The sequence below is a fragment of the Kluyvera georgiana genome (genome assembly GCF_050990895.1).
Taxonomy (GTDB): Bacteria; Pseudomonadota; Gammaproteobacteria; order Enterobacterales; family Enterobacteriaceae; genus Kluyvera; species Kluyvera georgiana.
Genome location: NZ_CP158865.1, coordinates 1,211,104 through 1,268,774, shown reverse-complemented (window position 1 = coordinate 1,268,774; position 57,671 = coordinate 1,211,104). Strand labels below are relative to the sequence as shown.

The following is a 57,671-nucleotide window of genomic DNA, read 5'->3' as shown; positions in this document are numbered from 1 at the left end:
GCGCTGAAGCGACGGAACACCTTTTTGCTCAGGGCAAAGGTCAGCACTTCCGCCACCACGCCTAACGACCAAAGATAGCCAATTGCCGACGCCGAGTAGCCTGCGCCTTCCCAGAAAATTGCGCTAAAACCGTAATAGGCCGCGTGCGCGCCCTGCAGCAGGCTCACGCAGGCAAGGAAACGCCAGTTTTGTACCACCAGCCCGCGCCAGGCCGGCCAGCCCACCGATTCCTGATGACGGGACTCACCGAGCGGCATCACCGACGGCTTCAGCAACATGCCCAGCAGCATCGAGGCAACGCCCAGGCTCAGCATCAGCAGAATCACATGATAGTCAAACAAGCTGACCAGTTTGCCGGTCAGCGCCGAGCCAATCACAAAGGCAATCGACCCCCACAGACGCACCCGACCATAGTCCATGGTTATCTGTTTTTGCCAGGTATTGGCCAGCGCGTCGGTCAACGGCACCAGCGGTGAGAAAAAGAGGTTGAACCCGATCATCACCACCATCAGCCATGCTACGTTGCTGCCCGCCCAGAAGGCCAGCGCGAACAGTAGCGTCATCAGCGCCAGAATGCGCAGAACGCTAATCAGTTTCGAAGGGTCGCTCACGCGCGGCGCAATCAGCAGGCTGCCGAGAAAACGGGCCACCAGCCCGGCGCCGAGCAGCAGACCGATGGTTTCGGGAGAGAGCCCCGCGCCTTTGAGCCAGACGCTCCAGAAAGGCAGAAAAATACCGTAGCTAAAGAAGTAGGTGAAGTAGCTGAGCGCCAGCCAGCGCGTGGAGTGCAAAACCATGGGTTCCTCCCGTTATGGAGGCGATAGTCTAATGACTCTCCCCATATTCTGGAGAGTACTAACGCAGGTAGTTACCAGAAAATTGTGACGAGCATCACTTTCCTTCTTTGTCACTCCAGAGTTGTCAGCACCAACGGCAGACGCTGAGAAGCACGCCCGCGTTAGACTTCAACCAACGGTCTTTGCGCCAGCGCAATAAAATCCCTTAGGGCGGGTTTTAGCTCGCCCTTTTTCCACGCCATCAGCAGTGCCAGCGTCGGCGCTTCGCCTTTAATTGGCCGAAAAACCACCTGCCCGGTATTAAAATTATTCATATAACCGGGTATCAAAGTGGCCCCCAGCCCCATACCAACGAGGTTCATGGTCACCAGAATATTGGTCGCCACCTGCACGATATTCGGCTGGCTGCGCTCTTTCTCAAACCACGCATTCACTACCGATGAAAGTTCGCCGGAATAGTCTGGGTCGGTGGTGATAAAGTTCACGCCGTGTAACTGCTGGGCGGAAATACTCTCCTCGCGGGATAATGGATGGCCTACCGGAAGCACCACCACCAGCGGTTCATGAAACAGCTCAATGAATTCAATATCTTGCCCATGAACAGGATAGCGCATCAGCCCGACGTCCAGTTCACCGCTACGCAGCTTCTCTTCTTGCTGCGTGGTCATCAGGCTCGCCAGCTCGATATGGGTTTCAGGCTGACGCAGACGCAGCATCGGCAGCACCTTTGGCAGCAGATTTACCTCGGCAGAGGGGACAAAGCCAATCGCCAGATGGTCGTTATTCAGCGCCGCTTTTCGCGCGCGCAGCTTGGCCTGTTCCGCATTGTCCAGAATGGCCTGCGCATCCTGCAAGAAACACTCACCGGCTGCCGTGAGGGTCACTTTGCGTTTATCGCGCTCCAGCAACGCTACGCCCACGCACTGCTCCAGATCGCGTATTTGACTACTCAGGGAAGGCTGTGAGGTGTGCAGTTTCTCCGCGGCTCGCGTGAAGTTTAACTCCTGCGCCACCGCGACGAAGTAGCGTAGGTGCCTCAGTTCCATGTCCCTTCTCCTTGTTATCGAAAAAATGTCTCAACTGGTAGAAATTTACTATTTCACAGATTGATAACTAACCAGCAACATCCTTAGGGCACAAAAAAAGAAGGTCAATACATCTTAGCTTTCAGGATTAAAAAATATGACCATACCCTCAAATTTAGACATCTACCGACTGATCGACACGCAAAACGGTCGCGTAACCCCACGTATTTATACCGACCCTGAAATTTACCAACTGGAGCTGGAACGCATCTTCGGACGCTGCTGGCTGTTTCTCGCCCACGAAAGCCAAATCCCCAAACCGGGCGATTTCTTTAACACCTATATGGGCGAAGACGCCGTGGTGGTGGTGCGCCAGAAGGACGGCAGCATCAAAGCGTTTCTCAACCAGTGCCGCCACCGCGCGATGCGCGTGAGTTATGCCGACTGCGGTAACACCCGCGCCTTCACCTGCCCGTATCACGGCTGGTCATACGGCATTAACGGCGAGCTGATCGACGTGCCGCTGGAGCCGCGCGCCTACCCACAAGGGTTGTGCAAATCCCACTGGGGGCTGAACGAAGTGCCGTGCGTCGAGAGCTACAAAGGGCTGATTTTCGGTAACTGGGATACCACCGCACCGAATCTTCGCGATTATCTCGGCGACATCGCCTGGTATCTCGACGGCGTGCTGGATCGCCGTGAAGGCGGCACTGAAATCGTCGGCGGCGTACAGAAGTGGACCATCGACTGTAACTGGAAATTCCCCGCCGAACAGTTCGCCAGCGACCAGTATCACGCGCTGTTCAGCCACGCTTCCGCCGTACAGGTATTGGGTGCGAAAGACGACGGCAGCGACAAACGCCTGGGAGACGGTCAAACCGCCCGCCCGGTATGGGAAACCGCCAAAGACGCGCTACAGTTCGGCCAGGATGGACACGGCAGCGGCTTCTTCTTTACCGAGAAACCGGACGCCAACGTCTGGGTCGACGGCGAAGTCTCCAGCTACTATCGCGATACCTATGAAGAGGCGGAGCAGCGTCTGGGTAAGGTTCGTGCGCTGCGTCTCGCCGGTCACAACAATATTTTCCCCACGCTCTCCTGGCTGAACGGCACCGCCACGCTGCGCGTCTGGCATCCGCGCGGGCCGGACAAAGTCGAAGTGTGGGCGTTCTGCATCGCCGATAAAGCCGCCTCTGATGACGTCAAAGCCGCTTTTGAAAACAGCGCCACCCGCGCCTTCGGCCCGGCAGGGTTCCTTGAGCAGGACGACTCGGAAAACTGGTGTGAGATTCAAAAACTGCTCAAAGGCCACCGGGCACGCAACACCAACCTGTGCCTGGAGATGGGTCTCGGCCAGGAAAAACGTCGTGAAGACGGCATTCCAGGGATCACTAACTACATCTTCTCGGAAACCGCTGCCCGCGGCATGTATCAGCGCTGGGCCGATTTATTAAGCAGCGAAAGCTGGCAGGAAGTGCAGGAAAAAACCGCCGCATACCAGCAGGAGGTGATGAAATGAGCGCGTTAGTCTCCCCTGAGCTGCATCACCGCATCAGCCAGTTCCTGTATGAAGAAGCGCGTCTGCTGGACGACTGGCAGTTCCGCGGCTGGCTGGCGCAGCTGGATGACGGCATTCGTTACACCATGCGCACCACGGTCAATGCTCAAACCCGTGACCGCCGCAAAGGCGTACAGCCGCCGACCACCTGGATTTTCAACGACAATAAAGACCAGCTTGAACGCCGCATCGCGCGGCTGGAAACCGGCATGGCGTGGGCCGAAGAGCCACCTTCCCGCACCCGCCACATGATCAGCAACCTGCAGGTGAGCGAAACCGACCAGCCGGACGTGTTCGCCGTGCGCCTGAACTATCTGCTGTACCGCGCACAAAAAGAGCGTGACGAGACGTTCTACGTCGGCACGCGCATGGATAAAGTCCGTCGTCTGCCGGGCGACGAATGGCGCTTACTGGAGCGTGAGATCGTGCTCGATCAGGCGGTGATCACCTCCCACAACCTGAGTGTACTGTTCTGATGAGCCGCATATTTGCCTGCTCCGCCACGGAGCTACCGGAGGGGGAAGCCCTCCGGCTGGAAACCTCTCCCGTCATCGCGCTGTTTCACGTTGGCGGTGAGTTTTATGCCATTAACGATCGCTGTAGCCACGGTAACGCCTCGATGTCGGAGGGCTATCTGGAAGACGACGCCACGGTGGAGTGCCCGCTGCACGCCGCCAGCTTCTGCCTGAAAACCGGCAAAGCGCTGTGCCTGCCCGCCACCGATCCGCTCACCACCTATGCGGTGCATGTGGAAGGCGGCGAGGTGTTTATTGATTTACCCGAGGAGGCCAGATGAGCGATTTACGCGATAACGTTGTGTTTATTACCGGCGGCGGCTCCGGGCTGGGGCTGGCGCTGGTAGAACGCTTTATTGAAGAAGGTGCGAAAGTCGCCACGCTCGAGCTGTCCACAGCGAAGATTGCCAGCCTGCGCCAGCGCTTTGGTGAACACGTACTGGCGGTGGAAGGCAACGTGACCTGCTATGCCGACTACCAGCGCGCGGTGGATTGTATCCTCACGACCTTCGGCAAGCTGGACTGTTTTATCGGCAACGCGGGTATCTGGGATCACAACGCTTCGCTGGTCAATACGCCCGCCGAGGCGCTGGAAAGCGGCTTCCACGAGCTGTTTAACGTTAACGTGCTGGGCTATCTGCTGGGCGCCAAAGCCTGTGCCCAGGCATTAATCGCCAGCGAAGGCAGCATCATCTTTACCCTGTCTAACGCCGCGTGGTATCCCGGCGGCGGCGGGCCCCTGTATACCGCCAGCAAGCACGCGGCCACCGGGCTGATTCGCCAACTGGCCTACGAACTCGCCCCCAAAGTGCGGGTGAACGGTGTCGGCCCGTGCGGCATGGCGACCGATCTGCGCGGCCCGCAGGCGCTGGGGCAAAACGACACCTCGATTATGCAGTCGCTAACACCGGAGAAAATCGCCGCCATTCTGCCGCTGCAGTTTTTCCCCGATCCGGCAGATTTTACCGGCCCGTACGTGATGCTGGCGTCACGGCGCAACAACCGCACGCTGAGCGGCGTGATGATCAATGCCGACGCCGGTCTGGGGATCCGTGGGATCCGGCACGTCGCGGCTGGTCTGGATCTGTAAGGAGTCACCATGAACGAACAGATTATTGCCATCATCGGCGGCGGCCAGGCGGGAGCGATGGCCGCCGCCGCGCTACGTCAGCAGGGGTTTAGCGGACCGTTACACCTCTTTTCTGACGAGGCTCACCTACCCTACGAGCGCCCGCCGCTGTCAAAAGCGATGCTGCTGGACGATAACCCGCAGCTTCAGCTGGTTCTGCCCGCCAGCTGGTGGCAGGAACACAACGTGCAGTTGCATCTGGGCGTGACGCTTCGCGAGATCGATCGCGCAACCCGCACGTTAACGCTCGCCGATGGGCAAACCTACCGCTGGACTCAGCTGCTGCTGGCTACCGGGGCCGCCGCCAGGCCGCTACCGCTGCTGGATGCGCTGGGCGAGCGCTGTTTTACCCTACGTCATGCGGGAGATGCCGAGCGTCTCCGGGCTGCGCTACAGCCGGGGAAGTCGGTGGTCATCGTCGGCGCGGGCACCATTGGCCTCGAACTGGCGGCCAGCGCCACCCAGCGCGGCTGCCGGGTGACGGTGGTCGAACTGGCGTCAACGGTGATGGGCCGCAATGCCCCGGCTCCGGTACGCGATTATTTGCTGGCTCGCCATCAGTTAGCCGGCGTGCGGGTGTTGCTCAACAGCGCCATTGAGCACGCCGAAGCGGGCGAGTTTATCTCACTCACCCTGCAAAATGGCGAAACGCTACAGGCTGATACCGTGGTTTACGGTATCGGTATCGTGGCCAACGATGCACTGGCCCGCGAGGCGGGGCTGGAAACCGCTAACGGAATTATCGTCGATGCCGCCTGCACGACCGCCGACCCGGCGATTTTCGCCGCGGGAGATGTGGCGCTCACTCGCCAGCCGGACGGCTCCTTAAGGCGCATAGAAAGCTGGGAAAATGCCAACTTCCAGGCGCAGGTCGTCGCCGCCGCCATGCTCGGTTTACCCCTGCCGGAAGCCACGCCGGGCTGGTTCTGGACCGATCAACACAGCGATAACCTGCAGTTTGTTGGCGAAATGCAGGGAGAAAACTGGTTATGTCGTGGTGAACCGGGCGACAGAAAAGCCATTTGGCTCCAGCTACGTGAAGGCGCGCTGGCCGGCGCGGTAGCACTCAACAACGGGCGCGAAGTGCGCGTGCTGCGTAAGCTGATTCAGTCGGGACGCGTAGTCAGTGAAGACGCGCTTTGTGATGAAAGCGTACCGTTAAAGTCGCTATAGCAGGTGCGCACGACGGCCCCTTCTTATCAATGCGGTGAAGGGGCCATACCGAAGCACCATCCAATCTACTGATTTTTCGCCCCCGTGTGGCAGGCCACAAAATTGTGTATTACGTTTAAATCAAACGTACTTACACAAAGGAACTGCCATGAACTCGCTTCGCTATCTCGACTTTGGCGCTTCGCGCGATCTGCTGCTGCTGGTTGCCCGTATCGCTATCGTGCTGCTGTTTATTCTCTCCGGCTATCCCAAAATGCTCCACTACGATGGCACGGTGCAGTATATGGCTTCCATCGGTACACCAATGCCGGCGCTGGCGGCCATCATCGCGATCGTGATGGAAGTTCCCGCCGTTATTCTGGTGATTCTAGGGTTCTTTACGCGTCCGCTGGCGGTGATCTTTCTGTTCTATACGCTGGGGACGGCGGTGATTGGGCACCACTACTGGAACATGACCGGCGATGCGGTGATGCCAAATATGATTAACTTCTACAAGAACATCAGTATCTCGGGGGCGTTCCTGCAGCTGGCGATCGTCGGGCCGGGCAAAATCTCGTTAGATAAGCGCTGAGGGTTTGCCTGATGGCGGCTTCGCCTTATCAGGCCTACGAGTAGGACCGATAAGCGTAGCGCCATCGGGCATAAAAAAAGGCCGCATTCGCGGCCTTTTTCACATCACACGATCAACGCTTACGCGTAAACCGGGAAGCGTGCACAGATATCCAGTACTTTCGCTTTCACGCGTTCAATGGTGGCTTCATCATTGATGTTGTCCAGCACGTCGCACATCCAGCCAGCCAGCTCTTTCACTTCCGCTTCTTTGAAGCCGCGACGAGTGACAGCCGGGGAACCGATACGGATACCGGAGGTCACGAAAGGGCTCTTCGGATCGTTCGGGACGCTGTTTTTGTTCACGGTGATGTTGGCGCGGCCCAGGGCTGCGTCAGCTTCTTTACCGGTCAGGTTCTTATCAACCAGGTCCAGCAGGAACAGGTGGTTCTCGGTCCCGCCGGAAACCACTTTGTAGCCGCGGTTCAGGAACACTTCCACCATCGCTTTGGCGTTTTTCGCAACCTGCTGCTGGTAGACTTTGAATTCCGGCTCCATCGCTTCTTTCAGCGCCACCGCTTTACCGGCAATCACGTGCATCAGCGGGCCGCCCTGCGCGCTTGGGAACACGGCAGAGTTCAGTTTTTTGTACAGTTCTTCATCGCCGCCCTTCGCCAGGATCAGGCCGCCGCGCGGACCCGCCAGGGTTTTGTGGGTGGTGGTGGTAACAACGTGAGCGTGCGGAACCGGGTTCGGGTACACGTCAGCGGCAATCAGGCCCGCCACGTGCGCCATGTCGACGAACAGGTATGCGCCGATGCTGTCAGCGATTTCACGCATTTTTGCCCAGTCAACCACGCCGGAGTAGGCAGAGAAGCCACCGATAATCATCTTCGGCTTGTGCTCTTTGGCCAGCTTAGCCATCTCGTCGTAGTCAATTTTACCGGACTCATCAATACCGTAAGGGACGATGTTGTACAGTTTACCGGAGAAGTTAACCGGGGAGCCGTGAGTCAGGTGGCCGCCCTGCGCCAGGTTCATACCCAGAACGGTATCGCCCGGCTGCAGCAGCGCGGTGTAAACAGCGAAGTTAGCCTGAGAACCGGAGTGCGGCTGCACGTTAGCGTAGTCGGCGCCGAACAGTTCTTTCGCGCGGTCGATAGCCAACTGCTCAACGACATCAACGTATTCGCAGCCGCCGTAGTAGCGCTTGCCCGGATAACCTTCAGCGTATTTGTTGGTCAGCTGAGAACCCTGCGCCTGCATGACGCGCGGGCTGGTGTAGTTTTCGGAGGCGATCAGTTCAATGTGCTCTTCCTGACGTACTTTTTCTTGCTCCATAGCCTGCCACAGTTCGGCATCATAATCGGCAATGTTCATTTCACGCTTTAACATCCGCATCTCCTGACTCAGCTAACAATAAAATTTTGACCTGAAAAAGGCAGTCCTGTTGGACAACGGCCCACAGTATAACTGATTAGTTCTGTGATAACAGGTCTTGACAAACGAAATTACGCAAACGTTTACCTTCAAGCCACACAAGGGATTGAGCAATAAAGCGCTTCAGGGCGCAAATGGATTTCTTTTCAGGATTGTGATGCAAATAATTCACGTTGTAACGTCAGCAACGCATTATTACAAAGAACCATTTACATAGCAGGGTTATTTTTATAAGATGCATTTAACATGCAACAATTGATAATACGAAAGGAAGACCTGCCATGCTTGATGCTCATACTATCGCCACCGTTAAAGCCACGATCCCGCTGCTGGTAGAGACCGGCCCGAAGCTCACCGCCCACTTTTACGACCGGATGTTTACCCATAATCCGGAGCTGAAAGAGATTTTCAATATGAGCAACCAGCGCAACGGCGACCAGCGTGAAGCGCTGTTCAATGCTATTGCCGCCTACGCCAGCAATATTGAAAACCTGCCTGCCCTGCTGCCGGCGGTGGAGAAAATCGCCCAGAAGCACACCAGCTTCCAGATCAAGCCGGAGCAATACAATATTGTCGGCGCGCATCTGCTGGCGACGCTGGACGAAATGTTCAGCCCGGGCCAGGAAGTGCTGGATGCATGGGGTAAAGCCTACGGGGTACTGGCGGGCGTGTTTATCAATCGTGAAGCGGAAATTTATCAGGACAACGCCAGCAAAACAGGAGGTTGGGAAGGTACTCGCGCCTTCCGTATCGTGAAGAAAACCCCGCGTAGCGCGCTGATCGCCAGCTTTGAAATGGAGCCGGTAGACGGCCAGCCGGTAGCGGATTACCAACCGGGCCAGTATCTGGCGGTATGGCTGAAGCCCGAGGGCTTTGAGTTTCAGGAAATTCGTCAGTATTCACTGACCCGCAAGGCAGATGGCAGGGGTTACCGCATTGCGGTGAAGCGCGAAAACGGCGGTCAGGTGTCAAACTGGCTGCATAACGTGGCAAAAGAGGGGGATATTGTTCATCTGGTCGCGCCGGCAGGCGACTTCTTCCTCAATGTTGAACCACAAACGCCGGTGACCCTGATTTCCGGCGGCGTCGGCCAGACCCCCATGCTGGCAATGCTCGACACCCTGGCGAAAAGTCGCCATCCGGCGCAGGTGAACTGGTTCCACGCGGCGGAAAACGGCGAGGTTCACGCCTTTGCTGATGAAGTCAACGCGCTGGGCGCGGAGCTGCCGCACTTCACATCGCACCTGTGGTATCGCGCGCCAACCGAGGCAGACCGCCAGGCCGCCGCGTTTGATAGCGAAGGGCTCATGGCGCTGGAACCACTGGCCGCGAATCTACAGAACCCACAGATGCAGTTCTACCTCTGTGGTCCTGTGGCCTTTATGCAGCACGCGGCCAAACAGTTAGTGGCGCTGGGCGTCAGCAGCGATCGTATTCACTATGAATGCTTCGGACCGCATAAAGTGTTGTAATCTTTTCTTTCCAGACGGGCATGTTTTGCCCGTCTTCCTCCTCCATCCTACGCTCTGCAAGGTCAAAAAACCGCACAGCGAGTTGTGTTATGATTAATCTCCTGTCCCATTTTTTATCCTTTGGCGATTCATTTATATGCAACAACCGGTTGTACGCGTTGGCGAATGGCTGATCACGCCTTCTATTAATCAAATCAGCCGTGCAGGCCGACAGCTCACTCTGGAACCGCGATTAATCGATCTGCTGATGTACTTTGCCCAACATCCAGGACAAGTACTGAGCCGTGATGAACTGATCGATAACATCTGGATGCGTAACATCGTGACCAGTCATGTGGTCACCCAGAGCATTTCTGAACTACGCAAATCGCTGCGTGACGGCGACGATGGGCACATCGAATACATCATCACCGTACCCAAACGCGGCTATCAGCTGACGGCTGAAGTCACGTGGCTTGATGAAAGAGAAGAGAATCAAACACCTGAGACGCCGGTCGTCTCGCCTGCTCCTACGGTCACTCATGCTCCGGCAAACGCCCCTGTGGCCCCGCGACTCACTGCGGAACGCCGCTGGTATTCCAACGTCTGGACTCAGATCGCCTTCCTGCTCTCTTTGGGCGTGCTAATAGCGATGGTGTTACTGACCGTTATTCGTCCCCATCCGCAGATCACCCGCTCGCACCTGTTGCTGAACCCGCGCGACATCGACGTACGCTTTGAGCCGGGCGCATCGTGCAATAACTGGGTATCGCAACAGGCCTACGCGATTGGGCTGGGAACGCTGATTACCACCTCGCTGAATACCTATTCCACCTTTATGGTGCATGACAAAACCAACTACAACGTCAATGAGCCCAGCAGTTCAGGGAAAACGCTGACCATCAGCTTCGTCAACCAACGTCACTACCGCGCCCAACAGTGCTTTATGTCGGTACTGTTAGTGGATAACGCCGACAGTTCAAAGATGCTTGATAAGCGTTATTTCGTCACCGACGGAAACCTGGTGTCTATTCAGCGCGATCTTTTTGACAGCCTTTCTACCGCGCTGACGCAGCCATGGCCAGCACAGATGCAAACCATGCTGGCCCATCTGGATATGCCCCATCCGATGTCACTCGCGCAGTTCTATCAGGCGCTGTTATTAATTTCCCAGGGCGATGCGCCGTCTTTAACCAAGGCGAGCAGCATGCTCGATAGTATTATTAAGCTATCGCCCGATTTCGCCTATGGCTATGCCCAGAAAGCGATGGTGGATGTCTTGCGCCATTCTCAGCAACCGTTTGATAGCAGCCAGCTGGTGTCGTTAAGCCATGAATTAGAACATGTGGCCAATATGCCGGAACTGAAAAATAGCGCAGTATTATATCGTATTCAGGCAATTGATGCGTTAGGCAAAGGCAGTATTGATAACGCGTACGAGGCTATTAATAAAAGCATTGAGCTGGAAATGTCATGGCTTAATTATGTGGTGCTGGGAAAAGTCTACGAAATGAAAGGTGAGAATCGGCTTGCCGCTGACGCCTATATCACCGCTTTTAATTTACGCCCCGGTGATAATACGCTGTACTGGATTCAGAACGGAATATTTCAGACTTCGATAGAGAAAATTGTTCCTTATCTGCAAACCTTCCTGCCTAAAAACACTTAGCGGGCGTTGACCATCATTATCATGGTTAAATAAGGCCACGCAAGATGTAATATTGATGTTGTCGCAAGGTTTTAATTGTTACCTTGCGGCAACATCACCCCTCCCGCAAGAAGAAAACATACCACCTTGTAATTACTCAATATTTACCTTTCCATGATATAAACTTTTTATCCTGATATGTTAATGCAAAAAGCTAAACACCTCATTTTTTCGATGTTTGTGTTTATTTCACTTTAACTTTAGGACTTCTCTTAGCCTGCTCAGTAATATTGCCGTCAGTTGGTCGGGTCGCTCGCCATAGCTCACCTCGCGGTCCGGACTTAAAAATACTGCTCAGGAGAAACGAACATGAGTTCCGCTAAGAAGATTGGGCTATTTGCCTGCACCGGCGTTGTTGCCGGGAATATGATGGGGAGCGGCATTGCCTTATTACCTGCAAACCTCGCCAGCATCGGTGGTATTGCAATTTGGGGTTGGGTAATTTCTATTATTGGCGCGATGTCGCTGGCATATGTTTATGCGCGACTGGCAACCAAAAACCCACAACAGGGTGGCCCAATTGCCTACGCGGGTGAATTATCTCCGGCATTTGGTTTCCAGACCGGCGTGCTTTATTACCATGCCAACTGGATTGGTAACCTGGCAATCGGGATTACCGCCGTCTCTTATTTATCGACCTTCTTCCCAGTATTAAATGACCCGATTCCAGCGGGTATCGCCTGTATTGCCATCGTCTGGCTGTTCACCTTCGTGAATATGCTCGGTGGGACCTGGGTAAGCCGACTCACGACCATTGGTCTGGTGCTGGTGCTTATCCCGGTTGTCGTCACCGCCGTTATCGGCTGGCACTGGTTTGATATGGCAACCTATCAGGCTAACTGGAACACCTCGACAACCACCGATCCGCACGCGGTTATCAAAAGTATTCTGCTGTGCCTGTGGGCCTTCGTCGGCGTGGAATCTGCCGCCGTCAGCACCGGCATGGTGAAAAACCCGAAACGTACCGTGCCGCTCGCCACTATGCTGGGTACCGCGATTGCCGGTGTTATCTACATCGCCGCCACGCAGGTTATCTCCGGTATGTATCCGGCTTCCGTCATGGCCTCTTCCGGCGCACCGTTCGCCGTCAGCGCCTCGACTATCATGGGTAGCTGGGCTGCGCCAATGGTGTCTGCCTTTACCGCCTTTGCGTGCCTGACTTCTCTGGGTTCCTGGATGATGCTGGTTGGCCAGGCGGGCGTTCGTGCCGCTAACGATGGTAACTTCCCGAAAGTTTACGGCGAAGTCGACAAAAACGGCATCCCGAAAAAAGGCCTGCTGCTCGCCGCCGTCAAAATGACCGCGCTGATGATTATCATCACCATAATGAACTCCAGCGGCGGTAAAGCCTCTGACCTGTTCGGTGAACTGACCGGTATTGCGGTTCTGCTGACCATGCTGCCGTACTTCTACTCCTGCGTTGACCTGATTCGCTTCGAAGGCTTCAACATTCGTAACTCGGCGAGCCTGGTGTGCTCCATCCTGGGCTGTGCGTTCTGCTTTATCGCGCTGATGGGTGCCAACTCCTTCGAGCTGTCCGGCACCTTTATCGTCAGCCTGGTCATCCTGATGTTCTATGGCCGCAAAATGCATCAGCGTCAGCATGACGACCACGACAACAAACCGGCTGAAGTGCTCTAACCGCTAACCCCCCTATTTCTGCAGGCCCTTCCTCCCCTGCCGCTAACGCGGTGGGAAGGGCCTCCTTTACCTGGAAACATGACTATGACTATGAACGTTATTGCTATCATGAATCACATGGGCGTCTACTTTAAAGAAGAGCCTATCCGTGAGCTTCACCGCGCCCTGGAAGGCCTGAACTTCCAGATTGTTTACCCAAATGACCGCGAAGACCTGCTGAAGCTGATTGAAAACAACGCCCGTCTGTGCGGCGTGATCTTCGACTGGGATAAATACAATCTCGAGCTGTGTGAAGAGATCAGCGCGATGAACGAGTACATGCCCGTTTATGCTTTCGCTAACAGCTACTCCACCCTCGACGTGAGCCTCAACGATCTGCGCATGCAGGTTCGCTTCTTCGAGTACGCGCTGGGCGCCGCCGCCGATATCGCGGCTAAAATTCGCCAGAATACCGATGAATACATCGATACCATTCTGCCGCCGCTGACCAAAGCGCTGTTCAAATATGTTCACGAAGGCAAATACACCTTCTGTACGCCAGGCCACATGGGCGGTACCGCTTTCCAGAAAAGCCCGGTCGGCAGCATCTTCTATGACTTCTTCGGCCCGAATACCATGAAGTCAGACGTGTCGATTTCCGTTTCCGAACTGGGTTCTTTGCTTGACCACTCCGGCCCGCACAAAGAAGCGGAAGAGTATATCGCCCGCGTCTTTAACGCCGAACGTAGCTACATGGTGACCAACGGCACCTCTACCGCCAACAAGATTGTCGGCATGTACTCAGCGCCAGCAGGCAGCACCGTACTGATTGACCGTAACTGCCACAAATCGCTGACCCATCTGATGATGATGAGCGACATTACGCCAATCTACTTCCGTCCGACCCGTAACGCCTACGGCATTCTGGGTGGGATTCCGCAAAGCGAATTCCAGCACGCGACGATTGCCAAACGCGTGAAAGAGACGCCGAACGCCACCTGGCCGGTACACGCCGTTATCACCAACTCCACCTACGACGGCCTGCTGTACAACACCGACTACATCAAGAAAACGCTGGATGTGAAATCCATTCACTTCGACTCCGCGTGGGTGCCTTATACCAACTTCTCGCCGATTTATGCCGGTAAATGCGGGATGAGCGGTGGCCGTGTAGAAGGCAAAGTGATCTATGAAACCCAGTCTACGCACAAGCTGCTGGCCGCGTTCTCTCAGGCTTCGATGATTCACGTGAAGGGTGATGTCAACGAAGAGACTTTCAACGAAGCCTACATGATGCACACCACCACCTCTCCGCACTACGGTATCGTGGCCTCCACCGAAACCGCCGCGGCGATGATGAAAGGTAATGCCGGTAAGCGCCTGATTAATGGCTCTATCGAACGCGCGATCAAGTTCCGTAAAGAGATCAAACGTCTGAAAGGCGAATCCGAAGGCTGGTTCTTTGATGTCTGGCAGCCGGATCACATCGATGGCCCGGAATGCTGGCCGCTACGCTCCGACAGCCCGTGGCACGGCTTCAAAAACATCGATAACGAACACATGTACCTCGACCCGATCAAAGTCACCATTTTGACCCCGGGGATGAAGAAAGACGGCACCATGGACGAGTTCGGTATTCCGGCAAGCCTGGTGGCGAAGTATCTCGACGAGCGCGGCATCATCGTTGAGAAAACCGGCCCGTACAACCTGCTGTTCCTGTTCAGCATCGGGATCGATAAAACCAAGGCGCTGAGCCTGCTGCGCGCGCTGACCGAGTTCAAACGCGCGTTCGACCTGAACCTGCGCGTGAAAAACATCCTGCCGGCGCTGTACCGCGAGGCACCGGAGTTTTATGAAAACATGCGTATTCAGGAACTGGCGCAGAATATCCATAAACTGGTTGAGCATCACAACCTGCCGGACCTGATGTTCCGCGCGTTTGAAGTACTGCCGGAAATGGAAATGACGCCGTATGCCGCCTTCCAGAAAGAGCTGCACGGTGAAACCGAAGAGGTTTATCTCGATGAGATGGTAGGCCGCGTTAACGCCAACATGATCCTGCCGTATCCTCCGGGTGTTCCGCTGGTGATGCCGGGTGAAAAAATCACCGAGCAGAGCCGTCCGGTGCTGGAGTTCCTGCAGATGCTGTGCGAAATCGGCGCGCACTATCCGGGCTTCGAAACCGACATCCATGGCGCTTATCGTCAGGCTGACGGCCGTTACACCGTAAAAGTGCTGAAAGCAGCAAACAACAAATAATAAAAAAGTAGAGGGAAGCGGCATGCCGCTTCCCTTTTTTCACGCCGCAAGGAGTTCACATGAAAACACCCTCACAACCGCGCGCGATCTACTACATCGTGGCGATTCAAATTTGGGAATACTTCAGCTTTTACGGCATGCGCGCCCTCCTCATCCTTTATCTCACTCACCAGCTCGGCTTTAACGACAGCCATGCGATCAACCTTTTCAGCGCTTACGCTTCTCTGGTCTATGTGACCCCTATTCTGGGCGGCTGGCTCGCCGACCGCCTGCTCGGCAACCGCACGGCGGTGATTGCCGGTGCGCTACTGATGACGCTCGGCCACGTGGTGCTCGGCGTCGAATCCGACGCGACCTGGAGCCTGTATGTTGCGCTGGCGATAATTATCTGCGGCTATGGCCTGTTTAAATCCAATATCAGCTGCCTGCTCGGCGAGCTTTACGCGCCGGATGACCATCGCCGCGACGGCGGTTTCTCGCTGCTGTATGCCGCCGGAAATATCGGCTCCATCGCCGCGCCGATCGCCTGCGGGCTGGCGGCCCAATGGTACGGCTGGCACGTCGGCTTTGCGCTGGCGGGAGTCGGCATGTTTATCGGCCTGCTGGTGTTTTTAGGCGGCCACCGCCACTTCCGCCACACGCAGGGGGTAAATCGCCCGGCGCTGCGCGCGGTGAAATTTGTGCTGCCGACCTGGGGCTGGCTGGCGCTGATGCTGTGCGTCGCCCCCGTGTTCTTTACGCTGCTGCTGGAGAATGACTGGTCCGGTTATCTGCTGAGCATTGTCTGTGCCGCCGCCGCGGTGATTGTGGCGCGTATCATGCTGCGTTTCCCACAACAACGCCGCGCGCTGGGGCAGATCGTTCTGCTGATGCTGACCGGTACGCTGTTCTGGGTGCTGGCACAGCAGGGCGGCAGCTCCATCAGCCTGTTTATTGACCACTTCGTCAACCGCCACTGGTTGAATATTGAAGTGCCCACCGCGCTATTCCAGTCAGTGAATGCAATTGCGGTGATGTTCGCTGGCGTCGTGCTCGCCTGGCTGGCGCGTCCGGAAGGGGGGATTAGCTCGACGCTGCGGGTGTGGCTGAAGTTCGCCTTTGGCCTGGCGTTGATGGCCGCGGGCTTTATGCTGCTGGCGCTGAACGCACATGGTGCGCAGGTCCATGGCCAGGCGTCGATGGGAATGATGATCGTGGGTCTGGCGCTAATGGGGTTCGCGGAGTTGTTTATTGACCCGGTCGCGATGGCGCAAATTACCCGCTTGAATCTGCCCGGCGTCACTGGCGTACTGACCGGTATCTACATGCTGGCAACCGGCTCCGTCGCCAACTGGCTGGCGGGCGTGGTGGCACAAAAAACCACCGAATCGCAGATCAGCGAAACGGCTGTCGACGCCTACGGGCACTTTTTCTCACAGATGGGGGAATGGACGCTGGGTTGCGTGGCGCTGATTATGGTGCTGGTCGTCTTGAAACGTCTGCTCGGCTCGCCCAGCGCGCCGCTGGCGCAGGCTGACGAATAATACAAAGGCCGCCTGAAACTTTGTAGGCCGGATAAGGCGTTTACGCCGCCATCCGGCACCTCATGTAGGTCGGATGGCGCTTTGCTTATCCGGCCTACGCCGACCGCCTGCGTATCCCCGCAGGCAGATGAGGATGGGCTTAGATTGCCGCGTCGTCCTCTTCGCCGGTACGGATACGAATCACGCGCGCCACATCAAAGACGAAAATTTTGCCGTCGCCGATTTTGCCGGTCTGGGCGGTACGGATAATGGTATCCACGCAGGTATCGACGATATCGTCGGTGACCACGATTTCAATTTTTACTTTCGGCAGAAAGTCCACCATGTACTCGGCGCCGCGGTAGAGCTCGGTGTGGCCCTTCTGGCGACCAAAGCCTTTCACTTCCGTTACCGTCATCCCGGTGATGCCCACTTCCGCCAGCGCTTCACGGACGTCATCCAGTTTGAAGGGTTTAATAATCGCATCAATCTTTTTCATGGTATTCCTGTCGTTTTTATCGCGTAACCGGTTGCTTACCGTATCATAAATCACTCGTATGTACGGTGCTACTCTTTAAAATCGTTGGCGTCCAGTTCATGGCGCGAGAGTAATTTATAGAACTCGGTACGGTTGCGGCCCGCCATCCTCGCGGCATGGGTAACGTTACCTTTGGTAATTTGCAGCAGCTTGCGCAGGTAGTTAAGTTCAAACTGATTACGCGCCTCGACAAAGGTTGGCAGCGCGGTGTTTTCCCCTTCCAGCGCCTGCTCCACCAGCGCATCGCTGATCACCGGCGAAGAGGTCAGCGCCACGCACTGCTCAATCACGTTCACCAGTTGACGCACGTTGCCCGGCCAGTTGGCCGCCATCAGACGCTTCATCGCATCGGTAGAAAACGCGCGCACGAACGGTTTATGTCGGTCGGCGGCCTGGCGCAGCAGGTAGTTTGCCAGCAGCGGGATATCTTCGGTACGTTCGGCAAGCGTCGGAATCTTCAGATTCACCACGTTCAGGCGGTAGAACAGATCCTCACGGAATTCGCCGCGCGCCATCGCTTTCGGCAGATCCCGGTGGGTGGCGGAAATAATCCGCACGTTAATGTCCAGGTCGCGGTTGCTGCCCAGCGGGCGCACCTTACGCTCCTGCAGCACGCGCAGCAGCTTCACCTGCAGCGGCGCGGGCATATCGCCAATTTCATCGAGAAACAGCGTGCCGCCCTCAGCCGCCTGGAACAGCCCCTCACGGTTGCTGACCGCGCCGGTAAAGGCACCGCGAGCGTGACCAAATAGCTCGGACTCAAGTAGCTGTTCCGGCAACGCGCCGCAGTTAATCGCCACAAACGGCTTTGCGTGACGCGGGCTGGCATTATGAATCGCCTGCGCCAGAATCTCTTTGCCGGTACCGCTCTGGCCGTTAATCAGCACGCTAACGTCCGATTGCGCCACCATTTGCGCCTGCTCCAGCAGGCGCAGCATCAATGGGCTACGGGTGACGATGGCTTCCCGCCACTGCTCATCATTGGCAGGCGAAGAACGCGCTAACGCCTCATCGATGGCCTTATAGAGCGCATCTTTATCCACCGGCTTGGTTAAGAAACTAAACACGCCTTGCTGCGTGGCGGAAACCGCATCCGGGATCGAGCCATGCGCCGTGAGGATAATCACCGGCATACCCGGCTGCACTTTCTGGATTTCGCTGAACAGCTGCATGCCATCCATTTCGTCCATGCGCAGATCGCTAATCACCAGATCGATACGCTCTTTCGCCAGTACGCGAAGCCCCTGCTGACCGCTTTCCGCCGTATCGACGCGATAGCCTTCGCTAGCCAGGCGCATCCCCAGCAGCTTAAGCAGACCGGGATCATCATCCACCAGCAGCAGGTGCGCAGGTTTACGGTTACTCATGTTTATCCTCATCAGATGCCGCCGGATGTGATATATCAGCGCCCGGCTTACGGCTGGAAAGCTGGCGTTCAATGTCCGTCAGGTTTTGCAGTTTGCGGGTGGTGAGATCCAGTTCAGCCTGGAGCTGCTGCTGCTGCAGACGCAGCGCGTCCAGCTGACCATCGCTGGTTTCCTGCAGTTTGCTATAGCGCAGTCGCTCCTCGGACAATGACAATTGCAGCGCCTGACCATCGCGCCATACCTGGTAGAGCGGACGAATGCGGGTAGGAATTTGCGGGCTCAGCGCGTCAATGTCGCTGACCAGCTGACGTCGCTCCGCGGGGGCAATTTTGGCGTTTGCCAACAGGATGCCGCGCTTAAACGCGCCCTGCCAGCTGTCAGCAGCCAGAGAGTTCGCTTCGGCACGGGCGCGGGCCGCCGCCAGACGGTCGGCACAGTCCATACCGCGCAACCAGTAAAGTGGATTGTTTTCGGCAGTACCGCCATTCAGCGACCAGATGTCATCGCAATCGGTCGACAGATAATCCGCCACCTGCTGTCGCGGCTCGCTGACCTCGCCGCTGGCGCCCGCATTGTGCGGTAAAAGCGTGGCGTTACATCCGGAGAGCATCACGCAGGCCAGGCCTAACAGGCCATCTCGCCACTGCCGTAGTCGTTGACCCGTACGTGCTAATCGTTGGGGCATAGTCACTCGATATTGATTTAGGTGGTTGTTTTTTCAAGCCCAGGGGCCGGAAGCTCGATGCGAAAACAGACGTTGCCGTCCTGAGCGTCAAGGAGATGCAGTTCGCCGTGCATTTTGCGCACTGAATCGCGCGCCAGGCTTAACCCCAGACCGCTCCCTTTCACCGCGCCTTTGCGCTGGTGGCTGCCCTGGAAGAAAGGCTCGAAAATCATTAATTTTTCTGCGTCCGGGATAGGTGAGCCGGTATTGATGACATCAATAGAAACACGCCCCCCTTCCCGACGGCTTCGGAGATAAATGTTACCGGATTCAGTGCCATAGTGCACCGCATTCGAGTAGAGATTATCCAGTGCATTCATTAATAGCGTCGGCTCCGCCAGGCAGCCAGCCGCCTGCAGGTCGACCTGCGTGCGCATCATTTTAGCTCGCGCGGGCAGGCTGTGCGCGGAAACGACCATCTCGATCAACGGCGCCAGCGCGACATACTCCATCCGTACGGCAGTTTCGCTGAGCTTACGGTTATAGTCCAGCAGCTGTTCAATCAGGGTTTGCAGGTTGCGGCTGCTGCTATCAAGAATAGCAACCACCTCTTTTTGCTCGGCGGTAAGCGGCCCAACCACCTGGTCGGCCAGCAGTTCGGTACCTTCGCGCATGCTGGCAAGCGGCGTTTTTAACTCGTGAGAAAGGTGACGCAGAAACTGATGGCGCTGTGATTCCAGCCACGACAGACGCTCGCTCAGCCAGATAATGCGCTGCCCGACGGATCGCAGCTCGCGCGGGCCACGGAACATCACTTCGCCATCCAGCGATTGCCCTTCCCCCAATCGGTTAATCATACTCTCAATGCCCTTCACCGGCCCGATGATCATGCGGGTAAACAGCAGCACCATCGCCAGACTTACCAGGAACAGCACCAGCGCCTGCCAGCCAAAGAACTGGCCGCGCTCGGCAATTGCCTGCTGAAGCTGCTGCCCACGGGAGAAGACGACGGTGCGGGTGGCCTGCACCAGTTCAGCGTTGGCGCTGGAGAATGCTTCCAGCCGGGCCAACGCCTCTTTCTGCGGGCCGCTGTTCGTGCACTGAAGCTGCGTCAGGTCGTGCAGATTCTGGCGCAGCCGCTGGTAAAGGGTTTCATCAGGCAGCACGCCAGCATGCGCGTCCAGCATATCGCTATAGCGCTTCCGTTGATTCTGGTACACCTTCGCCAGCGTAGGGTCATCCAGCACGCAATACTGGCGGTAACTACGCTCCATATCCAGCGCGACATTAGCCATCGCTTCACTGCGGCGAGCGTCGATAAGCGTGGTGCGGTTAGTCTGCTCGGCCTGCGCGCTCAGTATGTTCAGGCTCTGCCAGGCCTGCCACGCCAGCACCAGCAGCGGAAGCAGAATCAGCAGAAAGGCCAGCGTCACCAGTTGGCGCAGCGATCGGGGCGAAAGAGAGAGGCGTTTCAACGGAGGTGTCTCAGTAAATCAACGTACCGGAATGCTAACTGAGGATATCGGCGAGGAAAAGGCCAGAAATAACAAAGCCGGGCAAAAGCCCGGCTTTGTTATGGAATAAGGCGGTGCCTAACTCAACGTTTCGCCCGATGGTTGATAAAGCAGCGCTATTATCAGTTGCTGGACGGCAGGCACCTTGTTGTGCGTCATTCGAAGTTTATGTAGCACGTCCCGAAGGGGCTGACATAAGAAGGTGAATGAGCCACTGGTTAATATTATGCACGATGTGTGCCAATATTCAAAACAATAAATTAACACAATGAAATATATGGAAAATATATGAAAAAATCGCAGTTAACGAATTGCGCGTCATTCACTCACAATGTCGCCGATTAGAGACACTCTTTTCCAGAAAAAATAAATAACATAAAAATCAGATAATTAAGCGTCTCCATTTGGAGACACTGACCTGGGCGATATGTCGGGATTTACCGACACCCGCGCAATACCGGTATCACGTTGTTCGCCCTATCGACACCGCAGAATAAAAAAAGCCCCTCCGAAGAGGGGCTGGAAGGATTAGCCAAGCTGCTTACGCGCGTTACGGAAGATACGCATCCACGGGCTGTCCTCGCCCCAGTTTTCCGGGTGCCAGGAGTTCGCCACGGTACGGAACACACGTTCCGGGTGCGGCATCATGATAGTGACGCGGCCGCTTTCGTTGGTGACCGACGTAATGCCGTTCGGCGAGCCGTTCGGGTTCGCCGGGTAGGCTTCGGTTACCTTACCGAAGTTATCGACGAAGCGCAGCGCCACCAGACCTTTGCTTTCCAGCGCGGCAAGGTGTGCGCCGTCACGCACTTCCACATGACCCTCTCCGTGGGAAACGGCGATCGGCATGCGGGAACCTTCCATCCCGGCCAGCAGCAGCGACGGGCTGCTGGTCACTTCCACCAGGCTGAAACGCGCTTCAAAACGGTCAGAGTGGTTACGCACAAAGCGCGGCCACAGATCGCTGCCCGGAATCAGCTCGCGCAGATTCGACATCATCTGGCAGCCGTTACACACGCCCAGCGCCAGCGTCTGCGGACGATGGAAGAAGGTTTCAAACTCATCGCGTACGCGGTTGTTGAACAGAATCGATTTCGCCCAGCCTTCCCCTGCGCCCAGCACGTCGCCGTAGGAGAAACCGCCGCAGGCCACCAGCGCCTGGAAGTCCGCCAGACCGGTGCGTCCTGCCAGCAGGTCGCTCATGTGGACATCGATAGCGTCAAAGCCCGCACGGTGGAAGGCGGCCGCCATCTCAACGTGGGAGTTCACGCCCTGCTCGCGCAGTACGGCCACTTTTGGGCGCGCACCGGTGGCAATATACGGTGCCGCAACATCCGCAGCGATATCGAAGGTGAGCTTCACGTTGAGGCCAGGATCGTTATCGTTGGCTTTCGCTTCATGTTCCTGATCGGCACATTCCGGGTTATCGCGCAGACGCTGCATCTGCCAGGTGGTCTCTGCCCACCACATACGCAACGTGGTGCGGCTTTCGCTGAACACCGGCTGACCGTTGGCGGTCAGGGTGAAGCGGTCGCCTTCAACGGCTTTACCGAGGAAGTGCACGCAGTCGGCCAGACCGTTGGCCGCCAGAATCGCTTCCACCGCCTCACGGTCAGCGACGCGCACCTGAATCACCGCCCCCAGTTCTTCGTTGAACAGCGCGGCCAGACGATCGTCGCCAAGGCTGGCAACATCCGCTTCCACGCCGCAGTGCCCGGCAAAGGCCATCTCTGCCAGGGTGACCAGCAGGCCGCCGTCAGAACGGTCGTGGTAGGCCAGCAGCTTACGCTGTGCGACCAGCGCCTGAATCGCGTCGTAGAAGCCTTTCAGCTGCGCCACGTCGCGCACGTCGGCCGGCTTATCGCCCAGTTGACGGTAAACCTGTGCCAGCGCCGTTGCGCCCAGCGCGTTGTGGCCCTTGCCGAGATCAATCAGCAGCAGGGCGTTGTCTTCGGTGACCAACTGCGGCGTAATGGTGTGGCGAACATCTTCCACGCGGGCAAAGGCGGAAATCACCAGCGACAGCGGCGAGGTCATTTCGCGCTGTTCGTTGCCTTCCTGCCAGCGGGTTTTCATCGACATCGAGTCTTTACCCACCGGAATGGTGAGGCCCAGCTGCGGACACATCTCTTCACCGATGGCTTTCACCGCTTCGTACAGACCGGCATCTTCACCCGGGTGACCCGCGGCGGACATCCAGTTTGCCGACAGCTTAATATGTTTGATATCGCCGATCTGCGTGGCGGCGATGTTGGTCAGCGCTTCCCCTACAGCCAGACGAGCGGAGGCAGCGAAGTCCAGCAGCGCGACCGGCGCACGTTCGCCGATTGCCATCGCTTCACCGTAGTAGCTGTCGAGGCTGGCGGTCGTGACCGCACAGTTAGCTACCGGAATCTGCCACGGTCCCACCATCTGATCGCGCGCCACCATACCGGTAACGGTACGGTCGCCGATGGTCACGAGGAAGGTTTTCTCAGCGACGGTCGGCAGGTGCAGCACGCGGTTGACCGCGTCAGCCAGCGTAATCTGCTCGCGCGCCAGCGCTTCGCCCTTCGCTTTCAGCGTCTGTACATCGCGCGTCATCTTCGGCGTTTTACCTAACAGCACATCCAGCGGCATGTCGATCGGCTGGTTGTCAAAATGGCTGTCGCTCAGGGTTAAATGCTGCTCTTCAGTCGCTTCACCAATCACCGCATACGGCGCGCGCTCGCGCTTACACAGTTCGTCAAACAGCGGCAACTGGTCGGCGGCAACCGCCAGCACGTAACGTTCCTGAGATTCGTTACACCAGATTTCCAGCGGGCTCATACCCGGCTCGTCGCTGAGGATATCGCGCAGCTGGAATTTACCGCCGCGACCGCCATCGCTTACCAGCTCCGGCATGGCGTTGGACAGACCGCCCGCGCCGACGTCGTGAATAAACAGAATCGGGTTGGCATCGCCCATCTGCCAGCAGCGGTCGATAACTTCCTGACAGCGGCGTTCCATTTCCGGGTTATCGCGTTGTACGGAGGCGAAGTCGAGATCGGCATCAGACTGACCGGAGGCCATAGAGGATGCCGCGCCGCCGCCGAGGCCGATGTTCATCGCCGGGCCGCCGAGAACGATCAGCTTCGCGCCAACGACGATCTCGCCTTTCTGCACGTGATCGGCGCGAATGTTGCCGATCCCGCCCGCCAGCATGATCGGCTTGTGGTAGCCGCGCAGCTCTTCGCCGTTGTGGCTGTTAACCTTCTCTTCGTAGGTACGGAAGTAGCCGGTCAGCGCCGGGCGACCAAATTCGTTGTTGAATGCCGCGCCGCCCAGCGGGCCGTCGGTCATGATATCCAGCGCGGTAACAATACGTTCCGGTTTGCCGAAATCTTCTTCCCACGGCTGTTCGAAGCCAGGAATACGCAGGTTGGAAACGGAGAAGCCCACCAGCCCGGCTTTCGGCTTCGCGCCGCGCCCGGTGGCGCCTTCATCACGAATTTCACCGCCGGAGCCGGTTGCCGCGCCCGGCCATGGAGAGATGGCGGTCGGGTGGTTATGGGTTTCCACCTTCATCAGGATATGGGCTGGCTCCTGATGGAAATCGTAGCGACCGGTTTTGTGGTCGGCAAAGTAGCGCCCGACTTCAGAGCCTTCCATCACCGCGGCGTTGTCTTTATAGGCAGACAGCACGTGGTCCGGAGTGGTTTCGAAGGTGTTTTTAATCATTTTAAACAGCGACTTCGGCTGCTGTTTACCGTCGATAATCCAGTCGGCGTTAAAAATCTTGTGGCGACAGTGTTCGGAGTTGGCCTGCGCGAACATGTACAGCTCGATGTCGTTCGGGTTGCGCCCCAGTTTGCTGAACGCGTCCTGCAGATAGTCAATTTCATCCTCCGCCAATGCCAGGCCGAGACGCACGTTGGCGTCAATCAGCGCCTGACGGCCCTCACCGAGCAGGTCGACGCTGGAGACCGGCGCAGGCTGGTGATGCGCAAACAGTTTTTCCGCATCCTGCAAGGAAGCAAACACGCTCTCCATCATGCGATCGTGCAGTTCTGCCGCCACGGCGTTCAGCTGCGCTTCGGTCAGGCTTGCGGCTTCAACGTAGTACGCCACGCCGCGTTCCAGACGCAGCACCTGCTGCAGACCGCAGTTGTGGGCGATGTCAGTAGCTTTGGAAGACCAGGGAGAGATAGTGCCAGGACGGGGAGTGACGAGCAGCAGTTTACCGGTAGGGGTATGGCTGTTCAGGCTCGGGCCATACTGCAACAGTCGCTCGAGTCGGGCCCGCTCGTCTTCGGTCAGCGGCGCGTCCAGGTCGGCAAAATGGACATACTCGGCGTAAATATTGCTTACCGGGAGGTTGGCTGCCTGAAACCGCGTCAGCAGTTTGTTAATACGAAATGCAGACAGTGCAGGCGAACCACGCAGAATTTCCATCATAAGTCTCTCGTCTTCTCAGCTTTCAGTGTGCGCAATGGGGGAGAACGGCGGCTATTATAGAGAATCCTGCGCCCTGACGAAACCGTTTGCGTCGAAATAAAATCATCTCTCGTCTTTATCAATAGATGTGACACACATCGCGAATCAGTTGCCAACTGGCGCAATCTTAAGCAAAATGCCGCTCATTCTGTAACAAACCGTAATGTTATCAGGGACCTCCACGGATACTGCAGCGAATTAACTATTTGAAAAAATTAAAGATTAATTATCTGCTCATCGGCGTCGTCACGTTGCTGCTGGCAGCGGCCCTCTGGCCCTCACTCCCCTGGTTTGGCAAACCAGAGAACCGCATCGCCGCGATTGTGGAGCGGGGGGAGCTGCGCGTCAGTACCGTGCAGTCGCCGCTGACCTACGCCACCATTAACGGCAAAGTGTATGGGCTTGATTACGAGCTGGCACAACAGTTTGCCGACTACCTCGGCGTCAAGCTGAAGGTGACCGTGCGCCAGAATATCAGCCAGCTGTTTGACGACCTGGACCACGGCGATGCCGATTTACTGGCTGCAGGCCTGGTCTATAACAGCGAACGCGTACAAAGCTACCAGCCAGGGCCAACCTACTATTCCGTATCACAACAGCTGGTCTACCGCGTTGGCAGCTACCGCCCGCGTAGTCTGAGCAACGTCACCGCAGACCAACTCACCGTCGCGCCGGGGCAGGTAGTCATCAACGACCTGCAGACGCTTAAAGAGAAGAAATACCCCGATCTGGCCTGGACGGTGGATGATAAACGCGGCTCGGTCGATCTCATGCAGGCGGTCATCGACGGTAAGCTCAACTACACGATTGCGGATTCCGTCGCCATCGGCCTGTTCCAGCGTGTACACCCGGAGCTGGCGGTGGCTCTCGACGTCACTGACGAACAGCCGGTAACCTGGTTTAGCCTGAAAGACAACGACAATACGCTTTCAGCGGCGATGCTCGACTTCTTCAATAATATGAATGAAGACGGCACCCTCGCCCGCCTGGAGGAAAAGTACCTTGGGCACGGCGACGACTTTGACTACGTCGATACGCGTTCTTTCCTGCGCGCGGTGGATAACGTCCTTCCCGACCTGCAGCCGCTCTTTGAAAAGTACGCCAGCGCAATAGACTGGAAGCTGCTGGCGGCCATCTCCTACCAGGAATCGCATTGGGACCCGCTGGCAACCTCGCCGACCGGGGTACGCGGCCTGATGATGCTGACCAAAAATACCGCTCAGAGCTTAGGTCTGAGCGATCGCACCGACGCCGAGCAGAGTATCAGCGGCGGCATGCGTTATTTGCAGGACATGATGGATAAGGTACCGGACAGCGTGCCGCAGGAAGAGAAAATCTGGTTTGCGCTCGCCGCCTATAACATGGGCTACGCCCATATGCTCGACGCCCGCGCGCTGACGGCCAGGCAAAAAGGCAACCCGGATAGCTGGGCGGACGTCAAACAGCGTCTGCCGCTGCTCAGCCAGAAGGCATGGTATAGCAAGTTGACCTATGGCTACGCGCGCGGCCATGAGGCCTATGCCTACGTCGAGAACATCCGGAAGTACCAGATAAGCCTGGTAGGCTATTTGCAGGAAAAAGAGAAGAAGGCGACGGAGCGGCTGGAGATCGCAGAGGCTTACCCGGTGGTGACCCTGGATGAGCTTCACCGCGACAACAACCTTTTCGGGCTGTTCTCCTTTTTACGCCAGGACAACCAGAGCGGCAACGACGCCTCTCTGCTCTATTTTCCGGCGAAACACTAGATTACCGTTCAAAAACGCCGACAGCGTCACGCTCGTTTCCGCGCCAGTGCCAAATCAAGCCGATGACTCGGCAAAGACGCTGTTATCTAATACCTCTATGCTCAGGTCGTATCGCTAATACGGCCAACTATCCCATGAGTTCAATGAGGTTTGTATGGAAACAAAAACGGCGTCTCCCTGGAGATTACGGCTTGGTTTTTCCGTAGCCGATATTTCCTGTAATTTAGTGTGGCAATTAATTTCATTATATTTAATGTATTTTTATACCGATATCATGAAGCTCCCTGCCTATTATATCGGCATTATGTTTTTGATTACGCGCCTGGCCGACGGGGTCACGGATGTATTAATGGGGATCCTCATTGATAATACCAGTACCCGTTGGGGCCGCTGTCGTCCGTGGCTGGCGATTGGCGCCATCCCTTTTGGCCTGTTATGTATTCTCGCCTTTTATATTCCAGACTTCGGCACTACCGGCAAACTAATATGGGCGTTTATCACCTATTTTTTATTATCGGTGATGTTTACGGTGGTCAATATTCCGTATAACGCGATGCTGCCTTTCTTAAGCAACGATGCGCATGAGCGTACCGTGCTATCCTCCGTGAGAATAATGTTCAGTTTTATTGGTTCGACGATTGTCTCGGTCGCCACGTTGCCATTGGTCAATTGGTTGGGCAACGGAAATCAGGACCGTGGATTTATCTATACCGCCACGCTGTTCGGCGTGCTGTCGACTTTCTTTCTGTTTGTCAGCTTTTGCAACGTGAAAGAGCGTTACGCCATTACGCCGGAAAAGATGACCCTGCGCCGCGCCTGGCAGGGGCTCAAAGAGAACACGCCGTGGAAGGTGTTCGCCATCAATATTCTTTTTATGTGGGGCGCGTTCTTTTTACAGTCCGGCGCGCTTATCTACTTCTTTAAATATTACGTCGGCAATACCGCCCTCACCTCCGTAGCGGCAGGTATCGCCTCATTTGTGCCGCTGCTGGGTACGCTGACCGTACCGTTCCTCGCCAAACGGCTGCGCAAGATTCAGGTGTATCAGTTGGCCTGCGCCGTCAACCTCGGCGGTATGGTCATTATGATGCTCTCCGGCGTCAACGTCTGGGGGCTGATGTCCGGCGCGGTGCTGCTGGCGCTGGGCTTCGGGCAGCGTAATGCTATCTATTTTTCCATGCAGGCCGATCCGGTGGACTACGGCGAGTGGAAAACCGGCATCAACACGGCGGGTATTCTTACCTCGGTAAACGGTTTTATCGGCAAGGTGGCGATGGCGGCAGCCGGGGCATTGAGCGGCTTTATGCTCTCGGCTACCGGTTACGTCGCGGAAGCGCAGCAGTCGGCGGCGGCGATTATGGCAATTAAAGCCTGCTATCTGTGGATCCCGGCGGGGTTAATTGTGGTTTCGATGCTGTGGATGGGGCGTTTTTATACTCTCGATAACCAGTATGAAGAGATTAAGAAGCAGCTCGCAGAACAAAAATTACTGAATGCAGAAGGTCTGGGGAATTGATGATGACAATGCGTAATGCACGCGCAAAATGGATCTGGCTGGCCGGTGACTTTGAGATCCGCCACGCGTTATTGCAAAACCTGCAGCGCGAAGAGCGCGGTTTCGACTGGCCCGCCTATTGGCACCTGGAAGACTGCTGCAAAAGCGTGATCTTTACCCGCCGCTACTGTTTTAGCGAACCGCAGACCTTCACCGTACAGGTAGAAGGTTCCGGCTACGCGCTGATTGACGGCAAAAAACAGCCGCTGCACGGCCCGCTGACCTGCCCGGCGGGCGAGCAAACGCTCACCTTCTACGTCGCCAATGCCAGCGGGCTTCCCGCGCTGCGCGCCGAGGGTGAGCAAATTTTCAGCGATGAAAGCTGGTTTGCCAGCGACTATATCGATACCGCGCCGGCGGGCTGCGATGCGCTCTATACCTCAGCGCAGACCTCTCCCAACGCCGTTAACTTTGAGCGTGAACCTCGGCTGCCGGTGAGTGAACGCGCGATGAATGGCGGCGTGCTGTACGATTTCGTGCGCGTCGTGAATGGGCAGCTCGCGGTCAGCTTCAACAGCGATACGCAACCGCCGGTGACGCTGTGCTATGGCGAATCCCAGGCGGAAGCGCTGGACACTCAATATTGCTACTACTCGCAGACGAACGTCACGCCGGATTCAACAATCCGTAAACGCGCCTTCCGCTACGTTTTTATTCCCGACGTCGCACATGGCGCAGTCAGCCTGGCGGCGGAGCATGAATTTATCGCCAAACCACGCTGCGCCAGCTTCCGCAGCAACGACCCGCTGATCGATCAGATCTGGCAGGTTTCGCGCGAGACGTTTGCCCTGTGCAGCGATCTGTTTTTCATTGATGGCGTGAAGCGCGACCGCTGGATCTGGTCGGGCGATGCCTGGCAGTGCACGCTGATCAACCCGTATCTGTTTTTCGATGAAGATATCAACCGCCGTACCCTGCTCGCCCTTCGCGGTCGCGACCCGATGCGCCAGCATATCAATACCATCGTCGACTACTCGCTGCTGTGGGTGATTAATATTGAGAAACACTACCTGATGAGCAACGATGCGGAGTTTGTCCATCAGGTATACGGCAAAATGGTCAGCCTGATGGAATGGCTGATGCCCGATATCGACGAAAGCGGTTTTATTCGCGGTAAAGAAGGCGACTGGATTTTTATCGACTGGGCCGAAATCGATAAAACCGGCGCGGTGTGCGCTGAACAGATGCTGCTGCTGAAGGCCTGGCGCTCGCTGGCGCTGTGCGCGGAGATCGTCGGTGCGGATCCTGCCGAGTGGCAGCGGCGGGCCGATAAGCTGGCAAAAAACATCGACCTTTTTTTCTGGGACGAAGCGCAAGGCGCCTATATCGATAGCTATGAGAGCGGTAAACGTCACGTGACTCGTCATGCCAACATCTTCGCGCTGATGTTTGATACCGTAACCCCCGAGCGGCGACAGACCATCGTCGAGCGAGTGCTGATGAACGAGGCTATTGCCCCCATCGTCACCCCCTACTTCACCTTTTTCGAGCTGGATACGCTGTGCCAATGTGGCCGACAGGATGTGGTCTGGCAACGGATGCGCGATTACTGGGGCGGCATGCTGGCGCTGGGAGCAACAACTTTCTGGGAAGAGTACAACCCGGATATTAAAGGCGACGAACACTACGCGATGTACGGTGACAAGTTTGGTAAGAGCCTGTGCCACGCCTGGGGAGCGAGCCCGCTCTACCTGCTGGGGCGCTACTTTATCGGGCTACATCCGCTAACGCCGGGGTATGAAACCTTCGCCATTGAGCCATGGTTTGCGCCTTTTAGCATGCTGGACTGCACATTGCCGATTAAAGAGGGTGAAGTCACGCTCACCTTACGCGACAATCAGCTGACGGTTTGCGCCTCCCGCGGCGGCGGCGTGCTCCGACTGCACGGCGAAAGCTGGCCGCTTCACGCCGGGGAAGCATTAACGCTGCCAGTTACTTAACGATGTCAGGAGAGGAAAAATGAAGATTATGCTCGCCCAGGACTACTTCCTCTCCGATACCCACGCGTTTTCGCTGTTCAGTTCACGCGATCAGGAGATGGCGGATATACACGGCCATGATTTTCACGAAATCGTCATCGTGAAAGAGGGCTGCGGATTTCATATCATCAACGATCGCGTCAATCTGGTCTTTAAGGGCGATTTTTTCTTCGTCTCCGCCAACGACATTCACTATTACGAATCCACCCGGCATCTGTCGCTGATTAATATCCTGCTGCGCCGCGACGGCGAGTTTCAGTTCGTAAAATCGCTGCTGCCTCTGCTTATACAGCTTCAAATGCAGACCCGCGAGCGGCCATCCTCATTAAACGAAGCGGCGCTGGCGCGCGTGGTGCAGCTGGCAGGTGAGATTCACAGCAAAACGGATGATGATTATGACAGTACTTATTTCGTCACAACCGAAGCCATACTTTTGACGATTGTTGGCATGCTGATGGAAAGCAGCGTCAGATTACCGCGGGGCGGTCGTTATGATGATAAAAAACGACGGTTGTTGTGCAGCATTCGGGACAATTTGCAACATGACGTCATCTGGGAGCATCTGGCGGAAGAGTGCGCCATTCCCAAACGCACTTTGTACCGGTTTATCAAGGAGTTTACTGGCTTTACGCCGGAACAGTTCGTCCAACGCTACCGACTGTTGAAAGCGCAAGAAATGCTGCGTACCACCGAACGCTCGGTGGCCAGTATTGCCCGCGCCTGCGGATTTAGCTCATTGCCCCGTTTAACCGAAGCCTACAGCCGTTTTTTTCAACATTCACCGAGTGCGGAAAGAGAAAAACGGACGGTGGCGTAGCTCCCCCCCGTTACAGGCTATTTTTTAGCGACTGCTTCAGCGCCTTGTGCTGCTGACGGCGATGGCGAAAGAAGTCGCTCAGCATGGCCGAACACTCATCCGCCAGCACCCCTTCCGTGATTTCAACGCGATGGTTCATTCCAGGATGATGCAGGACGTCAATCAGTGAACCGGCCGCGCCGGTTTTAGCATCACGCGCGCCAAACACCAGCTGGCCAATACGCCCATGCACCATCGCTCCCGCGCACATCACGCACGGTTCCAGGGTAACGTAGAGGGTCGTGTCGATCAAACGATAGTTCTGCAGCACCACCCCACCCTGGCGTAGCGCCATAATTTCAGCATGTGCCGTCGGATCGTGACGGCCAATCGGCCGATTCCAGCCTTCGCCAATCACCTGATTATTGTGTACCAGTACCGCGCCAACCGGCACCTCGCCCTCTTCCCAGGCACGACGAGCCAGCACCAGCGCGTGGCGCATCCAGTATTCGTGATTTTGTTCAATGTCGGACAACGTCGGGACTCCAGGTTTTCAAACGCGGCGCATTATACACAATATCCAGCAAAGCGCAGCGCCCGCTATTCCAGCTGTTCCAGCTCGCCGTGCGGCGTGACGCGCCAGCGATGCTCACAGAAAAAGAGCAGTGGGTTATCCTGCTTGCTGTCGCTGTAACCACTGTACAGGCGCAGCGGCGCGCCAAGGCGCTGCTCCAGTTGCACCACCTTTTCATGGCCAAGGCAGCGCACCGACAGTACCCGGCCACCCAGCGCACGTTGCATCTGGCTGCCGATAAGGTTCACGCGCGACATCCAGGGCGCATCGGCATAGACACGCTCTACCAACGTTTGCGGCGAGCCGGTAATCAGCCACACGTCGGCCTCATGATGCTGGAGATAGTTGTCTAAACGCGCCTGCACCACCGGAAAGGGCGTCACCGTAGCGCGAAACCAGATAATAAAGCTCGCCTCCAGCGCATTGAGCGTGGCTTCCCGCCGCCCAAAGGTGCAGCCCCACAGCAGAACGCTCATCGGCCAGCGGGCCGCGCGACCTTTGATAAGCATCGCCAACCCAATGGCGGGAAGCAGCGGCAGCACCAAGAGCATGTTAAGCGGCAGGCGATGCAGCAAATAGCGGATAAACGACCCGAACAGGTCCTGTTGGTGCAGCGTACCGTCAAGGTCGAAAAACACCACGCGGCGAGAGTGGCTAGTCAAAAGCGTCTCCTGTATTCCTGAGCAAATCATCCCACAGACTAGCAGATTGCCAACCGTCTTTCGCCAAACGGCGACTTAACGGACGTGATGCGCGAAAAGAGTTGCGTTTTTGCCGGTGCATGGAATATTTAATTCGGTATATTCCGGTATAATAGAATACATAATTCTTGCAGATGATCAGAACGATGTTCTGGCGCAAGGTGGCGATCTTGCCCATGAGGTTCTTATGAATTGTCTAATCAGTATCCGCCAGCGTTATCCTCAGCTGGCGCAAAGCGATCGTAAGCTGGCGGATTTTATTCTGGCGCAGCCGGACCAGGCGCGTCATTTAAGTTCACAGCAGTTGGCCAGTCAGGCTGGCGTCAGTCAGTCCAGCGTGGTGAAATTCGCCCAAAAGTTGGGCTTTAAGGGTTTCCCGGCGCTGAAGCTGGCGCTCAGCGAGGCGCTGGCCAGCAACGTCAACCCGCACTCGGTGCCGGTGCATAATCAGATTTGCGGCGACGATCCGCTACGGCTGGTCGGCGAGAAGCTAATTAAAGATAACGTCGCGGCAATGCATGCTTCACTGGACGTTAACAGTGAAGACAAACTGCTGGAGACCATCAACCTGCTACGCGGCGCGCGGCGCATCATTCTCACCGGCATTGGCGCTTCCGGGCTGGTGGCGCGTAATTTTAGCTGGAAGCTGATGAAAATTGGCTTCAACGCCGTGGCGGAGCTTGATATGCACGCCCTGCTCGCCACCGTTCAGGCGATGGCGCAGGACGATCTGCTGTTAGCCATCTCTTATTCCGGCGCGCGTCGCGAGATCAATCTCGCTGCCGACGAAACGTTACGGGTAGGCGGCAAAGTGCTCGCCATTACCGGCTTTTCGCCCAACGCGCTACAGCAGCGCGCGACGCACTGCCTTTATACCATTGCCGAAGAGCAGGCAACGCGCAGCGCCGCGATTTCCTCCACCAGCGCGCAGATGATGCTCACCGATCTCCTGTTTATGGGCCTGGTGCAGCAGGATCTGGAAAAGGCGCCGGAGCGTATTCGCCACAGCGAGGCGCTGGTGAAAAAGCTGGTTTGATCTGCGGTGCGATGACCACAGAAAAGGTATGGCCTGCGTGGAAAATGCGCGTATAATGCGCGCCCTGTTGATCGAGTTACTGAGAATTTACTGATGGCGCTGTTAATCACCAAAAAATGTATCAACTGCGATATGTGTGAACCGGAATGCCCTAACCAGGCCATTTCGATGGGTGATAGCATCTATGAGATCGACCACGATCGCTGCACCGAGTGCATCGGCCATTACGAAACGCCAACCTGCCAGAAAGTGTGCCCGATCCCGAATACGATTCTGAAAGATCCGGCACATCTGGAAAGCGAAGAGCAGCTGTGGGATAAATTTGTCCAACTGCACCACGCAGACAAAATCTAGCTTTCGACAATCACCGTCGCGCAAGCGTAGTGACGCTCATCGGCAAGCGTCACGTGCATGTGAGCCACGCCCATACGCTCGGCGAGTAACTTCGCTTCTCCCCATAAACGCAGTTTCGGCTTGCCCATTTCGTCGTTAAAAACTTCAAACTGATTAAACGCCAGGCCGTTACGAATACCGGTGCCCAGCGCCTTCGACGCCGCTTCTTTCACCGCAAAACGCTTTGCCAGAAAACGCACCGGCTGCTGGTGCGTCTCCCAGATGGCCCACTCATTATCGCTGAGCACCCGACGCGCAAGGCGATCGCCGCTACGGGCAATCACCGCTTCAATACGGGCGATTTCGACAATGTCTGTCCCGAGCCCCAGAATCGCCATTACGCGCGCGCTTCCAGCATCAGGCGCTTCATTTCCGCCACCGCCCCTTTCAGGCCGCTCATCACCGCCCGGCCAATAATCGCGTGGCCGATATTCAGCTCGTGCATTTCCGGCAGCGCAGCAATGGCTTTCACGTTGTGATAAGTGAGACCGTGGCCCGCGTTAACCTTCAGGCCCAGGCTTGCGGCGTAGGTCGCGGCTTTCGCGATACGCTCGAGCTCTTTAGCCTGTTCCGCATCGGTGGCGGCATCGGCGTAGCAGCCGGTGTGGATTTCGATATACGGCGCGCCCACATCAGCGGCGGCTTTAATCTGCGCGTCGTCAGCGTCAATAAACAGCGACACCAGGATGCCCGCATCGGCAAGGCGCTTGCAGGCATCGCGCATTTTGTCAAACTGACCGGCAACGTCCAGACCGCCTTCGGTGGTCACTTCCTGACGCTTTTCCGGCACCAGGCAGCAGAAATGCGGCTTAGTTTCACAGGCGATGGCCAGCATCTCTTCGGTTACAGCCATCTCCAGGTTCATGCGGGTGTCCAGCGTCTGGCGCAGGATACGCACGTCGCGGTCGGTGATGTGGCGACGATCTTCACGTAAATGCACGGTGATACCATCCGCACCGGCCTGCTCGGCGATAAACGCGGCCTGTACCGGGTCCGGGTAAGCGGTGCCGCGTGCGTTACGCAGGGTGGCAATGTGGTCAATATTGACGCCTAACAGTAATTCAGCCATGACAATCCTCGTGTTTTTATTTTTAACTTCGTTCCCCTCACCCCGGCCCTTCTCCCAAAGAGGCGAGGGTGAAAAGCGGGATGGGTGCAATCAGTGTTACCGCTTCGGCATAAATTGTCGAAACAACTCGCGGCTCTTCAAAGGTTTCCCGCCAAGATACGGCTTTAACGCCATGCGGGTAAAGCGTTTCGCTGCGCGCAGCGTATCAATATCCGGAAACTCACGGTTAGCTAGCGCTTTCAGCTGATGGCCGGTAAAGGTGTTGTTATCGATAACCACGCTGGCAATAAACCCTTTCTCTTCCCGGTAGCGGTAGGTCATGGTGTCGTCCACCTCATCGCCGCTGCCGGCACAGTGCAGGAAGTCGACGCCATAGCCAAGGTGCCCTAGCAACGCCAGCTCAAAGCGGCGCAGCGCCGGTTCAGGCGAACCCGTTGCGCCAGCCAACGCCTGGATACAGTGCAGATAGTCAAAAAAGAGTTCGGAAAAGCGGGTTTCATGCTCAAGCACGCGCGACACCAGTTCGTTGATGTACAGACCGCTATACAGCGTAATGCCGCTCAGAGGAAGTGCCAGCGAAACAGCTTCAGCGCTACGCAGCGTTTTCACTTCGCCACGCCCGCCAAAACGGACTAACAGGGGGGTAAAGGGCTGAAGCGCACCTTTAAGGTTGGAACGTTTGGAACGTGCGCCTTTTGCCACAAGGCGCACGCGACCCGATTCTTCCGTGAAGACGTCCAGCATCAGGCTGGTCTCGCTCCAGGGGCGACTATGCAGAACAAATGCGCGCTGCCAGCCCTCCATCGGGGTTATTCTCAGAGATCGTCGACGTAACCGAGGCTGCGCAGCGCGCGCTCGTCATCCGCCCAGCCTGATTTCACTTTCACCCACAGTTCCAGGTGAACAGGCGCTTCGAACATCTCCTGCATATCTTTACGGGCTTCAATACCGATGGTTTTGATCTTGGCGCCTTTGTTGCCAATCACCATCTTCTTCTGCCCTTCACGCTCGACCAGGATCAGACCATTGATGTCGTAGCCGCCGCGTTCGTTAGAGACGAAGCGCTCGATTTCAACGGTCACCGAGTACGGCAGCTCAGCCCCCAGGAAACGCATCAGCTTTTCACGGATGATTTCCGAAGCCATAAAGCGCTGTGAACGGTCGGTGATGTAGTCTTCCGGGAAGTGGTGTGTCGCTTCCGGCAGGTGCTTACGCACGATACCGGCAACGGTGTCCACGTTCAGCCCGCTCTCCGCAGAGATAGGCACGATATCGAGGAAGTTCATCTGGCTACCGAGGAACTGCAGATGCGGCAGGAGATCCGCTTTTTCCTGCACGTTATCCACTTTGTTGACGGCCAGAATCACCGGCGCTTTGCCTTCGCGCAGTTTGTTCAGCACCATTTCGTCATCCGGCGTCCAGCGGGTGCCTTCGACCACGAAAATCACCAGCTCAACGTCACCGATAGAGCTGCTGGCCGCCTTGTTCATCAGACGGTTGATGGCACGCTTCTCTTCCATATGCAGGCCCGGAGTATCGACGTAGATCGCCTGGTACTCGCCTTCGGTATGGATGCCCACAATACGGTGGCGCGTGGTCTGCGCTTTACGGGAGGTAATCGAGATCTTCTGCCCGAGCAGCTTGTTCAACAGTGTGGATTTGCCGACGTTCGGACGACCGACGATGGCAATAAATCCGCAGTAGGTTTTTTCTTCGCTCATTCCAGCTCCAGCTTTTTCAGCGCCTGTTCGGCGGCAGCCTGTTCCGCCTTGCGACGGCTGGAACCTGTGCCGACCACCGGTTCACTCAGGCCGCTAACCTGGCAGTGGATAGTAAATTCCTGATCGTGTGCTTCCCCACGCACCTGAACCACCAGATAAGACGGCAGCGGCAGATGGCGGCCTTGCAGATACTCCTGCAAGCGTGTTTTTGGATCTTTTTGCTTATCACCCGGGCTAATTTCGTCCAGACGGGTCTGGTACCAGGAGAGGATCAGCTTCTCGACGGTTTGAATATCGCTGTCGAGGAACACCCCGCCGATTAACGCTTCAACGGTATCCGCCAGGATAGATTCCCGACGGAAGCCGCCGCTTTTCAGCTCGCCCGGCCCCAGGCGCAGGCATTCACCCAGCTCGAACTCACGCGCGATCTCAGCCAGCGTGTTACCGCGCACCAGCGTCGCACGCATGCGGCTCATATCGCCTTCATCCACGCGTGGAAAACGGTGATAGAGCGCGTTAGCGATCACGTAGCTTAAAATGGAATCGCCCAGGAACTCTAAGCGTTCGTTATGTTTGCTGCTAGCACTGCGGTGCGTTAACGCCTGTTGCAACAGCTCCTGATGAAGAAAAGTGTAGCCCAGCTTCCGTTGAAGCCGATTAATTACGATGGGGTTCATGCGATACCAAATAAATAAATGCGTCCACAATGCAGCACACGAAACAGACCTGAGGAAAACCAACGCGGTTTCGTGTGCCGTGTCTCCCATAAGAGACATCCGAAACTTCGGGGGGATATTCTATACGCAACGACAAGGGATGTCGTTAGTTTGAATAGATTAAAACTAAATAATTCACGCGACGCACACTTGGCCGCCGCGTGAAGTCGAACAGAGGATTAATGAATCCCACCAATGCGGCTTAAACGCACGCCGGTAGGCCATTGGCCCTCTTGTTTTTCAAAGCTCATCCAGATAGCGGTCGCTTTACCGACCAGATTCGCTTCCGGCACAAAGCCCCAGTAACGGCTGTCCGCGCTGTTATCGCGGTTATCACCCATCATGAAGTACTGCCCCGGCGGGACGATCCAGGTTGCCAGCGGCAGGCCGGACTGGTGGTAGTACATCCCCACCTGATCCTGAGCAATCGGCACGGTCAGAATACGGTGGTTCACGTCGCCCAGCGTTTCCTGACGTTGATCCAGCCGCACGCCGTCTGCTTTACGCTCGCCCTGCGGCATCTCAAAGAAACCGCTGGTCGCCTCGCCGCCGTTGCTGCGGGAGAAGGTCTGAACGAAATCGCTCGGTTCAACGTTGGAGTAAGTCACCGGCAGCGCGCTACCGCACGCCTGGCCGGAACTGCACCCCGGTTGAATCGTCACCTGCTTGGCGATTGGATCGTAAGTGACCTTATCGCCCGGCAAGCCGACGGTACGTTTGATGTAGTCCAGACGCGGATCTTCCGGGTATTTAAACACCACGATATCGCCGCGTTTCGGATGGCCCGTTTCAATAATCGTCTTCTGGTAGATCGGGTCTTTAATCCCATAGGCGAATTTCTCCACCAGGATAAAGTCGCCAATCAGCAGCGTTGGCATCATCGAACCGGAGGGAATCTGGAACGGCTCATAAATAAATGAGCGTACGATCAGCACGATCGCCAGCACCGGAAAGACCGATGCGCCGGTTTCCAGCCAGCCCGGTTTCGGGCCGACTTTTTTCAGCGTCTTTTTGTCCAGCGCTTCGCCGGTGGCGACCTGCGCCGCCGCCTGACGTTCCCGCCGTTTGGGCGCGAAGATAAACTTATCAACGCACCACAAAACGCCCGTGATCAGTGTGGCAATCACCAGAATCAGGGCAAACATGTTCGCCATGCCAACTCCTTAAGATTATTTGCTGTCTTTACCGACATGCAGAATGGCGAGGAACGCTTCCTGCGGCAGTTCGACGTTACCGATCTGCTTCATGCGCTTTTTACCCTCTTTCTGTTTTTGCAGCAGCTTTTTCTTACGGCTGATATCGCCACCGTAGCACTTCGCCAGAACGTTTTTACGCAGCTGCTTCACCGTTGAACGCGCGATGATATGCGTGCCGATGGCCGCCTGAATCGCGATATCAAACTGCTGGCGAGGGATCAGATCTTTCATCTTCTCCACCAGCTCACGGCCACGGCTCTGGGAGTTGTCGCGGTGAGTGATCAGCGCCAGCGCATCAACACGTTCGTTGTTGATGAGGACATCAACGCGCACCATGTCAGACGCCTGGAAGCGCTTGAAGTTATAGTCCAGCGACGCATAGCCGCGGGAAGTCGACTTCAGGCGGTCGAAGAAGTCGAGTACCACTTCCGCCATCGGAATTTCATAGGTCAGCGCGACCTGGTTACCGTGGTAAACCATGTTGGTCTGCACGCCACGCTTCTCGATACACAGCGTGATAACGTTACCGAGGTAAGCCTGCGGCAGCAGCATATGACACTCGGCGATCGGCTCGCGCAGTTCGTAGATGTTGTTCAGCGGCGGCAGCTTGGACGGGCTATCGACGTAGATAGTCTCTTTCGCCGTGGTTTCCACTTCGTAAACTACGGTCGGCGCGGTGGTGATCAGATCCAGATCGTATTCACGTTCCAGACGTTCCTGAATGATCTCCATGTGCAGCAGGCCGAGGAAACCACAGCGGAAGCCGAAGCCCAGCGCGGTTGAGCTTTCCGGCTCGTAGAACAGGGAGGCATCGTTCAGGCTCAGCTTGCCGAGCGCATCACGGAAGTTTTCGTAATCGTCAGAGCTGACCGGGAACAGACCGGCATAAACCTGCGGCTTCACCTTCTTGAAGCCTGGCAGCGCTTTCTCTGCCGGGTTACGCGCAGAAGTTAAGGTATCACCAACCGGGGCGCCAAGGATGTCTTTAATCGCACACACCAGCCAACCTACCTCGCCGCATTTCAGCTCGGTACGGTCAACCTGTTTTGGCGTAAAGATGCCCAGACGGTCGGCGTTATAAACCTGACCGGTGCTCATCACTTTAATTTTGTCGCCTTTACGCATGGTGCCGTTTTTAATACGCACCAGCGAAACCACGCCAAGGTAGTTATCGAACCAGGAGTCGATGATCAGCGCCTGCAGCGGGCCTTCCGGATCGCCTTCCGGCGGCGGAATATCACGCACCAGACGTTCCAGCACATCGGTCACGCCTACGCCGGTTTTCGCCGAGCAGCGTACTGCGTCGGTAGCGTCGATACCGACGATGTCTTCAATTTCTTCCGCTACGCGCTCAGGATCGGCGGCCGGCAGGTCGATTTTGTTCAGAACCGGCACCACTTCCAGATCCATTTCCATGGCGGTGTAGCAGTTCGCCAGCGTCTGCGCTTCTACGCCCTGCCCGGCGTCAACCACCAGCAGTGCGCCTTCACAGGCCGCCAGAGAACGGGAAACTTCATAAGAGAAGTCGACGTGGCCCGGGGTGTCGATAAAGTTCAGCTGATAGGTCTCGCCATCGGCTGATTTAAAGTCCAGCGTCACGCTCTGCGCTTTAATGGTAATGCCGCGTTCGCGTTCCAGATCCATTGAATCCAGAACCTGGGCTTCCATTTCGCGGTCAGAAAGGCCGCCGCAAATCTGAATAATACGGTCAGACAGCGTCGATTTACCGTGGTCGATATGTGCAATGATGGAGAAGTTACGTATATTCTTCATATATTAAAATATTTATGCCTTACGGATACTTTGAGGCCGCGGTACGGAGCCTGACATTGTTGTCGTTCGAAAACGCCGCATTCTACACTACAACCGCGTAACCAGGAAATGCTCTTCCCGCAAGCATAACGCTTCCTGCGAGGAGCGTTCCAAAAAAATAAAGCCAGTGTAATCACTGGCTCATTTCAGATGAAGATGCCGTGCGGACCAGGTCGGGGGGAAGCCCTACGCTGATGATGACCGGCTGCCAGGTTTCCCTCGCAGCAAGACGCGGCGAAAAGCCCTTCGCAATAAGAAAACCACCAACACCACCCAGCACCGCGCCACTGAGCGCAGCAATATCGGTGCCGAACAATACCTGAAACAATGCGGCGACCGCAAACAGACCGAGCAGCGGGGACATATACACCAGCATTGCGGAACCCAGCAGGCTGCTTTCGGTAATGCCCAGCTCGACCTTTTGCCCGGCCACCAGCGGTTCCGCACTCGGCACGGTGATGGTGTGGGTGGTTTGCGGCCCTAACTTATTAAGCACCCGGCTGCCGCAGCCCGCGCGCGAAGCGCAGCTGTTGCAGGAAGCTTTTACGTCGCAGCTGACCTGCGCCATGCCGTTGTCCCACGCGATAACGGTGGCCCACTCTTTAATCATTGCGCACCCTTGAATTGAATACCGTCTGCGACCCGTTTCGCGGTTTGCGGCGGCAGTTCACCAACGATGGTAATTTCAGCCTGGTTATGCACCGTGGTGCTCACCGTCCGGCGGCCGGTACGCAGCATTTGATCGCTGCTGTTGGCTGTGGCGCGATTGATGTTAATTGAGAAGCTAAAGAGACCATCGGAAAACAGGCGCGACTCTACCGGGCTATCAACGCTCGGCAGCGTGCGGCGGCTGCTGGAAATCTCTTTAAAGCCCTGTGGCACCCAACCCGCGGACCAGTTCAGGTCAACATTATTACTGGTGGGTACTGAAAGCTGCGGCGGCAGATTAGCCTTTGCCAGGTTCTGCATCGTGCCGCTGACCTGGTCGCCCGTGGTGACCGCAATCACCCGGAACTGCTCCAGCGTTTCACCATCACGGTCGAGCAGATCGACGCGCATCGGCAATTTGCTTTCGGAATCAACCCAGACGATATAGCTGTAGCGCGTGCCGTCCCGCGCCACAACGCGAATCACGTCGCACATGCGATCGGCAATACGCGTACGCCCGACGGATATAAAGTCGTAGTAAGGCGCCAGACGTTTAAAATCGGTATACACCAGCGAAGGCAAGGAGTCGACAATGTAGTCGCCGTTCAGCGTGAAGGGATCGAGACCCGGCTCGAAATAGCTGATTTCGTTGCCGCGCTGGACCACCGCACGTCGTGGACCGTCCATTTGCAACAGCTCCGCCAGCGGCTGACCGTTCAGACGCACGTGACGATAGCGTAACGATTCCACGCCGGATTTATTGATGCTGACGAACGACAGCTCGTAGTTGAGTGACTGACTGGCCAGATTCATTTCCTGCAACAACGCCCCGGACGATACATCAGCCGAGGCGTTAGCGGAGAAGAACAGGCTACCAGCCACAAGTGACATGGCACACCAAAGTTGCTTCATTACTGCGATTGCGTTCCTAAAGTTTGATAGCCTGGCACCTGAACAGCAGCCTGCTGAGTTTGTGCCTGCTCAAACTGAAGCTGTTCAGAATGCAAGCGACGCTGCAATTCATAATCCTGCAGCATAGCATTAATACGACGACGCTGTTCCTGAACCTGCTGCTGACCGTTACCTGCCGACGCATCGGAAGGAACGCCCAGGCTAACCGGGCTGGCTTTGCCCATCATCGGCAGCGTGTTGAATACCGGTGACTCAGGTTGAGAGGAATCTGGTTGCCCATTATAGTGCTGAACGCCGACAATAACAGCCAGTGATACGCAAGCTGCCACGCCCATTTGGGTAAGCGAGCTGGCCCATGGACGGACCTTGTTCCAGAACGGCATTTTCTGCCATTGATGGGGTGCTGGCTGGGCTTCAGGAATGAGCGGCGCAGTCGGTATACGAGCGGGCTCATTTTCGATGGCGGCCATCACGCGAGAGGAGATATCAAAGTGAAGTACTTCACTCGTTTCGCCGCGCAGCGAATCACGAATGAGGTGATAGCTCTCCCAGGTTTTCTGCAACTCTGTTGAACGTGTTAACTCAGTTAACAGTTCTTTATCCAGCGTTTCACCATCCATTAAGGCGGAAAGTTGTTCTTTCTGCATGCCTAATACCTTTTCCAGTATCCCGCTTCCGTCAACGCCTGATAAGCGGTTGAACTTTATTATCGATAGCTTCTCGCGCACGGAAGATACGTGAACGAACCGTACCTACCGGGCAATCCATAATGACCGCTATCTCTTCATAGCTTAGGCCATCTAGCTCCCGCAAGGTAATTGCCATGCGTAAATCTTCCGGAAGCGCTTCAATGGTGCGAAAAACAATCTGTCTCAGTTCTTCTGACAACATTAAGTTCTCAGGGTTCGAAATTTCTTTCAAAGCGCCGCCGCTTTCAAAGTTTTCGGCCTCGTTCGCGTCCACATCGCTGGACGGCGGACGACGCCCCTGAGCAACCAGGTAATTTTTAGCCGTATTCACCGCAATGCGGTACAGCCACGTATAGAAAGCACTATCTCCCCGGAAAGAATCCAGCGCACGATAGGCCTTAATAAAAGACTCTTGTACGACATCCGGCACGTCGCCGGATGGCACATAGCGGGAAACCAGGCTCGCGACCTTATGCTGGTAGCGTACTACCAGAAGGTTAAAAGCTTTCTGATCTCCTTTCTGGACCCGTTCAACCAGGACCTGGTCCGTTAACTGCTCGCTCATCCGAGGTAATGTCTCCCCAAACCCTATTCCCATGCGTAATCAGAATGCCACTCCAACACTGCATTATGAGCAAGCAGAAGATTAGAGTGTCCGGTTTTCGTAAAGTTCCGTTACGCTTTGTTTTTTGTTTCGCAGCAGGCCGTTCATTGTCTGTCATTATAAGTCTGCTGATGTGAACAGATGTGTAAGTTGCGAAATAAAAACGCAAATCCAGTGAAGAGTATCGTAACCCGGCCTTGATTTCACCATAAATAGCGGTGGTAGCACCTGGCTTTATTCAGATTTGTTGCCCTCTCTCACGCGCTCTTTTCAGCAACCATGTTTAGTCACTATAACCTTAGTGTAAAAAAACCCTGCACATGTCGCTTTTATAGTGCTAATCTTCGATCACCGTGTTTAGTAAATTAAACAAAGATGATGAACTCACTTCCAGAACTTTCCTGTGATGTATTGATTATCGGCAGCGGCGCTGCTGGCCTTTCGCTGGCGCTGCGTCTTGCGGAGCACAGTTCCGTGATTGTCCTCAGTAAAGGCCCAATGAGCGAAGGTTCCACCTTTTATGCTCAGGGGGGAATTGCAGCCGTTTTTGACGAGACGGACAGCATCGAGTCGCACGTTGAGGATACGCTGATTGCCGGCGCGGGTATCTGTGACCGTCAGGCAGTGTCCTTTGTCGCCAGCAACGCCAGACACTGCGTGCAGTGGCTGATCGACCAGGGCGTGCTGTTCGATACGCAAATCCAGGCCAACGGGGAAGAGAGTTATCATCTGACGCGCGAAGGCGGCCATAGCCACCGCCGTATTCTGCACGCGGCGGATGCCACCGGACGTGAGGTCGAGAACACGCTGGTCAGTAAAGCGATGAGCCACCCGAATATTCGTGTGCTGGAGCGCTGTAATGCCGTCGACCTGATCGTGTCGGATAAAGTCGGCCTGCCGGGCACCCGTCGGGTCGTTGGCGCGTGGATCTGGGACCGTAATAAAGAGAAGGTGGAAACCTGCTCGGCAAAATCCGTGGTGCTGGCCACCGGCGGTGCCTCGAAGGTATATCAGTACACCACCAACCCGGATATTTCCTCCGGCGACGGTATTGCCATGGCCTGGCGAGCGGGTTGCCGCGTCGCTAACCTCGAGTTTAACCAGTTCCACCCCACCGCGTTGTATCACCCGCAGGCACGTAATTTCCTGCTCACTGAAGCCCTGCGTGGCGAAGGTGCGCACCTGAAGCGCCCTGACGGTAGCCGTTTTATGCCTGACTTTGACCCACGCGGCGAGCTCGCCCCGCGCGATATCGTCGCGCGCGCGATCGATCATGAAATGAAGCGTCTCGGCGTCGACTGCATGTATCTCGACATCAGCCACAAACCGGAAGCCTTTGTACGTCAGCACTTCCCGATGATTTACGAGAAGCTGCTGGGGTTGGGTATCGATCTCACCAAAGAGCCGGTGCCGATTGTTCCGGCGGCGCACTACACCTGCGGCGGCGTGATGGTCGACGACTATGGTCGCACCGATGTTGACGGCCTGTACGCCATTGGCGAAGTGAGCTATACCGGCCTGCACGGCGCGAACCGCATGGCGTCCAACTCGCTGCTTGAGTGCCTGGTTTACGGCTGGTCGGCGGCGGAAGATATTCATAAGCGCATGCCGTACGCCCGTCAGGTTGAGAAGCTACCCGCCTGGGACGAAAGCCGGGTAGAAAACTCTGACGAACTGGTCGTAATTCAGCATAACTGGCACGAGCTACGCCTGTTTATGTGGGACTACGTCGGCATTGTGCGCACCACCAAGCGGCTGGAGCGAGCCCTGCGCCGCATCACCATGCTACAGCAGGAGCTGGATGAGTATTACTCACGTTTCCGCGTCTCCAACAACCTGCTGGAACTGCGCAACCTGGTGCAAGTGGCCGAACTGATTGTGCGCTGTGCGATGATGCGTAAAGAGAGCCGCGGCCTGCACTACACGCTGGACTACCCGGAACTGCTCGAAGAGTCCGGCCCATCGGTGCTTTCGCCGCTGGTTCACATAAATAAATAGAACGCCTGGGTCAGCGCAGTGTAGCCTTCCGAGTACTGCTGCTCTGGCCCACGTATTGTTAACCTGTCGCTATAGCACTCGCCGCCTTTCGGGGAAAAAGCCAGCAGCACGCGATGCGGCAAGCGCATCTCCGTCTCCGCGACGTCGGTGCGCAGGCGTAAATGCCAGCCCATCGACAGCGCCTGCTGGGTAAACGTCTGGCCGATATTTTCCGGCAGCACCACGCAGAAAAAGCCGTCTTCGGTCACCGCATTCGCGGCGCAGGCCAGCAGCGCCTGATGGTCGAGCGTGGTGGTGTAGCGCGCCTGTTCGCGCTGCGGCGTAGCGCACTCCACGCCCTGCTCGTAGTAAGGCGGGTTGCTGACGATCAGGTTGTAGCGGGTGGTTAACCCGGCGACCCACTGCTGGATATCCGCCGTATGCACCTCAATGCGCCCGGCCCACGGTGATTCGCTCACGTTTTCGCGCGCCTGACTCGCCGCCTCTTCATCCAGCTCCACGGCATCGATCGTCACGTTTTCCTCGGTGCGCTGCGCCAGCATCAGCGCCAACAGCCCGCTTCCCGTGCCGATATCGAGGATCCGATTCACTCGGGCTATTGGCGACCAGGCACCGAGTAAAATACCGTCTGTACCGACTTTCATGGCACAACGGTCGTGGGCAACAAAAAACTTTTTAAAGGTAAATCCGTTGCGACGCAGCGCGGATTTAGAATCAGACGTCATAAGTAACCTTGCAGGCCAATCCACATAAGCATTCGGCTATGAACAATACCCGAGAACAGATAGCCATACAAACAGATGAAGATTACAGCCGTAACGTCTATAATCAGCGCCTCACACAGAGGTAATCATGACTGTAACGACTTTTTCCGAACTTGAACTTGACGAAAGCCTGCTGGAAGCCCTCCAGAGTAAAGGCTTTACACGCCCGACTGCCATTCAGGCTGCCGCCATTCCGCCTGCGCTCGATGGACGTGATGTTCTCGGTTCTGCGCCAACCGGCACCGGTAAAACAGCGGCGTATTTGCTGCCTGCGTTGCAGCACCTGCTCGACTTTCCGCGTAAAAAATCCGGCCCGCCGCGTATTTTGATCCTCACGCCGACGCGTGAGCTGGCAATGCAGGTCGCTGACCATGCCCGTGAGCTGGCGAAAAACACCCATCTGGACATCGCCACCATCACCGGCGGCGTGGCGTATATGAACCACGCCGAAGTGTTCAGCGAAAACCAGGATATCGTGGTCGCCACCACCGGTCGTCTGCTGCAGTACATCAAAGAAGAGAACTTCGACTGCCGCGCCGTTGAGACGCTGATCCTCGATGAAGCCGACCGTATGCTGGACATGGGCTTCGCCCAGGATATCGAACACATTGCCGGTGAAACCCGCTGGCGCAAACAGACGCTGCTGTTCTCCGCTACGCTGGAAGGCGAAGCGATTAAAGACTTCGCCGAGCGTCTGCTGGAAGATCCGGTGGAAGTCTCCGCGACGCCGTCCACCCGCGAGCGCAAGAAGATCCACCAGTGGTACTACCGTGCCGACAACTATGAGCACAAAGTTGAGCTGCTTAAGCACCTGCTCAAGCAGGAAGACGCCACCCGTACCATCGTCTTTGTGCGCAAGCGCGAGCGCGTGCATGAGCTGGCGGAAACGCTGCGTCTGGCCGGGATCAACAACTGCTATCTCGAAGGCGAAATGCCGCAGATTAAGCGTAACGAAGGCATCAAACGTCTGACCGATGGCCGCGTGAATGTGCTGGTTGCAACCGACGTCGCGGCGCGCGGGATTGATATCCCTGACGTCAGCCACGTGATTAACTTCGATATGCCGCGCGGCGCCGATACCTACCTGCACCGCATTGGTCGTACCGGCCGCGCGGGCCGTAAAGGCACGGCGATTTCGCTGGTTGAAACGCACGATCACCTGCTGTTGCTGAAGATCGGGCGCTATATCGAAGAGCAGCTGAAAGCGCGCGTCATCGACGGGCTGCGCCCGACCACGCGAGCGCCAAGCGAGAAGATGACCGGCAAGCCGTCGAAAAAAGTGCTGGCGAAACGCGCCGAGAAGAAAAAAGAGAAAGACAAAGAAAAACCGCGCGTGAAGGTGCGTCACCGCGATGCCAAGAACGTTGGCAAGCGCCGCAAACCGAGCGGTTCCGGTGCTGCTGAAAAGAGCACCGAAGAGTAAAACAAACGCCGGGACATGCTCCCGGCGTTTTTATATCGATGGGTAAGGGACAGCGGCCATGAAGAAAAAAGAGTTCGTGACTCAAGACCTCCTCAGCAAAATTTACCAACAGCCCGGCGACGGGCCACGTAAGCTACCGCCTGAGCGCCAGTTGGCCGAGGAGTATGGCGTATCGCGTTTTACCATCCGCCAGGCGCTGGAAAAGCTTGCCAGCATCGGCGTGGTGCGCATTGTGCAGGGTTCCGGCATCTGGATTAATGAGCAAACGCGGGGCAATCCGCTGGTCTATAACTCCATTACCGAAAAACGCTTCGACCAGATGCGTTACCGGATGATCAGCCTGCACAAGAAGCGTCCCGAGCGGGAGGACCAGCAGATTTTCGGCCTGACCGACGACGATTTTATCTGGCAGTTCTGCCGCCTGCGTTTCGTGGATGATATTGCCACCCAGATTGAAGTCTCACGTATGCCTGCCGCCATGTTCAGCGACCTTAACCAGGAGGTCATTGAACGCTCGCTACAGCAGTACGTGCTGGAAAAAGGTTATCCAATTTCCCACCTGCTCACCAGCTATCGGGCCATTAGCGTCAGCCGCGAACAGGCCGCTCTACTGGGCTGTAAAAAAGGCAGCCCGGCCATGCACATCAACAATCGGGGGATCCTCGACGGCGGGCAGGTTTATGAAATAAGCGATATCGTCGATATCAACTACTCCTGCACCTACGTCATCCCCCATAATCGCGACAACCTCGCTTTTCGCCAGCAGCCGCAGAGTTAGCCTACGGCGTATGCATCGCGCCGTCCGGCAGGCGGCTCTGCGTCCACTCATGCGGGCGATAGACTACCGGATGCGCCAGCGCCTGCGCCTCGTCAAAGCCCACGCCAATACCCGGCGCCGTTGGTGGATAGATAAAGCCGTTTTTCACCTCTGGCGCGCCGGGGAAAACGGCATCCGTGGCGGCGGAACGCGGAATAAACTCCTGAATCGCGGCGTTGTGCAGATGAATGTTGAGATGCGTATTCACCGCGACCCCGATAGGCGTCATATCGCCCGGACCATGCCACGCCAAACGTATACCAAAGGCCTGACACAGCACCGCCAGCTTCAGGGCCGGGGTGATGCCGCCAATCTGTGAAATATGGCAGCGAATAAAATCAATCTGCCGGTTGACGATAAGGTCATGCCACTCCGCCGGATTATTGAACAGCTCTCCCATCGCCAGCGGCACGCTGGTTTGCTGACGAATCTGCGACAGCCACGCGCTCTGCTGCGGCGGTAAAATATCCTCGATAAACCACGGCTGATAAGGTTCCAGCTGTTTTGCCATCTGGAGCGCCTGCTGCGGGAAAAGTCGTTCGTGGACATCGTGCAGAATATGGAAACGATGACCGTAGCGCGCGCGCAGCAGGCGGAACATTTCTACCGTATTGCGGACGTACTCATCCTGGTCGAACCAGGCTCCGGGCGTCGGATTTTCCGGCGTTTGCATTTCGCGCGGCGTACCGCCGTAAAAACCCAGCTGGCAGCGAATATGGCGATACCCCTGCTCCAGCAGCTTATCCACGGAGACAAACAGTTCCTCCGGCGTTTCACCGCTGGCGTGAGTGTAAGCGGCAATCGCATCGCGCGATTTTCCTCCCAGCAGCTGATATAGCGGCATCCCGGCCAGTTTTGCTTTGATATCCCACAGCGCCATATCCACGCCGGAGATGGCGTTGTTCATCACCGGGCCGTTGCGCCAGTAGGCGTTGACGTTCATCATTTGCCAGAGATCTTCGATATTGTTGGCATCGCGCCCCACCAGCAGCGGTTGCAGATATTCATCCACCATCGTCTTTACCGCCAGCGGGCGTTGCTGGAAGGTGGCGCAGCCGTAACCAACGGTGCCGTTGTCGGTCGTCACCCGGACCGTCACCAGGTTGTGGCGGTCCGGACGCGTGATAAAACAATCAATCGCAGTAATCAGCGTGGGTTTCACAGAAGGCTCCCTGTGGAAAATAATAATAAGATTGCCATTATCTTCACTCTATTTTCAGCGTTCGGTAAACCTTTTTATTCAATATATTTTTTGGTCTAAAAACAGGTTTGTTTTTATTTAAAAAACGAACCAATTTGAATACAAGCCGTGTTTTAACCACCTCATAAACGGAAGTTGTGATTGAAATCATATTTTATTGGTTTGTTTTTAACGATGCGCTTACTTACCATTCAGCGAGACAAACAAAACAACAAACATACCGCAGGAGCCATTATGGGGACGCAAGAGGCTATCAGCAGGATTATTCGTCTGGTAGGTGGACAGGAGAATATCAATAAAGTCTGGCACTGTATGACCCGGCTGCGCTTTGATTTAATTGATGATAATAAAGTGGCGCAGGAAGAAATTAAGCAACTGCCCGGCGTGTTGGGCGCACAGCTGCAAAGCGATCAGTTCCAGATTATTATCGGCCCGAAGGTGAACAGCTGGTATGAGCAGCTTCAGGATGCTCTCGGCAATGGCCAAACGGCCACCAGCGGGAAAAGCAAAGAGCGTAAAAGCCTGGTTTCGCTGTTTATGGATACCGTCTCCGGGGTATTCGGCCCGATAGTTCCTGCCATCGCCGGTGCCGGGATGATCAAAGGCCTGCTTGCAGGGCTGATTGCGCTAAAAGTGGTATCGCCAAAAAGCGAAACGGTGATGATCATCGATCTTATCGCCAGCGGCGTATTTTATTTCCTGCCGTTCTTCCTTGCCGTCTCGGCGGCGAAGATCTTTAAAACCAACGAATATCTGGCCGCCGCCGTCGCCGCCTGCTTGATGTACCCTACGCTGATTGACGCAGCGAAAGCGCTCGCCACGCATCAAGCCGATGCCGCCTCCGCGCTCTGGTTGTTTAACGCCATTCCGGTATCGGTATTCAACTACGCCTCCAGCGTGATCCCGGTGATCTTCTCCATCCTGGCGCTGAAGTACATTCACCAGGCGGTCGATAGGATCATGCCCGACGTGCTGAAAACCGTCTTTACTCCCACGCTAACGCTGTTCCTCGGCGCGCTGGCGGCATTGGTGGTGATTGGGCCGATCGGTATCTGGCTGGGTAAAATGCTGGCGTGGTTTATCGAAGGGCTATTTGGCGTTTCGGCGAGCTTCGCCGGGCTGGTGGTGGGCGCCATTCGTCCGGTCGCTATTCTGACCGGGATGCATCACGCGATGACGCCTATCGCGCTACAAAACTTCAGCGATCGCGGTTACGACATGCTGATGCCGATGATGTTTATGGCCAATATGGCGATTGCCGGAGCCACGTTTGCCATCTGGCGTCTGAACAAGGAAAACCGCACGGTGACGCTTTCCGCTGCGATCTCCGCGCTGCTGGGCATTACGGAACCGGCTCTGTTTGGCGTACTGACCCGCTACAAGAAAGCATTTATCGCCGCCACGATCGCAAGCTCACTGGCTTCAGCGTTTATCGCCTTCTTTGGCGTACGACTGTATGGCTATATTTTATCAAGTATTTTCAGCCTACCCGCGTACATCGGCCCTTACTTTATCTTCGCCATCTCTGGCGTGGCCATCGCGCTAGTGCTCTCCTTCACGCTCACCACTATCCTGGTCGGACGCGAGCAGTCGAGATAAAAAAATCCCCCGCAGGTACCCTGCGGGGGATTTGTCTGTTTGCACCGGGTTACCCCAACGCCTCCATTTCCCACCCCTGAGAAATTACAGGCTTTCGGTGAAGGTACGGGCGATAACGTCGCGCTGCTGTTCCGGAGTCAGAGAGTTGAAACGTACCGCATAACCGGAAACACGGATGGTCAGCTGCGGGTATTTTTCCGGATGCTCAACCGCGTCCAGCAGGGTTTCACGACGCAGTACGTTGACGTTCAGGTGCTGACCACCTTCTACGCGAACTTCTGGTTTCGCTTCAACCGGGATTTCACGGTATTCGATATCGCCCAGCGCGCTAACGGCAACCACGTCATCTTCTTTAAAACCGCCTTTTGCACACAGGCAGCGAGCTTCACCTTTCTCGCTGTCGAGCAGCCAGAATGAGTTGAGCAGGTCGTCGTTTGCAGCTTTAGTAATCTGGATACCAGTAATCATTTGATGCCTCCCTAGGCTCTTTATATTCGTTTTTAACCGGCCGCTTCCCGGCCAATTGGTAAAACCATTGTTGCTTGAGTGTATATATACCCCTCGAACACCCTTGATTCTTTGATTTAAATCAATAAAAACCACACCACAAAAGTGGTCATGCGGGAAAATACTTGTTTTGCATCAAGTTACGCACGCCAACACCACCAAAATTCTTTGTAAATATTCAACTTTTTTTATACTACAGGCTTCGCACGCCGCTATCCGATTTTGTGATGGAGAAAGAAGCAGTTAAGCTATAGCAAGAGAAATTCGCAGGAGAGCGAGATGACAACCCCTTTAACCTGGCACGACGTGCTGGCTGCCGAAAAAGAGCAGCCCTATTTTGTTAACACACTGGCGACCGTGGCCAGCGAACGCCAGTCGGGCGTGACCATTTATCCGCCGCAGAAAGATGTTTTCAACGCATTTCGCTATACAGAATTGAGCGATGTGAAAGTGGTGATTCTGGGCCAGGATCCGTACCACGGCCCCAATCAGGCACACGGACTGGCGTTTTCTGTCCAGCCGGGTATTGCCACGCCGCCGTCGCTGCTGAATATGTATAAAGAGCTGGAAGGCACCATTCCCGGCTTTACCCGTCCGAACCACGGTTATCTGGAGAGCTGGGCGCGCCAGGGTGTGCTGCTGCTCAACACCGTGCTCACCGTGCGTGCCGGACAGGCGCATTCTCACGCCAGCCTCGGCTGGGAAACCTTTACCGATAAGGTGATTGCGCTGATTAACGAACATCGTGAAGGCGTGGTCTTTTTACTGTGGGGATCGCACGCGCAGAAGAAAGGGGCGATTATTGACCCTCAGCGTCATCGCGTGCTGAAAGCGCCGCATCCGTCGCCGCTGTCGGCGCATCGCGGGTTCTTTGGCAGTAATCACTTTGTGCAGGCCAACCAGTGGCTCGAACAGCGCGGCGAGACGCCGATTGACTGGATGCCGGTGCTGCCGGAGCAAGTCTAACGAAAACGTGTATAAAAAAACCGGTAGAGTCGCCTCTACCGGTTTTTTTCATTCACGTTCTTACGCTTTATGCTGACGCCACCATTCCGCCAGCAGCACGCCCGTCGCCACGGAGACGTTCAGGCCTTCAACGGCACGCGTCCCGTCGATTGACACGCTCATGTCAGCAATAGCTGCAGCCGCTTCGGAAACGCCATCGCGGTCCTGGCCCAGCGCCAGCACCATTTTCTTAGGCAGTTCTGATTTGAACAGCGGCAGACCGCGGCCGTTGCTGCTGGTCGTGACGATGGTGTAGCCCGCATCGCGGAACTGCTCCAGCGCATCAATGAAGCTGTCGCCGGTGATCGGCTCAACATGCTCAGCGCCGCCTTCAGCGGTACGAATTGCGGCACCAGATTCCAGCAGCGCCGCATCCTGCAATACCACGCCTTTGACACCAAAGTGCGCGCAGCTGCGGATCATCGCGCCGAGGTTGTGCGGGTTACCCGCATCTTCCAGCGCCAGTACGCAATCATCTTCGCCGCTTTTCGCGACCCACTGCTGTACGGAAGTGCCGTTACGTTTTTTAATCAGGAAGCAAACGCCGCCGTGATGTTCAGTGCCGGACGCTTTCGCCAGCTCGGCTTCATCCACCACGTGGTAGGCTTTACGGTTCGCCGCCATCCAGCGCAGCGCTTCTTTAAAGCGCGGGGTGACGCTCTGCACGAACCAGGCGCGGACAATCGCGTCCGGACGGCTCTGGAACAGCGCCTGACAGGCGTTTTCACCGTAGACGCGGGTTTCTTCCGCACGCTGACGACGCAAAACTTCCGGATCGATAAAGCTTTTGCCGCTGATGCCGCCGTGATCGGGCTTAACGATGGTTTCGTCACCCGGCGCACGGGAAACCGTACGCCATGGTGAGCCTTCGCCACGTTCGCGATCGCGTTCAACATCCCGATCGCGACCGCGCTCACGGCCACGATCGCTGTTTTGACCCTTTCTCTCATCACGGGCAGGGCGACGACCGCCTTCGGCACGGGAAGTACCGGCACGGGATGCGCCTGGACGGCCTCCGCCTTTACCAGTACGTGGATTTTGGGTGCGTTTGTCCGAGTCATCGTCACTGCGGACGTACATCACTTTGACCTTGCCGTTTTTGTTTTTCAGTTCGTCGCTCATGTTTTTCTCCACCTGCGCTGCGCGAAGCGCGCAGATTACCTGATGTGCTAGCGCTTAGCTATGACTTCGTACAAAAGACCACGACTATTGTACCCATTGGATAAAACGCATTGTCGATTAATACGCTCTGAACGATAATGTGTAACATTATAGAAACATCCGGCAACATTGCCGTTCTGCAACACGATGACCCAGAGGTGAGTTATGAATACCGTTTGTGCCCACTGCCAGGCGCTTAATCGCATTCCTGAAGAACGCATTAACGAGGCGGCAAAATGTGGACGCTGTGGTGAAGACTTGTTTGATGGCGATGTTATTAACGCCACGGACAGCACGCTGGACAAACTGCTGAAGGACGATCTCCCGGTTGTGGTTGATTTCTGGGCGCCATGGTGCGGCCCATGCCGCAATTTTGCGCCGATATTTGAAGACGTCGCCGAAGAGCGCAGCAGCACGATGCGCTTCGTAAAAGTGAACACCGAAGCCGAACGAGAACTGAGCGCGCGTTTCCGTATTCGCAGTATCCCGACCATTATGATTTTCAAAAATGGCGAAGTGATTGATATGCTCAACGGCGCAGTCCCCAAAGCGCCGTTTGAAAGCTGGCTGAACGAGGCCCTGCAAGCCTGATACCCACGGGGCACATCTTGTGCCCCGTATCCGCCTCTGCGACAATAGCGTTTTTGCCGTTCGAATCCCATGATTGATAACGCCGTTCTTCGGTTGCGCGCCGAGCGTCTTGCCCGCGCGACTCGTCCTTTTCTTGCCCGCGGTAACCGGGTCCGTCGCTGCCAGCGCTGCCTGCTGGTGCAGCGCTATTGTCTCTGTGACACCATCACGCCGCAGCCGGCAAAAAGCAGCTTCTGCCTGGTGATGTTCGATACCGAGCCAATGAAACCCAGTAATACTGGCCGCCTGATCGCCGATATTTTGCCGCAGACTGAGGCTTTCCAGTGGTCGCGCACGGAGCCACCGCAGGCGCTGCTGGATTTGGTCCGCAACCCCGACTATCAGCCGATGGTCGTCTTCCCTTCATCCTACGCCGATGCGGATAGACAAGTATTAAGCGCCCCGCCCGCCGGTAAGCCGCCGCTCTTTATTATGTTAGACGGAACCTGGCCGGAAGCGCGCAAAATGTTTCGCAAAAGCCCGTGGCTGGACAACCTGCCGCTGATCTCCGTCGACCTTTCGCGCGTGTCAGCCTATAGCCTGCGCGAAGTGCACGCTGAAGGGCAGTATTGCACCGCTGAAGTGGCGATTGCGCTGCTCGATTTAGCGAATGACACCGATGCTGCGTCGGCACTCAGTGAACATTTCACCCGCTTTCGCAGTCGCTATCTGGCAGGAAAATCTCAGCATCAGGGCAGCGTCACAGCAGTCGAGGCGGAAAACGGTTAAACTCTTACCGTCATTGTCGCGTAAGGAAGACCGGTATGAGCCAACGTGGGCTGGAAGCACTGCTGAGACCCAAATCGATTGCGGTGATTGGCGCGTCAATGAAACCTCAGCGCGCCGGTTTTCTGATGATGCAAAACCTGCTGGCGGGTGGTTTCGCTGGCCCGGTTTTACCGGTGACGCCCGCCTGGAAAGCGGTGCTGGGCGTGCTGGCCTGGCCGACGGTAGAAAGCCTCCCCTTCTCGCCCGATCTCGCCGTGTTGTGCACCCATGCGCGCCGCAATCTTGAGCTGCTGGAGTCACTCGGCAAAAAAGGCTGCAAAACCTGTATTATTCTCTCCTCCCCTCCGGACCAGTTCAGCGAGCTAAAAGCCTGCGCCGCACGTTATCAGATGCGACTGCTGGGGCCGAATAGCCTCGGGTTGCTGGCGCCATGGCAGGGGCTGAACGCCAGCTTCTCGCCGGTCCCTATCCGCAAAGGCAAGCTGGCCTTTATCTCGCAGTCCGCCGCGGTCTCGAACACCATTCTGGACTGGGCGCAGCAGCGCGAAATGGGCTTCTCCTATTTTATCGCGCTCGGCGACAGCCTCGATATCGACGTCGACGACCTGCTCGACTATCTGGCGCGTGATAGTAAAACCAGCGCCATTCTGCTGTATCTCGAGCAACTCAGCGACGCGCGCCGTTTTGTCTCTGCTGCCCGCAGCGCATCGCGTAATAAACCCATTCTGGTGATTAAAAGCGGCCGTAGCCCGGCGGCACAGCGGCTACTGCACGTGAACTCGGGTATGGATCCAGCCTGGGATGCGGCTATCCAGCGCGCAGGTTTGCTCCGCGTACAGGACACGCACGAACTGTTTTCTGCCGTTGAAACGCTCAGCCATATGCGGCCGCTACGCGGCGAGCGACTGATGATCATCAGTAACGGCGCGGCGCCTGCGGCGCTCGCGTTAGATGAACACTGGGCGCGTAATGGCAAGCTGGCCACGCTGAGCGACGAGACGCGCCAGCAGCTTCAACAGCTACTGCCCGATACCGTTGAGGCCAACAACCCGCTGGATTTACGTGATGATGCCAGTATTGGCCATTATCTGGCGGCGGTGAATGTGTTGCTGAATAGCCCGGACCTCGATGCGCTGATGGTCATCCACTCACCCAGTGCCACCGCGCCAGGCAGCGAAAGCGCTGCGGCCTTGATTGACCTGATTAAGCAACATCCGCGTGCTAACTATATCAGCGTACTGACCAACTGGTGCGGCGAGTATTCGTCTATCGAGGCACGCCGGATGTTCAGCGATGCCGGGATCCCGACCTATCGCACACCGGAAGGCACCATCACGGCCTTTATGCATATGGTGGAGTACCGGCGTAACCAGAAGCAACTACGGGAAACCCCGGCGCTGCCGCACAGTCTGACCGCCAATACCGGCCAGGCGCATGAATTATTACAACAAGCGATTGATAACGGCATCAGCGCGCTGGACACCCACGAAGTGCGGCCGATTTTAGAGACTTACGGCCTGAATACGCTGCCCACCTGGATTGCCTCCGACAGCGCCGAGGCCGTGCATATTGCCGAGCAGATTGGTTATCCGGTTGCGCTTAAGCTCCGTTCTCCGGACATTCCACATAAATCTGAAGTTCAGGGCGTCATGCTCTACCTGCGCACCGCCAGCGAAGTGCAGCAGGCGGCGGACGCCATCCTGGACCGTGTAAAAATGGCCTGGCCGCAGGCGCGCATTCACGGGCTGCTGGTGCAAAGTATGGCAAACCGCGCCGGTGCTCAGGAGCTGCGCGTCGTCGTCGAGCACGATCCGGTTTTCGGCCCGCTGATTATGCTGGGCGAAGGAGGCGTGGAATGGCGTGCGGAGGATCAGGCTGCAGTCGCCCTACCGCCGCTGAATATGACGCTGGCGCGCTATCTGGTCATTCAGGCGATTAAAAGCAAGAAAATCCGCGGGCGTAGCGCGCTGCGACCGCTGGATGTGGCGGGGCTGAGCCAGCTGCTGGTACAGGTGTCGAACCTGATAGTTGATTGCCCTGAGATTCAGCGGCTGGATATTCACCCGCTGCTTGCCTCTGGCAACGAATTTACCGCTCTGGACGTGACGCTGGATATTGCGCCATTTAGCGGCTCAAGCGAAAGTCGGCTGGCGGTGCGGCCTTACCCGCAGCACCTTGAAGAGTGGGTGACCATGAAGAACGGCGAGCGCTGCCTGTTCCGACCGATCCTGCCGGAAGACGAGCCGCTGCTGCAGCAATTTATCGCTCAAGTCACGAAAGAAGATCTTTATTACCGCTATTTCAGCGAGATCAACGAATTTACCCACGACGATTTAGCCAATATGACGCAGATCGACTACGATCGAGAAATGGCTTTCGTCGCGGTCTATTCGCCAGGCGATCGCACTGAGATCCTGGGGGTGACTC

At 56.3% G+C, this 57,671-nt stretch carries 50 protein-coding genes (2 of these 50 only partly in view); 25 read left to right on the top strand and 25 right to left on the bottom strand.

The window, feature by feature from the left end; genetic code table 11:
- Together ABTW00_RS06060 and hcaR are read right to left on the bottom strand one after the other, a co-directional pair.
- On the bottom strand, positions 1–797 hold the 5' portion of the coding sequence (locus tag ABTW00_RS06060; protein WP_064543499.1) for a 3-phenylpropionate MFS transporter. It extends 340 nt beyond the left edge of the window; 797 of the gene's 1,137 nt are visible here — the first part of the coding sequence; the start codon lies at positions 795–797; the stop codon falls past the left edge of the window.
- A gap of 161 nt (positions 798–958) precedes the next feature.
- Positions 959–1,843: a DNA-binding transcriptional regulator HcaR gene (gene hcaR / locus ABTW00_RS06055; protein ID WP_064543496.1), complete on the bottom strand. Its 885-nt coding sequence runs from the start codon at positions 1,841–1,843 to the stop codon at positions 959–961.
- A gap of 136 nt (positions 1,844–1,979) precedes the next feature.
- On the opposite strand from hcaR, the gene hcaE reads away from it, so the two are divergent.
- From hcaE to ABTW00_RS06025, 6 genes are all read left to right on the top strand, one after another.
- On the top strand, positions 1,980–3,341 hold the full coding sequence (gene hcaE, locus ABTW00_RS06050; protein WP_087856404.1) for a 3-phenylpropionate/cinnamic acid dioxygenase subunit alpha: 1,362 nt from the start codon (positions 1,980–1,982) through the stop codon (positions 3,339–3,341).
- Positions 3,338–3,856 carry a 3-phenylpropionate/cinnamic acid dioxygenase subunit beta gene (hcaF, locus tag ABTW00_RS06045; protein WP_433639549.1) on the top strand — a complete coding sequence of 173 codons (519 nt, stop codon included), beginning with the start codon at positions 3,338–3,340 and terminating at the stop codon, positions 3,854–3,856. The genes hcaE and hcaF overlap by 4 nt, the downstream gene beginning before the upstream one ends.
- Positions 3,856–4,176 (top strand): 3-phenylpropionate/cinnamic acid dioxygenase ferredoxin subunit, encoded by a 321-nt coding sequence (hcaC, locus tag ABTW00_RS06040; protein ID WP_038642667.1) that lies wholly within the window; start codon positions 3,856–3,858, stop codon positions 4,174–4,176. The genes hcaF and hcaC overlap by 1 nt, the downstream gene beginning before the upstream one ends.
- Positions 4,173–4,985 carry a 3-phenylpropionate-dihydrodiol/cinnamic acid-dihydrodiol dehydrogenase gene (gene hcaB, locus ABTW00_RS06035; RefSeq protein WP_433639547.1) on the top strand — a complete coding sequence of 271 codons (813 nt, stop codon included), beginning with the start codon at positions 4,173–4,175 and terminating at the stop codon, positions 4,983–4,985. Before hcaC ends, hcaB begins: the two co-directional genes overlap by 4 nt.
- 9 nt (positions 4,986–4,994) lie before the next feature.
- Entirely contained in the window at positions 4,995–6,197 is a 1,203-nt protein-coding gene (gene hcaD, locus ABTW00_RS06030; protein WP_433639545.1) for a phenylpropionate dioxygenase ferredoxin reductase subunit, read from the top strand.
- A gap of 148 nt (positions 6,198–6,345) precedes the next feature.
- Positions 6,346–6,768 (top strand): DoxX family protein, encoded by a 423-nt coding sequence (locus ABTW00_RS06025; RefSeq protein ID WP_433639543.1) that lies wholly within the window; start codon positions 6,346–6,348, stop codon positions 6,766–6,768.
- Positions 6,769–6,887: 119 nt separating this feature from the next.
- On the opposite strand, the gene glyA is transcribed toward ABTW00_RS06025, so the two are convergent.
- Entirely contained in the window at positions 6,888–8,141 is a 1,254-nt protein-coding gene (glyA, locus tag ABTW00_RS06020) for a serine hydroxymethyltransferase (RefSeq protein ID WP_024157213.1), read from the bottom strand.
- A gap of 326 nt (positions 8,142–8,467) precedes the next feature.
- Between glyA and hmpA the strand changes: the two genes are divergently transcribed.
- From hmpA to dtpD, 5 genes are all read left to right on the top strand, one after another.
- A complete protein-coding gene (hmpA, locus tag ABTW00_RS06015) occupies positions 8,468–9,658 on the top strand; it encodes an NO-inducible flavohemoprotein (protein WP_433639540.1) in 1,191 nt (396 codons plus the stop codon).
- A gap of 136 nt (positions 9,659–9,794) precedes the next feature.
- Positions 9,795–11,306, top strand: coding sequence for a lysine decarboxylation/transport transcriptional activator CadC (gene cadC, locus ABTW00_RS06010; RefSeq protein ID WP_433639538.1), 1,512 nt, complete (start codon positions 9,795–9,797; stop codon positions 11,304–11,306).
- A gap of 348 nt (positions 11,307–11,654) precedes the next feature.
- Positions 11,655–12,986 carry a cadaverine/lysine antiporter gene (cadB, locus tag ABTW00_RS06005; protein WP_433639535.1) on the top strand — a complete coding sequence of 444 codons (1,332 nt, stop codon included), beginning with the start codon at positions 11,655–11,657 and terminating at the stop codon, positions 12,984–12,986.
- Between the two features lie 90 nt (positions 12,987–13,076).
- On the top strand, positions 13,077–15,224 hold the full coding sequence (gene cadA, locus ABTW00_RS06000) for a lysine decarboxylase CadA (protein ID WP_433640942.1): 2,148 nt from the start codon (positions 13,077–13,079) through the stop codon (positions 15,222–15,224).
- Between the two features lie 59 nt (positions 15,225–15,283).
- Positions 15,284–16,747, top strand: coding sequence for a dipeptide permease DtpD (gene dtpD / locus ABTW00_RS05995; RefSeq protein WP_433639533.1), 1,464 nt, complete (start codon positions 15,284–15,286; stop codon positions 16,745–16,747).
- 139 nt (positions 16,748–16,886) lie between these two features.
- Here the strand turns inward: dtpD and glnB are convergent, their stop codons facing one another.
- From glnB to purL, 5 genes are all read right to left on the bottom strand, one after another.
- Entirely contained in the window at positions 16,887–17,225 is a 339-nt protein-coding gene (gene glnB, locus ABTW00_RS05990) for a nitrogen regulatory protein P-II (RefSeq protein ID WP_002914032.1), read from the bottom strand.
- Between the two features lie 68 nt (positions 17,226–17,293).
- On the bottom strand, positions 17,294–18,631 hold the full coding sequence (gene glrR / locus ABTW00_RS05985; RefSeq protein WP_064543473.1) for a two-component system response regulator GlrR: 1,338 nt from the start codon (positions 18,629–18,631) through the stop codon (positions 17,294–17,296).
- Positions 18,624–19,316 carry a two-component system QseEF-associated lipoprotein QseG gene (qseG, locus tag ABTW00_RS05980; protein WP_074416781.1) on the bottom strand — a complete coding sequence of 231 codons (693 nt, stop codon included), beginning with the start codon at positions 19,314–19,316 and terminating at the stop codon, positions 18,624–18,626. Before qseG ends, glrR begins: the two co-directional genes overlap by 8 nt.
- Before the next feature lie 17 nt (positions 19,317–19,333).
- The gene (qseE, locus tag ABTW00_RS05975; protein WP_065355946.1) at positions 19,334–20,770 is read right to left on the bottom strand and encodes a two component system sensor histidine kinase QseE/GlrK; all 1,437 of its coding nucleotides are present in this window, start codon (positions 20,768–20,770) and stop codon (positions 19,334–19,336) included.
- A gap of 567 nt (positions 20,771–21,337) precedes the next feature.
- Positions 21,338–25,225, bottom strand: a complete 3,888-nt coding sequence (purL, locus tag ABTW00_RS05970) for a phosphoribosylformylglycinamidine synthase (RefSeq protein ID WP_433639529.1) — start codon at positions 25,223–25,225, stop codon at positions 21,338–21,340.
- A 245-nt stretch (positions 25,226–25,470) separates the two neighbouring features.
- On the opposite strand from purL, the gene mltF reads away from it, so the two are divergent.
- The 4 genes from mltF (at position 25,471) to ABTW00_RS05950 (ending at position 31,360) form a co-directional block, all read left to right on the top strand.
- Complete coding sequence (mltF, locus tag ABTW00_RS05965; RefSeq protein ID WP_064543467.1) at positions 25,471–27,009, top strand: membrane-bound lytic murein transglycosylase MltF; 1,539 nt, start codon at positions 25,471–25,473, stop codon at positions 27,007–27,009.
- 154 nt (positions 27,010–27,163) lie between these two features.
- Positions 27,164–28,525 carry an MFS transporter gene (locus ABTW00_RS05960; RefSeq protein WP_064543465.1) on the top strand — a complete coding sequence of 454 codons (1,362 nt, stop codon included), beginning with the start codon at positions 27,164–27,166 and terminating at the stop codon, positions 28,523–28,525.
- Positions 28,525–30,504 carry an amylo-alpha-1,6-glucosidase gene (locus tag ABTW00_RS05955; RefSeq protein ID WP_433639525.1) on the top strand — a complete coding sequence of 660 codons (1,980 nt, stop codon included), beginning with the start codon at positions 28,525–28,527 and terminating at the stop codon, positions 30,502–30,504. The genes ABTW00_RS05960 and ABTW00_RS05955 overlap by 1 nt, the downstream gene beginning before the upstream one ends.
- A gap of 19 nt (positions 30,505–30,523) precedes the next feature.
- Positions 30,524–31,360 carry a helix-turn-helix domain-containing protein gene (locus ABTW00_RS05950; RefSeq protein WP_065355950.1) on the top strand — a complete coding sequence of 279 codons (837 nt, stop codon included), beginning with the start codon at positions 30,524–30,526 and terminating at the stop codon, positions 31,358–31,360.
- Between the two features lie 10 nt (positions 31,361–31,370).
- Here the strand turns inward: ABTW00_RS05950 and tadA are convergent, their stop codons facing one another.
- Together tadA and yfhb are read right to left on the bottom strand one after the other, a co-directional pair.
- Positions 31,371–31,874: a tRNA adenosine(34) deaminase TadA gene (tadA, locus tag ABTW00_RS05945; RefSeq protein ID WP_433639522.1), complete on the bottom strand. Its 504-nt coding sequence runs from the start codon at positions 31,872–31,874 to the stop codon at positions 31,371–31,373.
- 65 nt (positions 31,875–31,939) lie between these two features.
- A complete protein-coding gene (yfhb, locus tag ABTW00_RS05940) occupies positions 31,940–32,575 on the bottom strand; it encodes a phosphatidylglycerophosphatase C (RefSeq protein WP_064543460.1) in 636 nt (211 codons plus the stop codon).
- 226 nt (positions 32,576–32,801) lie between these two features.
- Here yfhb and ABTW00_RS05935 point away from each other — a divergent pair, with 226 nt between their 5' ends.
- Together ABTW00_RS05935 and ABTW00_RS05930 are read left to right on the top strand one after the other, a co-directional pair.
- The gene (locus tag ABTW00_RS05935) at positions 32,802–33,650 is read left to right on the top strand and encodes a MurR/RpiR family transcriptional regulator (protein WP_064543458.1); all 849 of its coding nucleotides are present in this window, start codon (positions 32,802–32,804) and stop codon (positions 33,648–33,650) included.
- Positions 33,651–33,743: 93 nt separating this feature from the next.
- Positions 33,744–34,004 (top strand): YfhL family 4Fe-4S dicluster ferredoxin, encoded by a 261-nt coding sequence (locus ABTW00_RS05930; RefSeq protein WP_064543456.1) that lies wholly within the window; start codon positions 33,744–33,746, stop codon positions 34,002–34,004.
- Here ABTW00_RS05930 and acpS read toward each other — a convergent pair.
- From acpS to rpoE, 11 genes are all read right to left on the bottom strand, one after another.
- A complete protein-coding gene (gene acpS / locus ABTW00_RS05925) occupies positions 34,001–34,381 on the bottom strand; it encodes a holo-ACP synthase (protein WP_064543453.1) in 381 nt (126 codons plus the stop codon). The genes ABTW00_RS05930 and acpS overlap by 4 nt on opposite strands.
- On the bottom strand, positions 34,381–35,112 hold the full coding sequence (pdxJ, locus tag ABTW00_RS05920) for a pyridoxine 5'-phosphate synthase (RefSeq protein WP_433639516.1): 732 nt from the start codon (positions 35,110–35,112) through the stop codon (positions 34,381–34,383). The genes acpS and pdxJ overlap by 1 nt, the downstream gene beginning before the upstream one ends.
- Positions 35,113–35,208: 96 nt before the next feature.
- Positions 35,209–35,916: a DNA repair protein RecO gene (gene recO, locus ABTW00_RS05915; RefSeq protein ID WP_064543449.1), complete on the bottom strand. Its 708-nt coding sequence runs from the start codon at positions 35,914–35,916 to the stop codon at positions 35,209–35,211.
- An 11-nt stretch (positions 35,917–35,927) separates the two neighbouring features.
- Entirely contained in the window at positions 35,928–36,833 is a 906-nt protein-coding gene (gene era, locus ABTW00_RS05910; RefSeq protein WP_064543447.1) for a GTPase Era, read from the bottom strand.
- A complete protein-coding gene (gene rnc, locus ABTW00_RS05905; protein ID WP_064543445.1) occupies positions 36,830–37,510 on the bottom strand; it encodes a ribonuclease III in 681 nt (226 codons plus the stop codon). The genes era and rnc overlap by 4 nt, the downstream gene beginning before the upstream one ends.
- A gap of 218 nt (positions 37,511–37,728) precedes the next feature.
- Positions 37,729–38,703, bottom strand: coding sequence for a signal peptidase I (gene lepB / locus ABTW00_RS05900; protein WP_065355957.1), 975 nt, complete (start codon positions 38,701–38,703; stop codon positions 37,729–37,731).
- 15 nt (positions 38,704–38,718) lie between these two features.
- Positions 38,719–40,518 (bottom strand): translation elongation factor 4, encoded by a 1,800-nt coding sequence (gene lepA, locus ABTW00_RS05895; RefSeq protein WP_064543437.1) that lies wholly within the window; start codon positions 40,516–40,518, stop codon positions 38,719–38,721.
- Between the two features lie 172 nt (positions 40,519–40,690).
- On the bottom strand, positions 40,691–41,167 hold the full coding sequence (gene rseC, locus ABTW00_RS05890; protein WP_433639510.1) for a SoxR-reducing system protein RseC: 477 nt from the start codon (positions 41,165–41,167) through the stop codon (positions 40,691–40,693).
- Positions 41,164–42,117: a sigma-E factor regulatory protein RseB gene (gene rseB / locus ABTW00_RS05885; RefSeq protein WP_064543433.1), complete on the bottom strand. Its 954-nt coding sequence runs from the start codon at positions 42,115–42,117 to the stop codon at positions 41,164–41,166. Before rseB ends, rseC begins: the two co-directional genes overlap by 4 nt.
- Positions 42,117–42,764 (bottom strand): anti-sigma-E factor RseA, encoded by a 648-nt coding sequence (gene rseA / locus ABTW00_RS05880; RefSeq protein WP_064543431.1) that lies wholly within the window; start codon positions 42,762–42,764, stop codon positions 42,117–42,119. The genes rseB and rseA overlap by 1 nt, the downstream gene beginning before the upstream one ends.
- A 31-nt stretch (positions 42,765–42,795) precedes the next feature.
- Complete coding sequence (gene rpoE / locus ABTW00_RS05875; RefSeq protein ID WP_064543429.1) at positions 42,796–43,371, bottom strand: RNA polymerase sigma factor RpoE; 576 nt, start codon at positions 43,369–43,371, stop codon at positions 42,796–42,798.
- A gap of 417 nt (positions 43,372–43,788) precedes the next feature.
- Between rpoE and nadB the strand changes: the two genes are divergently transcribed.
- A complete protein-coding gene (gene nadB / locus ABTW00_RS05870; protein WP_064543664.1) occupies positions 43,789–45,408 on the top strand; it encodes an L-aspartate oxidase in 1,620 nt (539 codons plus the stop codon).
- Here nadB and trmN read toward each other — a convergent pair.
- The gene (trmN, locus tag ABTW00_RS05865; RefSeq protein ID WP_271447596.1) at positions 45,393–46,133 is read right to left on the bottom strand and encodes a tRNA(1)(Val) (adenine(37)-N(6))-methyltransferase TrmN; all 741 of its coding nucleotides are present in this window, start codon (positions 46,131–46,133) and stop codon (positions 45,393–45,395) included. The genes nadB and trmN overlap by 16 nt on opposite strands.
- 127 nt (positions 46,134–46,260) lie before the next feature.
- Between trmN and srmB the strand changes: the two genes are divergently transcribed.
- Positions 46,261–47,595 (top strand): ATP-dependent RNA helicase SrmB, encoded by a 1,335-nt coding sequence (gene srmB, locus ABTW00_RS05860; protein WP_433639506.1) that lies wholly within the window; start codon positions 46,261–46,263, stop codon positions 47,593–47,595.
- A 58-nt stretch (positions 47,596–47,653) separates the two neighbouring features.
- Positions 47,654–48,373: a GntR family transcriptional regulator gene (locus tag ABTW00_RS05855; protein WP_064543423.1), complete on the top strand. Its 720-nt coding sequence runs from the start codon at positions 47,654–47,656 to the stop codon at positions 48,371–48,373.
- Between the two features lies 1 nt (position 48,374).
- Here the strand turns inward: ABTW00_RS05855 and ABTW00_RS05850 are convergent, their stop codons facing one another.
- On the bottom strand, positions 48,375–49,574 hold the full coding sequence (locus ABTW00_RS05850) for an enolase C-terminal domain-like protein (RefSeq protein ID WP_433639504.1): 1,200 nt from the start codon (positions 49,572–49,574) through the stop codon (positions 48,375–48,377).
- A gap of 273 nt (positions 49,575–49,847) precedes the next feature.
- Here ABTW00_RS05850 and ABTW00_RS05845 point away from each other — a divergent pair, with 273 nt between their 5' ends.
- The gene (locus tag ABTW00_RS05845; RefSeq protein ID WP_064543419.1) at positions 49,848–51,212 is read left to right on the top strand and encodes a PTS transporter subunit EIIC; all 1,365 of its coding nucleotides are present in this window, start codon (positions 49,848–49,850) and stop codon (positions 51,210–51,212) included.
- A gap of 84 nt (positions 51,213–51,296) precedes the next feature.
- On the opposite strand, the gene grcA is transcribed toward ABTW00_RS05845, so the two are convergent.
- A complete protein-coding gene (gene grcA, locus ABTW00_RS05840) occupies positions 51,297–51,680 on the bottom strand; it encodes an autonomous glycyl radical cofactor GrcA (protein WP_064543417.1) in 384 nt (127 codons plus the stop codon).
- A 318-nt stretch (positions 51,681–51,998) separates the two neighbouring features.
- Here grcA and ung point away from each other — a divergent pair, with 318 nt between their 5' ends.
- The gene (ung, locus tag ABTW00_RS05835) at positions 51,999–52,685 is read left to right on the top strand and encodes a uracil-DNA glycosylase (RefSeq protein ID WP_433639500.1); all 687 of its coding nucleotides are present in this window, start codon (positions 51,999–52,001) and stop codon (positions 52,683–52,685) included.
- A gap of 60 nt (positions 52,686–52,745) precedes the next feature.
- Here the strand turns inward: ung and ABTW00_RS05830 are convergent, their stop codons facing one another.
- Entirely contained in the window at positions 52,746–53,846 is a 1,101-nt protein-coding gene (locus ABTW00_RS05830) for a tRNA/rRNA methyltransferase (RefSeq protein ID WP_433639498.1), read from the bottom strand.
- Between the two features lie 204 nt (positions 53,847–54,050).
- Here ABTW00_RS05830 and trxC point away from each other — a divergent pair, with 204 nt between their 5' ends.
- From trxC to ABTW00_RS05815, 3 genes are all read left to right on the top strand, one after another.
- A complete protein-coding gene (trxC, locus tag ABTW00_RS05825) occupies positions 54,051–54,476 on the top strand; it encodes a thioredoxin TrxC (protein ID WP_064543411.1) in 426 nt (141 codons plus the stop codon).
- Between the two features lie 69 nt (positions 54,477–54,545).
- Positions 54,546–55,244, top strand: a complete 699-nt coding sequence (locus ABTW00_RS05820; protein WP_271447601.1) for a tRNA-uridine aminocarboxypropyltransferase — start codon at positions 54,546–54,548, stop codon at positions 55,242–55,244.
- A gap of 35 nt (positions 55,245–55,279) precedes the next feature.
- Positions 55,280–57,671 carry the 5' portion of a bifunctional acetate--CoA ligase family protein/GNAT family N-acetyltransferase gene (locus tag ABTW00_RS05815; RefSeq protein WP_433639495.1) on the top strand. The gene runs 260 nt beyond the window's last position, so 2,392 of the gene's 2,652 nt are visible here — the first part of the coding sequence; the start codon lies at positions 55,280–55,282; its stop codon lies off the right edge, out of view.

Excerpts from the sequence above, each read along its gene's own strand:
- glnB (WP_002914032.1), bottom strand. The coding sequence starts at position 17,225 with ATGAAAAAGATTGATGCGATTATTAAACCCTTCAAACTGGATGACGTC.
- ung (WP_433639500.1), top strand. The coding sequence starts at position 51,999 with ATGACAACCCCTTTAACCTGGCACGACGTGCTGGCTGCCGAAAAAGAG.
- ABTW00_RS05950 (WP_065355950.1), top strand. The coding sequence starts at position 30,524 with ATGAAGATTATGCTCGCCCAGGACTACTTCCTCTCCGATACCCACGCG.
- ABTW00_RS05935 (WP_064543458.1), top strand. The coding sequence starts at position 32,802 with ATGAATTGTCTAATCAGTATCCGCCAGCGTTATCCTCAGCTGGCGCAA.
- rseB (WP_064543433.1), bottom strand. The coding sequence starts at position 42,117 with ATGAAGCAACTTTGGTGTGCCATGTCACTTGTGGCTGGTAGCCTGTTC.
- ABTW00_RS05955 (WP_433639525.1), top strand. The coding sequence starts at position 28,525 with ATGATGACAATGCGTAATGCACGCGCAAAATGGATCTGGCTGGCCGGT.
- rnc (WP_064543445.1), bottom strand. The coding sequence starts at position 37,510 with ATGAACCCCATCGTAATTAATCGGCTTCAACGGAAGCTGGGCTACACT.
- ABTW00_RS05845 (WP_064543419.1), top strand. The coding sequence starts at position 49,848 with ATGGGGACGCAAGAGGCTATCAGCAGGATTATTCGTCTGGTAGGTGGA.
- trxC (WP_064543411.1), top strand. The coding sequence starts at position 54,051 with ATGAATACCGTTTGTGCCCACTGCCAGGCGCTTAATCGCATTCCTGAA.
- grcA (WP_064543417.1), bottom strand. The coding sequence starts at position 51,680 with ATGATTACTGGTATCCAGATTACTAAAGCTGCAAACGACGACCTGCTC.
- qseG (WP_074416781.1), bottom strand. The coding sequence starts at position 19,316 with ATGCCCCAACGATTAGCACGTACGGGTCAACGACTACGGCAGTGGCGA.
- hmpA (WP_433639540.1), top strand. The coding sequence starts at position 8,468 with ATGCTTGATGCTCATACTATCGCCACCGTTAAAGCCACGATCCCGCTG.
- cadB (WP_433639535.1), top strand. The coding sequence starts at position 11,655 with ATGAGTTCCGCTAAGAAGATTGGGCTATTTGCCTGCACCGGCGTTGTT.
- hcaF (WP_433639549.1), top strand. The coding sequence starts at position 3,338 with ATGAGCGCGTTAGTCTCCCCTGAGCTGCATCACCGCATCAGCCAGTTC.
- hcaR (WP_064543496.1), bottom strand. The coding sequence starts at position 1,843 with ATGGAACTGAGGCACCTACGCTACTTCGTCGCGGTGGCGCAGGAGTTA.
- lepA (WP_064543437.1), bottom strand. The coding sequence starts at position 40,518 with ATGAAGAATATACGTAACTTCTCCATCATTGCACATATCGACCACGGT.
- hcaC (WP_038642667.1), top strand. The coding sequence starts at position 3,856 with ATGAGCCGCATATTTGCCTGCTCCGCCACGGAGCTACCGGAGGGGGAA.
- trmN (WP_271447596.1), bottom strand. The coding sequence starts at position 46,133 with ATGACGTCTGATTCTAAATCCGCGCTGCGTCGCAACGGATTTACCTTT.
- dtpD (WP_433639533.1), top strand. The coding sequence starts at position 15,284 with ATGAAAACACCCTCACAACCGCGCGCGATCTACTACATCGTGGCGATT.
- rseC (WP_433639510.1), bottom strand. The coding sequence starts at position 41,167 with ATGATTAAAGAGTGGGCCACCGTTATCGCGTGGGACAACGGCATGGCG.
- era (WP_064543447.1), bottom strand. The coding sequence starts at position 36,833 with ATGAGCGAAGAAAAAACCTACTGCGGATTTATTGCCATCGTCGGTCGT.
- ABTW00_RS05960 (WP_064543465.1), top strand. The coding sequence starts at position 27,164 with ATGGAAACAAAAACGGCGTCTCCCTGGAGATTACGGCTTGGTTTTTCC.
- ABTW00_RS05930 (WP_064543456.1), top strand. The coding sequence starts at position 33,744 with ATGGCGCTGTTAATCACCAAAAAATGTATCAACTGCGATATGTGTGAA.
- srmB (WP_433639506.1), top strand. The coding sequence starts at position 46,261 with ATGACTGTAACGACTTTTTCCGAACTTGAACTTGACGAAAGCCTGCTG.
- hcaD (WP_433639545.1), top strand. The coding sequence starts at position 4,995 with ATGAACGAACAGATTATTGCCATCATCGGCGGCGGCCAGGCGGGAGCG.
- purL (WP_433639529.1), bottom strand. The coding sequence starts at position 25,225 with ATGATGGAAATTCTGCGTGGTTCGCCTGCACTGTCTGCATTTCGTATT.
- rseA (WP_064543431.1), bottom strand. The coding sequence starts at position 42,764 with ATGCAGAAAGAACAACTTTCCGCCTTAATGGATGGTGAAACGCTGGAT.
- rpoE (WP_064543429.1), bottom strand. The coding sequence starts at position 43,371 with ATGAGCGAGCAGTTAACGGACCAGGTCCTGGTTGAACGGGTCCAGAAA.
- ABTW00_RS06025 (WP_433639543.1), top strand. The coding sequence starts at position 6,346 with ATGAACTCGCTTCGCTATCTCGACTTTGGCGCTTCGCGCGATCTGCTG.
- ABTW00_RS05820 (WP_271447601.1), top strand. The coding sequence starts at position 54,546 with ATGATTGATAACGCCGTTCTTCGGTTGCGCGCCGAGCGTCTTGCCCGC.
- cadA (WP_433640942.1), top strand. The coding sequence starts at position 13,077 with ATGAACGTTATTGCTATCATGAATCACATGGGCGTCTACTTTAAAGAA.
- glrR (WP_064543473.1), bottom strand. The coding sequence starts at position 18,631 with ATGAGTAACCGTAAACCTGCGCACCTGCTGCTGGTGGATGATGATCCC.
- pdxJ (WP_433639516.1), bottom strand. The coding sequence starts at position 35,112 with ATGGCTGAATTACTGTTAGGCGTCAATATTGACCACATTGCCACCCTG.
- lepB (WP_065355957.1), bottom strand. The coding sequence starts at position 38,703 with ATGGCGAACATGTTTGCCCTGATTCTGGTGATTGCCACACTGATCACG.
- ABTW00_RS05830 (WP_433639498.1), bottom strand. The coding sequence starts at position 53,846 with ATGAGCGACGAACTGAAAAACAAAAACGGCAAGGTCAAAGTGATGTAC.
- glyA (WP_024157213.1), bottom strand. The coding sequence starts at position 8,141 with ATGTTAAAGCGTGAAATGAACATTGCCGATTATGATGCCGAACTGTGG.
- ABTW00_RS05855 (WP_064543423.1), top strand. The coding sequence starts at position 47,654 with ATGAAGAAAAAAGAGTTCGTGACTCAAGACCTCCTCAGCAAAATTTAC.
- hcaE (WP_087856404.1), top strand. The coding sequence starts at position 1,980 with ATGACCATACCCTCAAATTTAGACATCTACCGACTGATCGACACGCAA.
- acpS (WP_064543453.1), bottom strand. The coding sequence starts at position 34,381 with ATGGCGATTCTGGGGCTCGGGACAGACATTGTCGAAATCGCCCGTATT.
- cadC (WP_433639538.1), top strand. The coding sequence starts at position 9,795 with ATGCAACAACCGGTTGTACGCGTTGGCGAATGGCTGATCACGCCTTCT.
- hcaB (WP_433639547.1), top strand. The coding sequence starts at position 4,173 with ATGAGCGATTTACGCGATAACGTTGTGTTTATTACCGGCGGCGGCTCC.
- recO (WP_064543449.1), bottom strand. The coding sequence starts at position 35,916 with ATGGAGGGCTGGCAGCGCGCATTTGTTCTGCATAGTCGCCCCTGGAGC.
- nadB (WP_064543664.1), top strand. The coding sequence starts at position 43,789 with ATGAACTCACTTCCAGAACTTTCCTGTGATGTATTGATTATCGGCAGC.